Below are 57,671 nucleotides of genomic sequence, written 5' to 3'. Positions count from 1 at the left end.
GCTACGCAACTGGCAACCGATTGGCTGTGTCTGGCTTAACCCGCAAACACATCATCAAACGCAACATGTGCAAGAAGTGGTAGAGGCCGCATAACTCACGTTCCAACTACCTTGACAGTCACCGCAAAGCAGCGAGGCCAAGGCCGGGCAGCATATGGCATCTGGACGAGATGTTCGTGACGCTGCGCGGCGAGCCGTATCTGTTGTGGCGAGCAGTCGACGAGCACGGCACCGAGCTTGATGTGCTGTTGCAAAAGCGGCGCGATAAGGCTGCGGCAAAGCGCTTCTTCCGAAGGGTGCTGCGCTCAAACCCGGTGCCGAGCAAGATCGTGACCGACCAGTTGCGCAGCTATCCGGCGGCGAAGGCTGACATTCCCGAACTCGCTCATGTGAAGCACGTGTTCGTCAAGGCGGCTGCACGTGTGAACAACCGCGCCGAGAACAGCCACCAGCCGACGCGCAGGCGCGAACGCCAGATGTGTGGCTTTCGCGATGCACGTCGCGCGCAAGCATTTCTCTCATGTTTTGGCCCGATCCGGCAGCACTTCGCGCTGCTCAGACATCAAATGAACGCGGCATGTCATCGTGCCGTACTCCAGGAACGTTTCGCCACATGGCATGGTTGGACTGTGACTGCCACATCTCATAAAGCTATCGAATAAGGATAACTACGTTTGTGATAAGCAGATGGTCTCTAGCCGTCAACTTGACAAAGCCCGACAGAACCACTTGGGGCACGTCCTTCACGTATGGCTTACTTTGCACCAGAGCCAGAATCACTTCGTCCAGGGTGTCGTCATTTCGCACGCAAGTCTCGCCAGAGCGTACACTTCATTCACCATCAGCAAGCCGATCGGTCAAGCAGTTGAGAAACAACTGCGCGCCGCACGAATCTGACCAAGCTTTTTGAAACCGCCTCTTAATAACTCGGCAGTTAACAGTAAATATATGAAAATCGGACTTGGGACACTCCTTCGAGGCCAAACGGCCAACTCGGTAAGGCCGAGCGTTGAGGTCGGGAACACGGGCGCAAAATCAACACTCAGCAAAGCACGTAGTAAGCTCGGTCCGCGGAATTCGGCGAAAAATGCGTCTAATCCACCGCGCAGCGCCTGCGTGAAACCGCCGTCTGGAACAGGATCTGGGGAGGAGGGAGAAGCAACAGGGCGCGTTGCCACCTTGTTAAAAGGCGCAGCCGCGGTGATCGGTATGGCTTATGTACATGACAAGGTTGCGAACCACTTCTTCTTGTCCACGACATCGCTGCATGATGGTAAAGGCGGGTTCACTAGCAACGAACGACTTAACCAAGCCTTTAAGGATGCCAAGGTTTATCGCCAACGCTACTATGATGTAACTCCTGAACTACGTGCCCAGAAAACCAGCCCTCCATCTCTTATAAAGCGGGTAGGCAATAACGAGTTTGTCACCATGACCGACTTTCGGGCGGCCACCAAGCTTCATGTCTCTGATTCAGAAAATACGCCGGAAGCACGCAATTCCATCCTGATCAGTGTAGCGTGTTTTACTGGCCAGCGCATCAAGCCCGAATTGGTTGCCAAATATAAGCCAGCGCATGTGCCTGCGGTCTTCGATCTAACAAAAAGTGCAGCATTTAATGAGAAGAACAAGTACGCTCTTGCTGGCGTTCCTAATGACAAGACAGGTGCTAGTGGATACGTTTCCCGCTCAGCGACTCAGCCTTTTGTGAATAAAGGATGGAAACACTATAGGGAGGAATCCAAAGAAAGAGGTAAATCAGCTGCGCAATGCATGCAGGCATTAGAAACCGTGCTAGGAGACGATAATAAATTCAGTCTAAAGGCACAATTGGCGGCAGGGCAACTCATTCTGAATTTGCGACAAATTTTCGCCCGTGACGACCACTGGGGGCATGCCGAGCGAGTTGTGCTGCCAGCTCTAAGAAAACTGGGACTCTCTTCTCAAGAGGAAGCCGATAAAATAGACTCGACTTTGCTATTTGAAGATCCATCGAAAAATATGCTTAAACGCAATAAAAGCGTCGCCGGTCCGATGCTGCATAAACTCGAAACGGCCATGCAGAGTCACCTTCTGAGGGGCAATCCCGATGCAGTTGAAGATATTCAGGCCATGGGCAAAGAAAAGAACCTTGAAGGACTGCCCATTGCGCATTTCAAGGTTAATGAAGGAGGAAATGGATTCGAGGATTGCTCGGGACTTGGTGATTCTTTCACCTGCCTGAATGCTGTTGCGTGCATGAACTACGCGAGGTTGATGAGTGGTGAGCCGCGCCTCTCAAAAGACGACGTGAAGGTGATTATCGCCTGTCTTAATGCAGTTTACGACGACGCTAGCAGCGTCAGGCATACATTGCATGAAGTAGCACGAGGTTGTTTTGTCGGTGCAGGCTACACCATTCTCGACGCCGATGACTACTATGCGGACGTGTGCAAACAGGCTAGCGACGAGTTCTATCGGGGAAAGAAATTGGGTTCTGTGAACCACGCCAGGATTCGTGTATGAATCGCTTCGGATTTGATCTGACCCCGAAAGTTGGACGGTTTAAAGTCAGCAGATTTCCGCGCGCATTCGATAGTCAACAGAACTCAAGCCACCAAGCTTGTCCTTGATACGTTGCCGATTGTAATAGTCAATATAGTCTTTCAAACCCGCGAGTAACGCATTGATGTCTGCGAATTTGTGGTTCTGTCGCAATAAGGCGATCTGTTATTCTAGGGGGTGCAAGCCCAAACCGCCGAAAATTCTCACGAATCCGGTGTACGCCCCCAGCCGATAGGCGGAAAGCATCTTACAAGGCTCTTTCCGTCATTCCCAGGTCAGCCCCTGAATGATGGCGTCCAGGTCGATGGCCTGCCCGCCACCGAGGAAGGTGTAGTGGCCGCCCATATGGATATGCCGCCAGGCTGCCGGCGATGTCGATTTCACGAGTTCCAGCACGTTCTCATTGCCCTCGCCCTTTTCCAATAGCCGGCTGAGAATAGCCGAGTTGTAAAAGATGATCGCGTTGGCTATCAATCGCCCGCACTGGTTACTGATTGCGATCTCGAGATCGGTCCGGCCTGTCAGTTCCTTCTTGCCGCCGACCTTGGCGATTGCGGCACGCAACTGGTGATACGATTCGATCCGGTTTTGCGAGCGGTGCAAGGTGCGTTGCAGTTTCGGATCACGCAGGTAGCGCAGCGTGTAGACGCTCCGCACGAGCCGGTCGAACTCGAAGATCGCGCGACGCGTTGGGTTCGTTTCCGTGTAGGTGCAGAGCTTTCGGATCAGCGTGCCCTGGGTCCTCTCCTTCAACCCCAGCGTGGCGATGATGCGTGCGATGTTCTCCTTTTCGTCGAGGATCGCCTGCAGGTCGATCTGACCGGCCGGCACGATGAGGAAGTCCTCGTAGCGTGCTGGGTCGGTGGCACAATAGATCTCGCTGAGTTGTTTGTCGAGGTAGGTGAACCTCGGCTCGAAGCGCCGACCGAACCAGTACAGGATTGCGAAATTGGCTTTGTTTACGCTGTGCATGTCACCGGTGATCGCGTCGGGCATGATTTCGCTGGTGTTGCGATACCAGACGTCGAACACGTAATGGGCCTCGTATTCGTGCGCGCCGATCATCCAGCCCTGCAACGGCACGTGATTGCACAGCAGCGTGTAGGCGACGACGCCTTTGCCGCGGCCAAAGTACTTGCGCGAGTGCCGCGCCTTGATAGTAGGTCGCTCGACGCCGAATTTCTGGCCATCCACGGCGCCGTATAGCGTCTTGAGATCGAACGAGTAATACGGGAAGACCAGCAGCTCAGCAATGGCGTTGCTGATGCGGTCGTTGGCCTCCTGCAGCGTGGCCAGCCGCAGGTATTGCTGGTAGGTGGTCTCCAGAACGTGATACGGAATGTCGCTGGTGCGCGACATGAGCAAGTTACCGAGGTTCATCGCCTGCGCGACGATGGTTGCGATCAGACTATCCTCGTCGGCGACCCGTTTGGCGTATCGCGGCTGCAGTGGCGCGAACGCCCGAAGGAATCCGGTGCGGCGATTGACGAAGCGCAAGACGTCGGTGACGTCGCAGAACGGCAACTTCTCGTAAAAAGCGTTCTGCTGATCGTCGTCGTACTCTGCCTCGGGTGGGTGCCAGGTCAACTGACGGGTGTCGACATCATAGGTCAGATGGAGTAGCGCGCCTTCGCGTAATTCACGGTCGAACGCCAGCCACTGCTCATGCAGTTCGGTGCTCAATGCCGAGATCTGTTCCTCCAGCGGCCGGGATACCCATGGGATGTCCAGCTGCTCGATGGTCTGTGCCTGCCTTTCCGGGTCGACGAGTTCTGCACTCAGGTGCCGGTACTGATGACTGTCGTCTACGTACAGATCGCCGGACTTCAGACGCTTGCGTAACTGGCGATAGATCCAGAACTCGTAGCGGTCGGCATGAATGCTGGTGGCTATACCGTCGGCGTCTAACGTCATCAGGTACGGGCGCAGGTGTTGCGGCACGGTGTGCCTCGGACATTCGTCGACCGGCCGGTGCGACAGTCGCTGCTGTTTTGCGAAGACGCTCTTCATCCACGTGAGTGCCTTCAGCCACGGGCTGTCTGGTTCGATGCTCTCGGGCTCCAATGCATCGAACAGCGGGCGCAGGTGGCGCCGCGTGCGTACCGCCAGCTTGTCGATCGCCTCCCAGCGCAGTGCGAGCTTACCGCGCGGTTTGGTGCTCAGCCGTTGACCGGCGATTTGCAACTGCTCGCGTGGCATGATCTTGAACGCGCGCTGGCGCACGGTGCCGAAGGGCGTTGCGTCGGCGACCGCGTTGTCGACGTACAGTAGCAGCACGCGTCCGATTCGCGGCGATTCCTGCTGACGCTTGACCTGCTGTTCGACGAATGCTTCGTTGGTCAACTGATTGCTTTCATCTTCGAGCTTCTTCATGTGATAGGCAACCGCGTCGACCAGGTTGTCAGTGAGTTGCCGGTAGCGCAGCCATGCATAGCACAGCAGGTACAGGTTTGCCTGCCCGGGCTTCATGCGTCGCAGGTCGTAGACGGTGTAGAAATTTGCCAGACTCGCGTAGTGGTGAAGGTTTTTCTGCGAGATGGCCAGCTGTGGCAGCAAGTGTTTTGCTGCATGATATAGGGGCTGCAGGCGGGTGCGCTTGTTGCGCTCGCGCGCCATCTGCCGCCAGCCGAAGTCCCGGGCGTCCTGCTTCAGCACGGCCAGCTCGGACAAGGTATCGTCTCGCACCAGCAGTTCGGCCAGCGACGCCCTGGTCGGCTCGTCCAGCGCGGCGGACAGTATCCCGGTCAATCGCTGGCGCTCGGCCGACAATGCCTGACTGATCACGGTCTGCAAAGTCGTATAGCCGGGCCGCTCGACCTTGTGTTCGTTGAGATAGGCGACGAGTTCAGCGACGATGAAACCGGGGGTGATGTCGCGGAGCACGAGCTGCTGTGCGTGCCCGGCCAGTTGTCCGAGGAAATCACTGGACCAGAGGCGGTAGTCGAATAGTCGGGTGATCAGGGCGCGCTGCGTGTAGTGCTCACGCCTGGAGACGCGCAGCGGCTCGAAGGCCTGCCCGGGAAAGTAGCGGCTGAGCACGAAGGCGAGATCGTCTGGTACCTCGTCCCAGGTGAAGCGGGAAAAGGTCTGTTTGGCCTTGAAGTAGCCGATCTGCAGCACGCACCACACCTGGTGATGCAGGCCGTTGCGGCTGCAAGCGAGCGTCAGCTGTGACTCGCTCAGGCCCAGGTAGTCCAGACGTTGCGCGTCGTCAAAATCGGGTAACCCGTACAGGGCTTCCTGTTCGGCCACCGACAGCACGGCCAGGCGCTCGCTCTTGCTTGTTGTCATTGTCAATCCAGGGCGGGTAAAAACGCCATGGATAGGGGCGTAAGCACCGGGGTTTTGGAAGATTTTATGGGCGCGAGTGTCTCGCGAGACGATTCTACAAACATAATGAATGTTCTCGCACCAGTTCTGTTTAATCGATAAACCTGCTCTTGTGAAAACACATGAGTCTGTAACAGTCGACGAGGTCAACGTGGATGCATTACCCGATACCGACGCACTGGCTGCCTTGCGCGCCTGGTACGAAGGTCTGGACTCCCGGGCTGCGGTTGAGCGCTATCTGGGCGAGTGGCGTGCTGCGGGTGAATCCTCTCGCGGCCTTCTGGGCCGCCTGCGCCGCCAGGTGGCACGCTTCGCCCATAGCCGCCATCGCGCTGATCTCGCTGCACTATTTGAGCACTCAGGGGCACGCGGTCCCAGGCGCGCGGCTGCCGTCGCGAATGCACTGGACACCCTGGCGGTACTGCCGGCGCCGCAGCCGCAGATCGGCGACAAGGTCGAGACCTGGCTCTCCCCCCCGGGCCGCCACCGCACTGCGAACTGCCGGGATCCGAACGCTGGCCGATCTGACCGTGCGCGTGCCGCGCCGGCGCCGTTGGTGGGCGCGCATTCCCGGCCTGGGTGTGGCCAGTGCGCGTCGGATCGAACGCTTTTTTGCAGAGCACCCCGCGTTGACCGAGCGTGCGCATGCGCTGGTCGTGACTGTCCCGCAGCAGGACGTGACGCCGTGGGAGCGTCTCGCCGTACCGCAAGACGTGGACGGCTCGCGGGGTAAGTTCCGGGCCCCGCGAGCGGCCTGCGTGCTGCGCGCCAGCAACGACTATGAGGCCGTACAGGCTTGCTCTCGCTGCACGAATCGACCGGTACGCAACGCGCCTACCGCAAGGAAGCCGAGCGCCTGATGCTGTGGGCGATCGTCGAACGTGGCTGTGCGCTGTCGTCGCTCACCACCGAGGACTCGGTGGCTTACCGGGCATTTCTGCGCCGACCCTCACCGCGATCGCGCTGGGTAAGTCCGCCGCGGCCGCGAACCTCCCCCGAGTGGCGGCCGTTCGCGGGCGGGTTGTCAGCGCGCTCTGCCGCTCACAGCCTGTCAGTGCTTGGCGCCCTGTTCCGATGGTTGATCGAGCAGCGCTACGTGTTCGCCAATCCGTTCGCGGGCCTCAAAGTGCGCGGGGCGGCTCCCGCGTTGCTCGATACCTCACGCGCATTCTCCGAGGGGGAATGGGCGCTGGTGCGTACCGTGGCTGATGGGCTGGAGTGGTCATACGGCTGGGAGCCTGCGGCTGCGCAGCGGCTACGTTTCGTACTCGATTTCGCCTACGCTACTGGTCTGCGCGCCAGCGAGCTGGTCCATGCGACGCTAGGCGCCATCAAGATCGATGCCAGTGACGAGCGCTGGCTGCACGTCATCGGCAAGGGTGCCCGGGCTGGCCGGGTAACGCTACCGCCGCTGGCGCGCGTGGCGCTGGATCGCTACCTGATGCAGCGGGGTTTGCCGACGACGCCAGCAAAGTGGGAGCCGCTCACCCCGCTGGTTGCCAGCCTTGCTGGAGAGGCCGGTATCAACCGGGCACGCCTGTGGGTCGTGATGAAGCGTTTCTTCGCCACGGCCGCCGAGGTGATCGGCGAGGGCAGCCCTGCCGTTGCCGAGACGCTGCGACGTGCCAGCCCACATTTGATGAGGCACACCCATGCGACTCATGCCCTGCAGGGCGGCGCTGAACTCACCGCTGTCCGCGACAACCTGAGGCATGCGTCGCTGTCGACAACCTCGATGTATCTCCATTCCGACGACGTGAAGCGGGCCCGTCAGATGGCGTCAGTGTTCGGTACCCCGACACGTTGAGATCAAGGCGGTGTGTGTGAACTGAGGCACACCCACCCAGCGCAGCGGGAAATTTCGGCGGTTCGGGCTTACCAATGGCATTCGGTTAAGGCTTCGGCGCGGCACCAAACGAATTCCATCGCGTGCGGGGCTTGAAGGAGCGTCGCGGGTAGCGCCGCCCCGGGCGATTGCGTTGCCTGATTCGGGCCACTGCCGCCATCGCCTTATCCAGCCAGTCCGCAACAGTACGCCCTGCCATCAGAACAAGATTTTCCAGGTGGCGTCCGACAACAGACAGGCAATGCTTGAAATTGATCTTCAACGTCTTGCCGGATTGAGGCCATGAGATCGTGCGGCAGGATTCCTCTGGCCGGCCATTGGAAGGTAGCCGGTTGCGGGTATCTATTTCAAACAGTCGGGCAAGGTTGATCAGCAGGAAATGCCCATAGATCTCATGCTTTACACCGCGCTCCGTTTGCGAATGAAAGTCCTCCATGCCGATGATCTCTTTCGAAATCTTGTACAGCTCTTCGATGCCCCAGCGCCCGTGATACAGATCCGGAAAACAGTCTGCAGGATAACCGGCCTGATCCATCAGGGTCGTGGCATACACGTGGGTTTCATCCTCGATACGGCACTTCACCAGCCTGACTGAAAGCGGCTGAGGACCCACGGTGTGTCCGCGTTTTTTGAGCCCATGTTTCACTGCGGGCGACGGGACGTACTCGATAATGGCGTCCCTGCGCTCACTCCCCCAGAACGCGGCCACTTGCGAATTGGTGGTCCCCTGCTGCAGGCGGAACACCGCGTATTGTCCGCTGGCCAGAACCTGATGCAGCATCAGGTAGCTGAAGTAGCCCCGGTCGAAAATGACCAGATCTCCCTCCTCCAGTTTTGCCAGATGGTCAGGCACACAGCGGCGTTCATCGTTGTGGGGTACCAGTACGAAATCGTAGATCAGTTGTTCCTGCAGGTTGTACAAGCCGCTCACCATGCCGCAAGGGTAATGCCGGGTCGTCTCCCGCGGAGTTTTATAGCCGTATTCCAGCAGGCCGCGGGGCGCATTGATTTTCGAGCCGTCTATGGCGAAAACGCGATGCCCTTTCCAGTTCGGGGTATCCCGGTGAGCATGCCACAGTGAAATCAGTTCGTTGTTGAGCGTTTTAAAAATGGCTTCTGGAAGCTTTTGCCGGGCCTCACACAGCGACGAAGCCGCAACAGCATCGGTACGGGGCAGAGTGATCCCTTTGTCCGAACAGGACTCCCAGAGTGCGCACAGACTGCTGCCATAGCCCTGCCGGTTTCTACTCAAAACCAGCTTCAGGATGAATACGACCAGCAGCCGGGTATCGATCACGCGCTTACGTTTTCGCCAGATTGGATCCATGGCTTGACAGGTTTGCTCAAACAGTTCGCCGGCTTTTGTCCAAAACACTGATATTTCTTCATGAGGCATCGGGAAGAGGAACCTTGCTCGATTTTTTGAGAAAACTAGCATAGCGCTTAACCGAATGCCATTGTCGGGCTTACACCCCCCAGTTGCGCATGCTGTCAGACACTCGTTCAAGCGAGCGCGCCGTCACGACCCATTGCCCGAGGGTTAGCCGGTCCCGGTTTGCTCGCACACGTCATGATCGGCAAATATGCCGATCATCGTGTGTTACGAACACAGCCTCCATAGCAGGAAGGAGAACTGTGGTGCTTTATTGAAGATGAGGGTGGGCCCCTCGGAGTCGGTTTGCAGGAGCAGGCTCCAAACCACCTCAAGCTGCTGGGGTAAAGAGCTCTGGTGGTGAGCGTTGAGGAAAAGGCGCAGCAATGACTGCGTCAGGTGCGGTACAGAGAGACGAATGAAAATGAACTGGGTATTCCGGTCGATCGTGACCGGTCATTCCGGTATCGTGACCGACGGTTCCGTTTCAACGTGACCGGTCAATATGATTGAACGTGACCGATTTGGGTGAGTGGCCGGAATGACCGGTCACGATACCGGAATCGTCGGTCACGTTGCCGGACCGGCGTCATACAGCATCAGAATGGTGTTACGCGACTAACCTTATTTCGCGAGGGTACGCTTTCCAGATTTCGTCTGGAGTAGCATGCCCGCGCCAAGGATTACGATGCGTAAGATCAAGGACGTATTGCGGCTCAAGCTCGACGCTGGGCTGTCGCACGAACAGATTGCCGCTGCCTTGCGGCTCTCCAAGGGCGTTGTCACCAAGTACGTGGGGCTGGCCGCCGCTGCCGGGCTCGACTGGCCCACGGTGCAGGCCTGTGACGAGGTCGAACTCGAACGGCGTATTCTGGTCGGCCCGAATTGCCAGCGCGAACGCGTGCAGCCGGACTATGGCCGTTTGCACCAAGAACTGCGGCGCAAAGGCATGACGATGATGTTGCTCTGGGAGGAGTACCGCCAGGCGCATCCAGGCGAGCCCACCTATCAATACTCGCAGTTTTGCGTCAATTTGAAGTGCTTCGCCAAGCGGCTCAAGCGTTCGATGCGGCAAATCCACCGCGCAGGCGAGAAGCTGTTCATCGACTTCGCCGGACCAACCATCGCATTGGCAGACGGCACCCGCGCGCATGTCTTCGTCGCCGCGCTGGGCGCGTCTTCCTACACCTTCGCGTGGGCCACACCGCGTGAGAGCATGGCAGACTGGTTGGAAGGCACGACGCGGGCGTTGCATTTCATTGGCGGCGTGCCGCAATTGATTATCCCCGACAACCCGAAGGCGATGATCACCGACCCCGACCGGTACGAGCCACGGGCGGCCGACATGGTGTTCGACTTTGCCCGCCACTACGGCACCTCGGTGCTGCCAGCGCGGCCCTATCACCCGCAGGACAAGGCGAAGGTCGAGTCTGCGGTGCAGGTCGTCGAGCGCTGGATCATGATGCGCCTGCGCCATCAAGCCTTTACGAGCGTCGCCGAGGTCAACGTCGCCATCGCGCCGTTACTGGCACAACTCAATGCCAAATTATTCCAGAAGCTACCAGGGAGTCGATCCAGCACCTTTGAGGCGATAGACCGTCCAGCGTTGCTGCCGTTGCCGATGCAGCGTTACGAGCTGGCCCACTTCAAGCACGTGCGCGTGCCGGTGGATTACCACGTCAGCATCGACGATCATCGCTACAGCGTGCCGCACGCGCTGGTGGGATTGGTGCTGGAGGCGCGCATGACAGCAGCGGGGATCGAGCTGCTGCATCGTGGGCAACGCGTTGCAAGCCATGTCCGCTCTAGCGTCGCGGGTGGCATCACAACCGTGCCGGAGCACCTTCCGGCGGCCCATCGCGCGCACCTGGAATGGACGCCGAAGCGCCTGTTGCATTGGGGTGAGGAGATCGGCGTTGCCACCGGCACCGTCATCACTCGATTGCTGGAGAAGCACCGTCATCCCGAGCATGGCTACCGGGCGTGTCTGGGCTTGCTGTCCTTGGCTCGGCGCTACGGTAAATCACGTCTGGAGACGGCCTGCGCATTAGCGATCCAACTCGGCACATGTCATTACCGACATGTGCGCGACATCTTGGTGAACAAGCGCGATCAGACAAGCGTCGCTACCTATGGCACGCCACCGAGTGATTGGGTCAGTCCGCATCACGCGCATGTGCGCGGCCCGTCTTACTACCAATAAAGCAAAGGATACGGATCATGATGATGCACACCACACTGACGCAGTTGCGTGCCTTAAAGCTTGATGGCCTGGCCGATGCACTACAGGACCAGATGACCCAGCCGGGCATGACGGACATGAGCTTCGAGGAGCGTATGGCCTTATTGGTCGATCGCGAGATCCACGCACGCAATGACCGCAAACTGGCACGCTTACTGAAACAGGCGCGGCTGAAGTACGGCCAAGCCACCATTGAAGATATCGACAGCCGTCCGAGCAAAGGCGTGGATCGCCGCGCGGTGCTCAGCCTGGCGCTGGGCGATTGGGTCAGCGCCGGGCACAGCGTGTTGATTACTGGGGCGACAGGAGCAGGCAAATCCTGGCTCGCCTGTGCGCTTGCGCAGTACGCGTGTCGACGCGGGTACTCGGCGCTCTATCAACGTGTGCCGCGCTTACAGGAAGAACTGCGCATCCGTCACGGCAGCGGCGTCTTCGGCAAATGGCTGTTGCAACTCGCCAAGACCGACGTTCTGCTCCTCGATGACTGGGGCATGGGGACGATCGACAGTGCCACACGCTCGGACTTGCTGGAGATCATCGACGATCGTGCCGGCACCCGCGCCACCATCATCACCAGCCAACTTCCCATCGAACACTGGCACGCCTGGATTGGTGACGCGACCATTGCAGACGCCATACTTGACCGCATCATGCAGCGAAATCATCGCTTCACTCTCAGCGGCGACTCGCTGCGCCAGGGCGCCGTCAAAACACCTGAAAAGGAGATAAATATCGACCCATCGTGACCGCTACCTCTACAATCTGAACGCGTAACACCATTCCATGCGCAATCGGTCACGATAACGGAATCAGCGGTCACGTTCGCCGGAATACGCAATGAACCGTCGATGTGGTGTCGAAACGTATATAGATGGCGTCGAAACCGGGCCTTGGTGGTTAGCCCGGGATGAAGGTCGAGGGAAGCCTGCCGACTGCTCGACCGGCGCCCGGCATGAAGGCGGCGTGACTCTGTATCAGGCTTCAGTAAGGAACGTAAGAACCTGTCGTCCCGATGTTAAGGGAGAAGTTCAAGTGGAAAGCCTCTGCGAGAACGAGAGTACCGATGCGGGGCACAGGGACGGAGATGCTCGTAGTAGGGTAGAAGGCTCTGTAATGGAGCTGGACCGAAGGGGCGTCGTCGTTCGGTCTCAGCATGGACACAACCTGCAAGGGGATGACGTTCATGTCTGAGGCAAAGTCGTTTGATATTACCAAGCGTGAAGTTTGGGACGCGTACAAGCGCGTCAAAGCGAATCGTGGCGCGGCCGGAGTTGACGGGGTCGGTATCATCGAGTTCGATCGAGATCTAAGCAGGAATCTTTACCGGATCTGGAATCGAATGGCCTCGGGCAGCTACTTCCCGTCACCGGTCAAGCGAGTTGACATTCCGAAGGGGGATGGCAAAACGCGACCGCTGGGTATTCCCACGGTTGCTGATCGGATTGCACAGATGGTCGTTCGGCGACGGCTTGAGCCGTTGCTGGAGCCGGTATTCCATAAGGATTCTTATGGCTATCGACCGGGGCGCTCGGCACACGATGCCTTGCGCGTTGCCAGAAGTCGTTGCTGGCAACGTCCCTGGGTGCTTGACCTTGATATCAAGGGGTTCTTCGATAACATCGATCACGCCCTATTGATGAAAGCTGTGCAGCGGCATACCGACTGCCGGTGGGCTGCGCTGTATGTTAGGCGCTGGCTGAGCGCGGATGTGGTGATGCCGGACGGAACACGGCAAATGCGCGATAGAGGCACGCCGCAAGGGGGTGTTATTAGTCCCTTGTTGGCAAACCTCTTCCTGCATTACGCGTTCGACAAATGGATGGAGCGACATCATCCTACGGTGTCGTTTGAACGCTATGCGGATGACGTCATCTGCCATTGTGAAAGCGAAGCGGAGGCGCAGTCGTTATTGACTGATCTTAAAGCTCGTATGGCACAGTGTCAGTTGGAATTGCATCCAGAGAAAACTCAGGTCGTATATTGCGTCGATGCGAATCGGCGTGGTGACTTTGCTGTGAAGCGGTTCGACTTCCTTGGTTATACGTTTAAGCCAAGACAGGCGATGAATCGGCGAGGGGAGTTGTTCACAAGCTTCTCGCCGGCCGTGAGCGACAAAGCGGCGAAAGCTATGCGGCAGGAGATGCGTGATTGGGGCCTATCTCGCCTGAGCCGATATGATTTGGGGGAGCTGCTAGCGCGGCTTCGACCGAAGATTGTTGGTTGGGTACGGTATTACGGGCTCTTCCATCCGTCGACCTTGCAACGTTCCCTGAAGGCACTGGACTTCCATCTAGTGCGATGGGCGCGACGCAAGTACAAGAAGCTTCGCGGCCATATCTCGAGGGCCTGGGATTGGCTGTCTGATCTTCAACATCGCGCTCCGACGCTATGTCCGCATTGGGGCGCGGCAATACAAGCGACTGGACGATAGGAGCCGGATGAGTCGAGAGATTCACGTCCGGTTCTGGGAGAGCGCAGGGGTGAGATTCCCCTGCGCCACTCACCTCCCGCTTTACCGTCAAGAGAGTATCTTCGAGCGCGCGGGCTTCGCCATCCCTCGCTCCACCATGGGCGCGTGGATTGGCGCATGCGGGGTGCAGTTGCAGCCGTTAGTTGACGCCCTGCGTGCGCAAATTGTTCAGCACCGCGTGCTGCAAGCGGACGAAACACCGGTCTCGATGCTGGTGCCAGGCAAACATAAGACGCACCGATCCTATCTCTGGACTTACTGTCCTGGGGCGTTCGAGTCAATGAAGGGCGTGGTCTACGACTTCGCTGAGAGCCGTGCGGGAGAACATGCTCGTGCCTTCCTCGGCAACTGGCAGGGCAAGCTCGTTTGCGACGACTTCAGCGGATACAAAGCCTCATTCGCCCAGGGCGTGACGGAAATCGGCTGCATGGCGCATGCACGGCGCAAGTTCTACGAGTTGCACGCGAGCAATAAAAGCCAGATTGCCGAAGAGGCACTGCAACACATTGGGCAGCTCTACGAAATCGAGCGCGAAGTACAAAATCTAGAACCCGATGAGCGTCACGAACGACGGCAGCGACGAAGTCGACCGATTGCCGATGCGCTCCATACATGGATGCTACTGCAACGTCAGCAGGTAAGCGAAGGGTCCGCAATCGCTAAGGCGCTCGACTACAGCCTACGTCGCTGGGAAGCGCTCACGCGATTCTTGGACGATAGCCAATTGCCCATTGATAATAACTGGGCAGAAAATCAAATTCGCCCGATCGCAACGGGGCGTTCATTGTGCACCTCCTTCTGAAACCTGGATAAACATTGGGATCTGGCCTTCGACATCGTTGCGACACGGGCGATACTTGCGCGCCAGTGCTGCGGTAACCGCTTCGCTGTGCAGATCGATCGTCCGAATCTGCCATGGGGCATCAGGCACGACCTGCTCGGCAGGCAGAATCCGATCGTTGATCAAACGCCGGATCATGTAGTGAGTGACACCAAGCTCCTTCGCTGCCTCAGACATCGTCAGCCAGTCGCCATCCTTATCTGCCGACTTGTAGGCGTGGATATCGCGGACATGCCGTACAGAGCTGACACGATGTGCGGTCCAGGTCTTGCCCTGTCCTGTGCGTATTCCCATGCGGTTCAGTGATGCAGCAATGTCCTCGTCGGACCATCGGGTTACCATGCTGCGAATAACCGCGAGCGCTTCGTCTGACGTACTGCAGCCATGCTCGCCAGTTCGCGGCCTGCGAATCCGTAGCCGGGAATGTTGACCGCCTTGCCAGTGGATCGTCAGAATGATTTCGCGTGTAGCCTCGTCGACGTCGGCAACGATATCGACGATGAGCGCGCGAACAAGCTGTTGACGTGTGCGCATGGCGACGCTCGGTGCATTCCACGCAGCATGAAGATCTTCGGCGAGCTTCGTAAAGTCAGGCAGGGGAGCCTGCGCCTTTGGTGCAGTCACCGTCTCCACGCGCGTCTGGCAGGCCTGTACACGACGTAATGCCGCTTCCCAGTTCTTCTCCAGCTGCGCGGCAATCAGGCGGTTCTCGGGATCACAGGCGGCGTAGCGCCGCTCAGCCAGCGTGGCCTCGTACTGGGCCTGCTGCAGTTCGAGTTCCACGATCTGTTGCTGCTCGTTCAGGGTATCCATGTGCATTTGCTCAGCCTGTTGTGCCGCTTCGATCGCCAATGGCTCCACGACGCGCAGAAGCTCCTTGCTGACAGTCGCATCGATACGGGAACCACCGAACCTCATACATCGCGCTGACGTGTCGAAGCGGTCACACCGGTACACGGCCTGCGGGATACGTCCAGCGTAGGCCACCGACAGGCGACGTCCACAGCGTGCGCAGGCAAGCAGGCCAGCGAGCAGCGCGCGGCCACCACGACCGGATTTTACGTCGCCCGCCTTGCCGTAAGCATTTGTCGCGAGCTTCTTCTGGTTGCGTTCAAACTCCGCCCAGTCGATGTAGCCTTCGTGGTGTTCCCGGAGCATGACGTCCCAGTTCTCAAACGGCTTGCGGTGCTTGTAGCTCTTGCGTGCCCGGCCTTCGACGATCGTCATCTGCTTGCCGCTCTTGCCATACGCGTAGACACCAGCATAGAACGGATTCTTGAGCACCGAAATCACGTTACGGTAGCGTATTGGAGTCCAGTCGACCCGCGTCAGCGTCCGGCCGTCAGAGGGGCGCGGGAAGTGGACCTGTTCAGCGTTCATCGACAGCAGAACCTGCCGCGCGCTGCCCAGTTGCCGGAAACGAGTAAAAATCAGGCGTATGACTTCCTGCAACCGTGCGTCTGGATCGAAACCCAGACCAACATCACGATGCCAGATATAGCCGACCGGCACGCTGATACGTAATTCACCACGGTGTGCCTTCTCTCGTTTGGCGTCGTGCATGCGCGTTCGAAGCACGTTGAGTTCGAATTCGCTGATGCTGCCCTTCATGCCAAGTAATAGCCGGTCATTTGCCCGGCAAGGATCGTACACACCGTCAAGGTCGATTACCCGCGCTTGAACGAGACCACAGAGCTCGAGCAGATGATGCCAGTCGCGTCCATTGCGGGCAAGGCGTGAGGCGTCCAGGCAAAGCACTGCGCCGACATCGCCTGCACACAATAACGCGACCAGACGATCAAAGCCCGGTCTCGCAACTGTGCCGCTCGCCGAGCGTCCCTGGTCGTCGTCGATGACTTCGACGTCGCGAAATCCATGTCGCTTTGCTTCCTGCACGAGGTCATACTGCCGGCGCCGGCTCTCGAGGTTCAGTTGGACCTGCGTTCGGCTGGACTGTCGGACATAAACTACCGCCTTGCGTTTAAGAAGATCTGCGGGCAAACGATCATCATTCGTCATCGTTACGCCCCTTCGCAGTCGGGATGCCCGCCGCCTGCATCAACAGGCATGCGAGATGCCTGAGCGTGTTTGCCCGTTGCACCGCGTTCATCCCCTGAAGCTCGACCGCGTCGAACATCAGGTTCATCTGGGGCGGCATCGACCGCGATAACTGTTGACCTGCTGGAACGACGTTTGGCAGATTGCCCATTGCGTTTCTCCCGGACGTTGGTGGAACCGTCCGGAGAGTTTCCCCGCAAATGCAGATCGACCAGCAATTGATGCAGATTATGCAGTGTCGCTACGGTAACTCTCGGTTCGCCGAGAACCATCGCTGAACAAATCGCGGCATCGAGCATCCATCCCGCGATCATCCTGATTACACCGGGGTCCGCCTCCACATGGACGACCTGACCTCCGCCGCGACGCTCGATGTCTTTAACCTTGACGCGACGCCCATACAGCGGATGCCAACGATAATGAATCTCGACTTCCTGCCCGATATGGGCAGAATGAACGGGAAATTGCGCTGGGCAGGAAGAATTGGCTGTTCGCGGGTTCATTGCGGGCAGGCAAACGCGCGGCGGCGATCATGAGTCTCGTTCAGTCGGCCAAGCTCAATGGCCATGATCCGTACGCCTATCTCAAAGACGTACTAAATCGATTGCCAACCCATCCGGCACGGCAGATCGATGATCTCTTGCCGCACAACTGGCAGCCCACGGCAACCTAACCCGTCATCCACCATCGTCAAGATGGGATATCCAGCCGCTTACCCTTGGCCGCTCTGTCAAGCAACTAGTTGATCTGGTCGGCGAGTTGCACAAGCAAGGCGTCCAGTTCAGGAGCCTCACCGATTCCATCGACACCGGCACGCCGTCCGGGCGCTTTTTCTTTCACGTCATGGCGAGCCTGGCCGAAATAGAGCGCGAACTGACTGTCGAGCGCACTCGCGCCGGGCTGGAGGTTGCCAAGCAGCTTGGCCGCAAGGGCGGTCGCAAGCCCAAGATGACCGACAGCAAGATCGAGTCGGCCAAGAAGCTGCTGGCCAGCGGCGTGCCGCCCAAGGACGTGGCCAAGAACCTCGGCGTGTCTATTCCAACGCTCTACCGCTGGGTGCCAGCCTCCGCGCACGCTTAGCGTACGATTTTTTCCGTTTTCTGAGACGCCCCCAACTAGTCATCAAGGTGGCCAGCCAACGAAGAATCGCGTGTTCGAGGCTGGTACTGCAGGCCAGTAGAGTCAGCGCGCACAAGCCGATGTTTTCGTGGAGAAGGGTAATACCAAGCCTAGTATCGTATAAGATATGAAAACATTAAAAGTTGTGCTTTTAAACCAGAACACGCATTAATCGGAGGCAGCACATGGAGGTCGTATTTCATGAAATACGTGCATGGCTATTTAGACAGCCAGATTGGCTCCAGGATGCAGCGGAACGAATATTAAAAAATGGAGCGTTGCGTGAAGCCGACTGCGTGGCGCTTGCTGCTCTTATAAAGACACCTGAAGGTCAGCGGGTAACGACGCAAAGAAAATTCGATGAGCTGGTAAAACCTGACCAGATTAACCAGACAATACGGATTTTGAGCATTGGGCCTGTCGTCGGAATTGAGAATTTGGCCCCACGGAAACCGTTAGCGATAGGAAAAGGAAATCTCACAGTCATATATGGCCACAACGGGTCTGGCAAGTCGAGCTACACGCGGATTCTCAAATGCGCTGCAGGTAAGCCAAGGGCGACACTGCTAAAGTCGAATGTATTCGTCGATGCACCAGTGGGGCAATCTTGTACCATTTGCATCTCGGTATCTGACCAGCCAAAGCTATGTGAATGGTTGACGGGCGGTGGGGTCGTTGAAGAGCTTCGGTCTATCGATGTGTTCGATAGCGATGAAGCAACTCATTATTTGAAAAGCGAAAGCGCTGCTTCTTATACACCTCCCGTTGTCTCGCTTTTCGAGTCGTTGGCAACGGGCTGCGATAGTATCAAGCGTAGATTGCAGTCAGAGCAAGACAAGTTAGTTTCAGGATTGCCTATCCTGCCGAATCAGTACGATTTAACAATTTCTGGAAAAGCGTATAAAGGGCTGAAATTCAATACGACCAAGCAGGTGCTGGCTGACATCGCCACCTGGACGGCTGAACACGACGCCAGCCTGGCGGCCATCACCGAGCGGCTCAAAGTGGTTGACCACGCCGGGCTTGCCAGAGCGAAGCGGGCGAAAAAGCGAGAAATTGAAAGAGTCGTATCCGCTCTACAGGGCTCTGCTAAGGCGTACGGTGCTGAAAATATCGTACTCGTTCGAGGTCTTCGCGCTGATGCTATTGCAAAGCGGCGTATTGCAGAGCAAGGAGCAAAAGTAACCACATCCAAATTCGATGGTGTTGGGACGCATACTTGGAAAGCACTGTGGGAGGCCGCTCGTGCATATTCACAAACGGCGTATCCCGGGCGTGATTTCCCCGTGGTAGACGACGCACGATGTGTGCTGTGCCATCAAGAATTAACTCAGGATGCGCAGCATAGATTGAGAGAGTTTGAGTCGTTCGTCGTAGGAGCATTGGAAACTGATGCTAGAACGGCCGAACGTGTCCTTAGTGATGCGTTGACCGCGCTTCCTCTCATTCCAACTAAAGCTAATATTTTGACTCAGTGTCAAGCTGCCGAATTAGGCGATGACTGGATTCAGTATCTGGAGCGTTTCTGGGCATCCGCTGATGAAGTCAAAAAACGTCTTGTGGCCCAAGAACTGCAGAATGAAGTTCAAGCGGTCGATGATGTATCTGAGGCTACTCGTACGTTACAAGAGTATTGGGCGCGTTTAGAAGTGGATGCCGTTTCACACGATAACGACGCGTTGGCTTTCGACAGAGCAAAGGCGACTAAGGAAAAATTGGAGCTCGAAGCAAAGCGGTGGGTCGCGCAACAAATTGTAGCTGTGACTACGGAAATCGAGCGTTTGAAGGCAGTGAAAGACTATGAGGGATGGAAGTCACTTGCGAACTCTCGCGTTCTTTCCAACAAGGCAAACGAAATATCTGCGAAGGTAATCACTGATGCATATGTGAGTCGCTTTAACCGCGAATTGACGCTGCTTGGCGCCGACCGGCTACGCGTTGAACTGGTAAAGTCCAAAATAGAGAAAGGCCGAATTCTGCATCGTGTTCAACTAAGAGGCCGTTTCAAAAAGACCGCCAGGGGGCTGTTAACCTTTTCGGCAAACTGTTAACCTTGGTCGTCTGAACAACTGGAACCAAGGGGATGGGTGCACCGATCATTGATGACGAACTGTGGGCATTGATAGAACCTTTGCTGCCCCTGCCCAAGCCACGCCGCAAGAAATACCCAGGACGGCTCCCGGTTTCCAACCGGGCTGCACTGAACGGCATCTTGTTCGTATTCAAGACCGGGATGCGCTGGTGCGACCTCTCGACCAAACTCGGATTCGGCTCTGGGCCGACCTGCTGGAGGCGTTTGCGCGACTGGCAAAGAGCCGGCGTGTGGAGCGCGTTGCACGCACTGCTGCTGGCGAAGTTGCGTATTCCGGCGAACGTGACCGCTGATTCCGTTATCGTGACCGATTGCGCATGGAATGGTGTTACGCGTTCAGATTGTAGAGGTAGCGGTCACGATGGGTCGATATTTATCTCCTTTTCAGGTGTTTTGACGGCGCCCTGGCGCAGCGAGTCGCCGCTGAGAGTGAAGCGATGATTTCGCTGCATGATGCGGTCAAGTATGGCGTCTGCAATGGTCGCGTCACCAATCCAGGCGTGCCAGTGTTCGATGGGAAGTTGGCTGGTGATGATGGTGGCGCGGGTGCCGGCACGATCGTCGATGATCTCCAGCAAGTCCGAGCGTGTGGCACTGTCGATCGTCCCCATGCCCCAGTCATCGAGGAGCAGAACGTCGGTCTTGGCGAGTTGCAACAGCCATTTGCCGAAGACGCCGCTGCCGTGACGGATGCGCAGTTCTTCCTGTAAGCGCGGCACACGTTGATAGAGCGCCGAGTACCCGCGTCGACACGCGTACTGCGCAAGCGCACAGGCGAGCCAGGATTTGCCTGCTCCTGTCGCCCCAGTAATCAACACGCTGTGCCCGGCGCTGACCCAATCGCCCAGCGCCAGGCTGAGCACCGCGCGGCGATCCACGCCTTTGCTCGGACGGCTGTCGATATCTTCAATGGTGGCTTGGCCGTACTTCAGCCGCGCCTGTTTCAGTAAGCGTGCCAGTTTGCGGTCATTGCGTGCGTGGATCTCGCGATCGACCAATAAGGCCATACGCTCCTCGAAGCTCATGTCCGTCATGCCCGGCTGGGTCATCTGGTCCTGTAGTGCATCGGCCAGGCCATCAAGCTTTAAGGCACGCAACTGCGTCAGTGTGGTGTGCATCATCATGATCCGTATCCTTTGCTTTATTGGTAGTAAGACGGGCCGCGCACATGCGCGTGATGCGGACTGACCCAATCACTCGGTGGCGTGCCATAGGTAGCGACGCTTGTCTGATCGCGCTTGTTCACCAAGATGTCGCGCACATGTCGGTAATGACATGTGCCGAGTTGGATCGCTAATGCGCAGGCCGTCTCCAGACGTGATTTACCGTAGCGCCGAGCCAAGGACAGCAAGCCCAGACACGCCCGGTAGCCATGCTCGGGATGACGGTGCTTCTCCAGCAATCGAGTGATGACGGTGCCGGTGGCAACGCCGATCTCCTCACCCCAATGCAACAGGCGCTTCGGCGTCCATTCCAGGTGCGCGCGATGGGCCGCCGGAAGGTGCTCCGGCACGGTTGTGATGCCACCCGCGACGCTAGAGCGGACATGGCTTGCAACGCGTTGCCCACGATGCAGCAGCTCGATCCCCGCTGCTGTCATGCGCGCCTCCAGCACCAATCCCACCAGCGCGTGCGGCACGCTGTAGCGATGATCGTCGATGCTGACGTGGTAATCCACCGGCACGCGCACGTGCTTGAAGTGGGCCAGCTCGTAACGCTGCATCGGCAACGGCAGCAACGCTGGACGGTCTATCGCCTCAAAGGTGCTGGATCGACTCCCTGGTAGCTTCTGGAATAATTTGGCATTGAGTTGTGCCAGTAACGGCGCGATGGCGACGTTGACCTCGGCGACGCTCGTAAAGGCTTGATGGCGCAGGCGCATCATGATCCAGCGCTCGACGACCTGCACCGCAGACTCGACCTTCGCCTTGTCCTGCGGGTGATAGGGCCGCGCTGGCAGCACCGAGGTGCCGTAGTGGCGGGCAAAGTCGAACACCATGTCGGCCGCCCGTGGCTCGTACCGGTCGGGGTCGGTGATCATCGCCTTCGGGTTGTCGGGGATAATCAATTGCGGCACGCCGCCAATGAAATGCAACGCCCGCGTCGTGCCTTCCAACCAGTCTGCCATGCTCTCACGCGGTGTGGCCCACGCGAAGGTGTAGGAAGACGCGCCCAGCGCGGCGACGAAGACATGCGCGCGGGTGCCGTCTGCCAATGCGATGGTTGGTCCGGCGAAGTCGATGAACAGCTTCTCGCCTGCGCGGTGGATTTGCCGCATCGAACGCTTGAGCCGCTTGGCGAAGCACTTCAAATTGACGCAAAACTGCGAGTATTGATAGGTGGGCTCGCCTGGATGCGCCTGGCGGTACTCCTCCCAGAGCAACATCATCGTCATGCCTTTGCGCCGCAGTTCTTGGTGCAAACGGCCATAGTCCGGCTGCACGCGTTCGCGCTGGCAATTCGGGCCGACCAGAATACGCCGTTCGAGTTCGACCTCGTCACAGGCCTGCACCGTGGGCCAGTCGAGCCCGGCAGCGGCGGCCAGCCCCACGTACTTGGTGACAACGCCCTTGGAGAGCCGCAAGGCAGCGGCAATCTGTTCGTGCGACAGCCCAGCGTCGAGCTTGAGCCGCAATACGTCCTTGATCTTACGCATCGTAATCCTTGGCGCGGGCATGCTACTCCAGACGAAATCTGGAAAGCGTACCCTCGCGAAATAAGGTTAGTCGCGTAACACCATTCTGATGCTGTATGACGCCGGTCCGGCAACGTGACCGACGATTCCGGTATCGTGACCGGTCATTCCGGCCACTCACCCAAATCGGTCACGTTCAATCATATTGACCGGTCACGTTGAAACGGAACCGTCGGTCACGATACCGGAATGACCGGTCACGATCGACCGGAATACCCAGTATGCAGCGTTACGAGGGATTCTGGGAATATAACGCCCTCGGCTACGTCTCACTGCTGGACAGCTACGTCAGCCACAATCCACCGAAGAAAGCGGTTAGGCCACCACGTCCCGACAAGATGCGGGAGTTACACGACGTACTGGACAGGTTCGCCCCGCCGCTTGATCAAAAGGTGCTTACGGACGTGCTGGATGCCGTCCGCAATACATTTTCCTATGCTCAAGAGGCAAAGTTTCCGGAAAAATATACCGCAGCGATCGCTTCGACAGACGCAGATATCGTTAAAATCATTAACCTTTCGGATGAAAATTTCCGACTGGTCAAGAAAATGCGGGACAAGGTCGCGCATGCGGACGCCCTCGAACTGGATGTGGGCGAACTCCAGCAGATCCATATCGTGGTCAGCAAAATTGAGCTGCTGCTAACCTACTGGGCATACCTCGACTTCGGCCTTTCAAAGGATGATTTCTTGAAGGGGATACGGAGTCCGTTCACACGCCTGCGCCGCCATGCGCAGATAAACGAGATGCATCTTGCACGTGTGACGGGTTCAGCCGAGTTCTTTTCGGTCGGCGCCGCTTCGTTTGAGGACCTGTCTTCGCGCAACCCATCCGCCGTATTCACGTGCTTTACGATAGGGCCGGACCGTGAAATTGCTTTTTCCGACTATTTCACGCAAATGCACAAAGACTGGCACTTGGGACGCCACAAAGGAAAGTTCACCGCAGATCAGATTTTCGGCGTTACTCCCGATGCTGTCCGACATGTCGGTCATATGTACATCGAGTGTGGAGAGCGAACTTTAGAGTTTCACTCTGCGTACCTGTTCGACGCGTCAATGCTTGGTGACACTACGCCGCCAACAGATCCCGTTGGTAAAGCATCGCATTGATTTTATGTAGATAAGATTTCGCGTGATATAGAGTGCTTGGGCTTAAATGGTAAATGATCAGCGGCCCAAACGTCTGTACCGCAATTAGGCCACACCCATAGCTGCGGATTCAACCGATCGCCTCACCGGCGATCCGCGACCGGCTCAAACCGACCCTGAGCAGCCATCCACGCCGCTTGAAAGCCGCCCTTCGAGGCGGTCAGCGTTGCACTTTGCACACTTTATGTTTTAACCACGCCAGGATGTTCTGATCTGTGACCGCTTTGGGATGCGTATCATTGAGCGTCAGATACCCGTAGAATCCGCCATTTTGGTCAACGACTACCGGCGGATCAGCCGCTATGTCATTGCAAGGGCTTTCTGAAGATATGCCTGATCCGTACTGGCCTATGTCATTGAAGATGCTCTGCGGCAAAATGTCTGACCCGTATTGGCCGATATCATTGTGAACTGAGTCGGGTGCCACAGCTGAACAGTTCAGACAGCCTAAATAGACATCATGACTCGTGCCCCCGAACAACATGAGTTTGACCTGTGCCTGTGCCACGCCGGAAGCTATTGCCAGCAAGATTAGCAATATTATCTTTCTAACATTCATTTCCGGGCTCCTTCTTGGTTATCGATCGCGCCGTCGGCCGAGTTTGACTGCGGATTCAACCGGTCGATGTGACAAGGTTGATCCATCCGCGTGTTCATTCTTTTAGATAACTTGCATCACCAGCGGCCGCCTTTACTGGGTGAAGTTTTGCCTGCACGTACTATGCATAGATCACCCGTTTACCCTCGCTCTACCTAGTGCGGCTATCGGCGCTTGCCAGCACGTATCTCTTCGGAAATGCGATCCATCTCCGCGACAGCCGCGCGATGGTCTGCATCTGCGGCGTCAAGTTCTTCTAGGTCCGCATCTGCGGGTGCCCCATTGCCTTGTGGCGCGAACTGTTGATGGACCTTGATGAATGCTCGTTGACGTCGCTCAAACGCACGCCGTTCGTTATCAATTGCTGCCCGTTCTTCTGCCCGCTGCTCTTCGACACTTGTCATTGCCACCTCCAATTAAACCGAAACAGATGGCTACAGTAGCCCTTTAATTGAGGACACGATGCCTATCGCACCGAAAAGCAACGTGAAAACCGTCCAAAGCCAATGCTCTTTCGCAAGCTCAACGATCGCAACAGGATGCAGACCACGCGCCTCCCACCATGTGGCTGTGGTTTTCAGCGATCCATCCAGCACGCGTTCCAAGATGTTGGACATCACGTCCACTTTGCGCAGTGTCGATTGATGAAGGGCCACGAACTGATTGTCATCGAACGCGCGGGCTTCCTCTTTGCCGTTCATAGCGTCTTTGGCCGTGATCTTGTTCAGGTCCATAAGACTGAATAAGCGACCATGTTCCCCGTGAGGCGTATAGCCGGGACCATAGATCGCGATTAGCTCTTTGGCCATGTCGAACTTGCGGCCGTCGTCAATCACAAAAGGATCGCCCTTCAGCACCTTCAGTCGGTGTTCTATAGCTTGGAAGCCGTAGTTGATATCCCGCATGTTCCAGTGGATAAAGTTGAAGCCACCTTGAGAGCGCACGAATGCAAAGTACTCATCCAGCATCATCCGTTCTAAATTATCGTAGCTATCCGGAATGTCAGTCGCGCTTGCGCCGCTTTGCTCCGCGCATTTGTGAATCGAAAACGAGTGCGTTTGACCCGAAACGAAATTCCGGACGGCAATCGAAGTGATGCGTGGTGTTCGTCCGTCCTTAATGTCATAGAACGATTCACAAGAGTAGTGGACGATCAGATACGCGTCGCGCTTCTGGTTGATATTTTCGAATCGTCTTCTTGCGGCACTACTACGTTGCATCTTGATCAGTTGTGCGCCCACGTGCCGCCCCCGGAAATCTTTGGTGTTTTGTGGCGCTATCCTACCGCGCACGAAGAATCAACCGCATTGTACGAGATGCTCAAGTTGTTGACGATCTAGGCAACCCGGTCGGATGACCGCTACTGGCCGTCCGGCGACACCCCGGCAATCACATGCATTATGCAGAATTCACCGCGCAGCACAATTACGAGTCAACCGATAAACTTGGATACGCTGTCGATGTGATATACATACGACTAACATACTGAATTTATAGAAATATTATATCTTTAGCTAGCAAAATCCGGCCGCAGGACGTTCGCGACCAGACTAATCGCGAACGGAACCCCCTATGAGGTCGTGCAGCAGCTATTAGGGCATGCACATATGGACCAACTCCGGCCTACGTGGCCGTGTCCATGCGAGAAATAAGAGACGCAATTGCGGCGATTCACCTTGCGAACTAACCGGCAAAATCATATACTCGATGAGTATATTTGAAGGAGCTTCCGCCCATATGGGTACGCCGACTACACAACAAGAGTTTTTGCGGCATGCAATGACTCAATTGGATATGACTCGCGAACAGTTCGCGGAACGCATTGGAACGAAGAAACGCACCCTGGACAACTGGCTGTTGTCCACTGAATCGGCCGAATACCGCAGCATGCCGGATATGGCTTGGAAGTTTGTTCGCGAGATTTTGGAGAATCTTTAAAAACCGCTTGAAATATACTCAATGAGTATATACGATTGACTCTCGCTGTTACGATTCAACACGGTGAAAGGGATGAGAAATGATGACGAAAAAAAATTACGGTATTGACGTCAAGAAACGCACAGGCTCGCTACGCCCTGTCGAAATGAAATTGACGGGTAGCGAAGGAAGTCGTGTCGTGCTCAGTGCCGCAAAGCGGGTCATTGCCACGCACGACAAAGTAATTAAGGCGCTCGCAAAAAGATGACGAGCCAGAACGTCATTGATGCGCATCAGGTCATCGAGATTCATGACCTGATCCTTCGGCAAGAGCCAGGATTAGCCGGGGGGCATGGTGTAGGTCCGTTGGAAGGGGCATTAGCGCGGATTGATAGCCGCATTCTCTATGAACAACTAGACGATGTTTTTGAGATTGCCGCTATGTATGCCGTCGCTTTGGCAAGAGGTCATGTATTTAACGACGCTAACAAAAGGACAGCCCTTGTTACGGCCTTAACCTATCTCGCTATACAGGGGTATGACGTGCCTCGCTCTGATGAGCTTGAAGACATCATGGTTGATGTGGCGGAAGGAACGCTTAACGAAAAAGAGCTTGCTGACCTGCTGTTCTCAATCGCTATTGAGTAAAACGGAAATAAATCATAAAAGCAGTATTGGCCATGCACAAGGAATCCACATGTCGTATCGAATGATCGGTCTCACCCTCGCTCTTACCGTTGGTATGTGTCCGGTCATCAACGCGAAGCCCTTGCAAGGCATCGAAAGCAAATGCGATGGCACAGAGACTTTCGTCTTTATTCCTGCCGGTGTTGATAAATATAGGTTTTTGGCTCAATACGAGCAAGAACATAAGGGTCCGTCAGATGCAGAACTGGAGCGATGTGGCCTCACACGCGACCAGTGGCGAGCATCGGTACTTAAGGAACATTAGGCATAGGAAAAGAACATAATGGTATTTCCTGCCGAATTGAGCGACGCTTTAGCGCTGGTGCTCGCAAACTGCAAGGGCGCGAATGCGCACCTGACGGCGGAGAATCCAGGGCATCCAGACGATGTGCAGGACGTTCGTGCCGTTCAGGCTGCGATGGCAAGCTTAGGTGTTTCGCTGACCTACGGTGAGGCGTACAACTTGTGGGGTCTGGTATCTTTGGACGCCCAGGAGAGTTGGTCAAGCTGCTCTGAGATTCCCGAAGAGAACCTGATGAGCGTGAAAATCCTGTGCGAGCATGTCGCTAACGGTGAAGACTACGCTGGCATTTCGCAGTCGAGGATCTAGGAAAAGCCGAGAAAGCGCGTAGGTGCCGCGAGCGCGCCTGATGCTGCTTCCTAATGGATAGGAACACACGGAGCGCAAATATGAAATTGAAGTACCTATTCTTAAGAGGCCGTTTCAAAAAGACTGCTCGGCACGTCTGAAGATGTTCCAGCAGACGAGCGCGCAACCAAGTTTAAGGAATGCCTCGTGAATGTCGGCTCGACGCTCGAAGCGAATGCGAAGACGACGAAAATTGTGCAGCCATGCATGCGTACGCTCGACTACCCAGCGGAATTTGCCGAGTCCGCTGCCGTGTTCCGTACGGCGCCTAGCGATCACCGGTTCGATATCGCGCGCACGAAGCCGCTCGCGATGCGGCTCAGAGTCGTATCCACGATCTGCGTAGATGACTTTGGGCTTGCGAAGCGGTCGACCGCGTACGCCGCGAATAGGCGGGATCGCGTCGATGAGCGGCAGCAACTGGGTAACGTCGTTGCGATTCGCGCCAGTCAGGATGGCACTGACGGGGACGCCAGTGGCATCGACGAGGATGTGATGCTTCGAGCCCGGTCGCGAGCGATCGGTGGGGTTCGGGCCAGTTTTTCGCCCGCCCCAACGGCTCGCACCGAAGATGAATCGGCCACCGCCCGTGAGAAATCGAGTTCGCCGACCTCGCGTAACTTCGCGAGCAGCAGTGCGTGCAACGCGCCCCACACGCCGACCCTTTGCCAGTCGCGCAAACGCCTCCAGCAGGTCGGCCCGGAGCCGAATCCGAGTTTGGTCGAGAGGTCACACCAGCGTATCCCGGTCTTGAATACGAACAAGATGCCGTTCAGTGCAGCCCGGTTGGAAACCGGGAGTCGTCCTGGGTATTTCTTGCGGCGTGGCTTTGGCGGAGGCAGCAAAGGTTCTATCAATGCCCACAGTTCGTCATCAATGATCGGTGCACCCATCACCTTGGTTCCAGTTGTTCAGATGACCAAGGTTAGCAGTTTGACGAAAAGGTTAACAGCCCCCCTCGCGGTCTTTTTGAAACGGTCTCTAACAAGAATAGTTGCCGCGGTGTTATCAGTGTGGTGGAACTGGATTGGGTGGATGATTCTGCCGATAACGCTTGGCTTTGAGCTCTACGATTCGATGCTAAAGACTAAGTCCGAAGATTGATCTGAAAACAGTCATCAAATAATTAGCAACTGCAAAATCGAGTGCGTATATGAATAGATATGGACTTTTCCTGCCTCTTGTCCTGCTCGCTTTTTTTATGAGCTGAAAAACTCGTCGCTTAGCTTCTTTGATGTGATCTGGCGAGCGGTTATCGATGCCGCTGGAGTGTGGTTATTCATACAAGTCATCGTTGCTATTTTTCTGCTATTAAAGGCGGCAGGAACCGCGTTCACCGGTTGGCTCGAACGCGGGCCGACTAGTAAAGTAGAAGTGCCGCCGAAGCCGAAGCCTATGCCGCCGGTCCAGAAAACACCGCGTGAGCATGCGTTGACAGGGCACTGTCAGGTTGATGGGAAGGCGGCGGTAGAATGAAGTGATGAAGAAAACGAAATCGCTTTATCACGGTCACCGCTTCCCTGCTATCGTCATCAGCTGCGCGGTTCGGTGGTATTTCAGGTTCAGCCTGAGCCTGCGCGACGTCGAGGAGTTGTTGCTCGAGCGTGGTGTCGTAGTCACGTACGAAACGATCCGTTGCTGGTGCGACAAATTTGGCGCCAAATTCGCCCGGAGCGCCAAAGCAGCGAGGCCAAGGCCGGGCAGCATATGGCATCTGGACGAGATGTTCGTGACGCTGCGCGGCGAGCCGTATCTGTTGTGGCGAGCAGTCGACGAGCACGGCACCGAGCTTGATGTGCTGTTGCAAAAGCGGCGCGATAAGGCTGCGGCAAAGCGCTTCTTCCGAAGGGTGCTGCGCTCAAACCCGGTGCCGAGCAAGATCGTGACCGACCAGTTGCGCAGCTATCCGGCGGCGAAGGCTGACATTCCCGAACTCGCTCATGTGAAGCACGTGTTCGTCAAGGCGGCTGCACGTGTGAACAACCGCGCCGAGAACAGCCACCAGCCGACCCGCAGGCGCGAACGCCAGATGTGTGGCTTTCGCGATGCACGTCGCGCGCAAGCATTTCTCTCATGTTTTGGCCCGATCCGGCAGCACTTCGCGCTGCCCAGACATCAAATGAACGCGGCATGTCATCGTGCCGTACTCCAGGAACGTTTCGCCACATGGCATGGTTGGACTGTGACTGCCGCATCTCATAAAGCTATCTAATAAGGATAACTACGTTTGTGATAAGCAGCTGGCCTCTAGCCGTCAACTTGACAAAGCCCTGCTGACGGGTTTCTTCGTCCGGCGTGGGCGCTCGCTCTACAAGTGGCTGCGAGCGACGACGTTTGCGGTACTGGGCGATTGCCTCTGGCGCGTGCCGTACCTCAATCTCCATGGCGCCGGCCTGTCCACGGTGCCGATCGTCCCACCCGGCTTCGAGACGCAAGTCACGGAACGCCATCTTTACGGCTGCGGGCGACGCGGGCACGCCCAACCACTCGATGAGTCTCGGGCGGATCTTCTGCCAGATGTAGTCAAGCAGTTCATCTGGGTCTTCGCCGTCCATCGGACGCACGTGACCCGCGCTCAACCATAGCGTGACCCCTGGTAAGAAACCAGCGCACCGTAGAGGTTGGCCATCCAGCGCCATCGAGCCAGACAGCACCACCTTGAAAAGGTCGCCGGAGGCAAGCATTGCGCCATCGGAAAGCACGACGTGCTTCCCGAGCGCAAAGCGTAGCGATTCAATGTCAACTTCCAGAATGCTTGCGTCGGAAGTCAATGGCGGTCGATTCATGATCATGTAATGCGGGAATGTGGAGAACGCGCCTTATCTTGAAAAACCTTACACCTCGATCCAGCCGTTGCTCGCCAGCCGGGCGGCGATGCCGCCTATGCTCAGCGATCGTCCCACATGGCTGGTCAAGACCAGCAGTACTTCTCAAACTTCACCAAGTCCGGCACGTCGACCTTGCTGAACGTATAGAGAAGAAAGATCTGCGTTAAGCCGACTTGCAGCCTGCATCAGCACTGGCCTTTACGTGGTTTTTCTCGCAGGGGCAAAGAACAAGATCGCCATCAAGCACGCAAGCGCGCCCGTCTTCTTGCATATCGGTGCCAGAGCCCTGGATCGGATGCTCTCCCGGACACTTGCCGCACGTCGCCATTTCACGATCCAACGCGACGCGCCTCTCGCCGTCGTACATGCTTGAAACTGCCGCGATGACATGCCCGCCTGTAGTTGTCGCGTCGCCATCACACACGAGTTCTTTACTCATCGTCTCTCAAATGAAGATCTAGCGTTCGATTGGTTTTTACTTTACGTCATAGCGAAAGATCAGCTTACCCATCTGCCATGTGTCGTCTGGCTGTTTTAGTTTTTTGGAAGCTTTTGGCAAATCGACGTTGGGTGGGTCAGACCAGCCGAAGGTCGCGAATATCTTGTTTGCCATAGGTAACTGTTTCTTGAAACGCCGGCTAATTCTATATGCGATAAAAACCGCTGTAGCTTCCCATACTGCCCATCCGGTTAAAATAACTTCAGCAAATAACTCCCACCGATTCGAAATGCCATCGGATATAGCTATCGCCGTCAGGATTAACGTTGGCACAGCTCCACATGCACTCCAGAGCAGCACTGACCATTTGAGGAAGAACTTGAAGTTCGCTTTGCTCCCCCGCTCACAATGCGGGTGAACGGATAGAACACCGTCCGAGCATCGCCTGATCGCATATCCTATCCAGTCCTCTCCCGCGCGCTCGGCTACAACTTCTACCTCATCCCCATTTTCGAAGACCGATAGCCAGATCCACGCGCGGACCGTTTCGCCGTTCAGGTTAAACGTCACAAGATCAGCTACCGTGTCCGTGAATTCGGTCGAAGCACTCAGATTCAGTGCAACATCGTTAAGGCCAGCAAGCGCCGCCACGAGCGCAGTACGCTCCATGGCTTGCTTGTCTGATTCCGTGAAGACAGTTTCGTAGGACGCGCGGCGCTTCGTCAATCCAGTAATGCTTCCACGCAGAAGTACGGTGGCCGTGTTGAGTGGACCATCCGTCATCTTGTCAGGGCACCTGAGCCGCCCGAGCGAATGCCATAGGTCGCCATAGGGACGAGTTTGCATATCGCTATGAGCATCCACATTTGTCTTCCACAAGTCACACCTTACCGTAGCGGAAAATCAGCTTTCCCATTTCCCAGGTATCCCCTGGTTGTCTTAGTTTTTTCGAAGCTTTTGGCAAATCGACGTTCGGAGGGTCCGTCCAGCCAAAGGTCGCGAATATCTTGTTTGCCATAGGTAACTGTTTCTTGAAACGCCGACTGATTCTATATGCGATAAAAACTGCCATTATTTCAATGACTAACCAAATAAACAATAAGGTCTGTCCAATTAATATCCACTCCCTGTGACTATGAGGTAGCGACAATACTAGAAAAAGTGTTGGGACTAAAGCGCATCCACTCCAAAATGTAAGTGACCATTTCATAAAGAATTTTGTAAGCGCCCGACTACCCCGCTCACAGTGCGGATGAACAGACAGAATGCCGTCCGAGCATCGCCTGACCGCATATCCTATCCAGTCCTCGCCCGCGCGCTCGGCCACGACCTCTACCTCATCCCCATTTTCGAAGACCGACAGCCAGATCCACGCGCGGACCACTTCGCCGTTCAGATTAAACGTCACAAGATCAGCTACCGTGTCCGTGAATTCGGTCGAAGCACTTAGGTTCAATGCAACATCGTTAAGGCCAGCAAGCGCCGCCACGAGCGCAGTACGCTCCATGGCTTGCTTGTCTGATTCCGTAAAGACAGTTTCATAGGACGCTCGGCGCTTCGTCAATCCAGTAATGCTCCCGCGCAGAAGTACTGGGCCCGTACTCTGTTGATTTTCCATCGTCAGTTATATCCCGTGGCGGCCAGGGCCGACTCAAATGCTTCACGCTGTTTTTCCATCGTCCAGTCAGATTTTGGCGCCGTCCCAAAAGGACAGTTTGCGAGCCAGTTTTCCAGATCGTCCGGCTGGAAATAGTTGTATACGAGGGTAATGACCGTCAGAATTAACGCAACTTCCCAGCCGGTTGCTATCAGGATCAAGCGCCCGCTGATCAATAGCCACCCGCCTGCCGAAACTTCCGATGCGATCCCGGCAGCAACCGTTTCGCCCGTAATAGTCCCCGCTGCCTTCCATGCGGCGCGCTTCACAGCTGCTTGTAGAGCCTCCCCTGTCAGACCAGCTGCTCTTCCGTCTAATTGGGCCTGGGCACCCGCCACGCGCGCGGAGAGCTTCCCTAGGAATTTCAGCTTACTCGGCGAGACGGATTTCATCAGTAATGGCGCGGACGAACTCAGTGCCGTCAGGACTGACACCATACCCGATGCGGAGTCGAGCGCAGCTTTCAATCCATAAAACATAGCCTGTTTGCGATTACCCGATCTAATGCCAGCGGATGCTTTATCCAAATCAGTCCACACAGATATAAACGACGATAGCCCCCCCAGGCAGCTAGCCCCCACTTTCATGTTCGAAAGCGTAAGGCTGGCTGCGGACTTTGCGAAAGACCCCAGCCACTTGGTTTGCACGTTGAGTGCCGCGCCCGCCAGTGAGAATGTCCCGCTCACAATCGCCAAATCATCATCCGTCGTCTTATTCGCCTTGGTCCATAGCAGGAAATAGTTCATCAATTCGATAACGAATAATGCGCCGGACAGCTTCACCGATGCAATCGCCTTATCCCGAGTCGCATTCGATGTCACCTGCGCATCCGCGTAGAGCCTACGTACAAGTGCTCCCCGCTCATCGTTCGCTAACGCCTCATATGCTTTCGCACGAAGCTGCAGCGGACTCATTTCTGGATTCTGAGCCTTGAACTCGCTAACCTTCAGTCTCACCAGCGAGTCCATCTGCCCTTCCCACGCCGCAAGCTTGACCGTGATGCGCTTGGCATCTTCAAGTGCGATTCCTCCGCGAACCATCAAGGCCCCCTTGATCAAAGCCCCTCCGATACTGCGTGAAATCGGACCAAATACGTTGACCAATGCACGCCCGGACCACATTGTCAGCCGATCGACCTGCAGCGCCTTGAGCGGCTGCTCGGTTGCCGATCCCGCGCGCTCACGCTTGAACACTTCATCCATCTTCTCGTAAAATTTCGTAAACGACTTAAAATAGCCGAGATAGCTGGAAATGTCCGCTTGCCTGTCTTCGTACCACGACGCCACCTGGTCCAGCGTTGATTCACTTTTCTTCGCCTGTACCCCAGCCAGGAACGTCTTTAAATCTTGACGAATATCCGTCTGGTTATAAGCGAACGCCCGCCAAAAGTAGCTACGCTCGTCCATCGGGTCCATGTTGTTGATTACCTTTTCAACAATACGCAAACCCGTATCGGTGGCTGGCAATCCGGCAAACGCCTCGTCGATCACGCCGGTAAACGCCATTCCATCGCCCGCATCGTTCGGATCATAGTCATTCAGTGCGTGCCGAAAGGTATCAGCGGATAGCCAAGCATCGCGATCAGGAACACGCTGCTTCTGCAACTGCTCGCATTTGTCAGTCACTTGATCAAACCACTTACTAAAGCTGTTCGGCCACCTGCCCCCTTTGAGGCTCGCCTGGTATTTCTTCCAAGCCTTATCCCCCGCAGCCTGCTTTTCTTCAGGCGTGAGTTGCCCGGCCTTGTCGATCTGCTCTTGTGTGCCAGGCATCATGAGTCCCATTCCTTCATAGCCGCCCAGAGCACTACTCATGAGGGACTGGCGCCAGGCACTTTCACTCAACGCTGCACCACTGCGAACGGCCGCTTCAGCCGAATCGATGGATTGAGCCGCGTCAACCCGCACTGTCTGCGCACTGGTATAGCGCATCAGCGCACCCGCTGGGTCGTTGTGGAATCCCGCGAGCTCGTGGGCGATGCCTACCCCATCCCAAAGCGCTAGGAGCATCGGCTTGTGCGGGGTACCGCCCTCATTCTTGCCGATCTCTTCCATGAGTTTGACCAGGTCCTTGCTGGCTGAACCGGACGGAGAGGTTTGACGAATATACAATGGATAACGCGTTGCTTCCTGCGCCCACAGGCTATCGTCGGTAGCTCGGCCATCGGCATCCGTCGTGATCGGCTTAGCAGGAGGCGCTAGCAGGTCGGATTTCAAACCCGGTTGGTACTCGACGATCTGGTCGATGCTGGCCTGAGTGGCTGCCGTCGCATGCCCAGCCTCACCTTTCCTCATGCCGAACATACCACTGCCCGTCTGAATCCACGTCGACGGCATGATCACCTGCATGCGATCGCTACGCAACTGTGCGTTGGACGCGTACTTCTCGAATACGTTTTTGTTCCACGGATACTCTGAAAACGCGATGAACACCTTTGTTGCCTTTTCAGGTTTCTCGATGGCAATCACCTCCATAGGAACTGCGCTACCGCGCTTCCCGCAGGCAGCATGCGCTTTGCGCTCCGAAGGCACAGGCGTTTTGTGGTTCCAGAGCCGCCCGTCTTCCGTTACTCGGTAGGCTTCCCAGTAGTTGCTGCCTCTCGCACCTTTTTCGTAGAAAAGATAAAGCCAGCCTTCACGCAAAGTTCGCAAGCTGTAGTGATGTGCGCTCAGCGGAACATCCATCACACCGAGCCCGATGATGTCCGCAGGCATGGCACTCGATATCGTTTGCGGCACGACCGTGTACCGAACCGGCAAAATCGCAAGTCCGGATTTATCACAATTTGGGCAATTTTCGGTAGAGGTTGAAGCAGCGTTTTCCATGATCTTATCGTGATGTTCAGGTACGACCACCCGCGTTATTCGAGGTTCTCAGGCGCTCATGCCAAACCCCTTCACAAATTTCCTCGATTTCTTCCGGCGTGAGTTGTTCGATTTGTTCAGCATAAAACTCATCGTCTGCTTTACGACCAAGAATCTGTAAAACCTTGGGATGCAGATCAAACTCTGGGTGCCATGCTAGTGCGTGACTAACAAACTTCACCTCATCTTCCTCGTCAATCAAGCCGTATTGGCGCGCTCGCGCGGCCGCCGCGACCGCCACGTCGACTTCATGCTGGTGCGGTTGACGATCCTGGTCGTAAGCATGCAGCGCAAGCGCACGGTTCACGATGCCGTGGCGATGAATCGCCTGCCACTGCGCGGCGTCGAGCTCGAACTCGTCCCGACGGCCCATGGTATTCAATCGGCTCACTGGCATGGCACTCGCGTCGAGCGTGTGCCATGCCTGGATCGGTCCCAACAGGGACTGTTGCTGTACCGGCGACAGCACGTGCCATAGAAGCGCAAATGCTCGTGGGTCGTAAAACCTCAACAGGCAAAGACGATCTCGATCGTCACGTTGAAGCATCATGCGAGAGCAATGCGACGCAACCTCTTGCGGTGCCGCCGTAGTCGCGAGCCAACCACCGATGCGTTGCCCCATGCCTTCAGCCATCGCCTGCGGCCGACGATCGTCAAATGCCAATTCCACGCTTTGCGCAAGCGCATCGGCCCCCGCGGTACTTTCAAGATCCAGCTCAAGAAGATAAGGGTAATGCGCTGGCGACACTGCCTCATGATCGATCGTCAAGTCAATCCTGGAGAGACTTGCTAGCAATTGGCTGCCGTCGGCGGCGGGATCATTTTGAGTCGGATCGATAATGAGCAGGCAACGCATATCTGGGTGTCGACGAAACCAACTCTTGAGAGCCGCCACCTGCTCCCGGACCTGAGGTGCACCGAGATCAACAGTGGCTGGATAAGGGCGATCGTCGCGCCCGTGTGTCTGCGTAGATTCGACCATGCCTACTCCAGCGGTACGCTTGACGCGCTATTAGCGGATGCGGTCGCGGTTTTCCAGGAACATCCCTTCGTAACGCTTGTGATCGGCGTGGGCAAGCGCATTGACGATGCCCCCTGCTTGCTCCAAGACGCGCCTTTTTCCAAGATCTGTCCGCTTGTCCCGTTTTCGATGAGCTCAGATGTGATCTTGATGTATGAACCGCCCGCGCCGATCCAAATTTCCTTATCCGCGGAGATCACGACCTTGCCGCTCGAACTGGTAATCGTCACGTCGTTGAGCGCGGCGAGCTTCATCTCATCGCTCTGCGCCTGGATCTCGACCTTGCCCTTGCTGGCAAAAAGCTTGATCCCCGCATTCTGTGCAAACAGGCTGATCTTCTCCATCACGCTGGCGATGAGCGATTTACCCGCTGCCACGTTTGTGCTCTTGCCACTGACAATATTGACTTGCTGGTTCGCCGTGATATGAGCCGAGTCCTGCGTCGACAGGCCAGCGCCCGCGGGGCTTGCAATAAGCATGATTGGGGTCGAGAAGCCATTTGCGTTACCCGTGCCCCCGCCCCCCGTGTTACCGCCAACACCACCACTGTTGCCCGCCACGTTATATTGCGTCGCATCGGTAAGCTTCTTGAGTGCGTCCAAGCCGTCCTGCAGGCTTTCAGCCTGATTTGATGTGCTGGCCTGCGACGCGAGCTCGGTGACACTTTCCGCGCTCGCCAGTTGCTCGCTTGCCGCCGTGACGTTCATCGGCTGGGCAGCGTTTGCAGGATGGGTCGAGACATACAGTCCCTGGCCCGCGCGAATTGCGCCATACGCGTCCGATTTCAGGTCGAAGCCGCTGCCCAGGTAAGCCCCGCGCGTGTTGCCGTTCTGCGCAACCAGATACCCCAGGTGGAGCTGAGAATTCGCACTTGAGCTGTAAAGTTGCATACGTGGCTGGGACGTCGAGTCATCCAGTACCATCTGGCTATACCCGCTGCCGCCGTATTCCTTTGACCGATAACCCGACAGCAGTCCATTCGAATGCCAATTTGGCGTCTTCGAGCCGTTGTATACGCGCCCCGTCACAATCGGCCTGTCACAATCCCCGTCGACCCAATCCACCAAGATTTCTTCGCCCACACGGGGCACGTGCACACCGCCGTAACTGCCACCCGTATCCGACATCGCCACCCGTAGCCAGCACGAGGCATTCTCGTCTCCGCTATTCAGCCGGTCCCACTCGAACTTGCCCTTGATGCGGTTCAGCGAATCCGTGTAGACCTCCGAGCCTGCAGGTCCCGTCACGGTCGCCGTCTGAATCCGCATCTGCGGCTTCCTGTGCTCGAACGGGCTGCGGTACGGCACACTCATGCGCTGCGCTTCAACCAGCGTCAAGAAGAAGCCAGCACTCCCACCGCTCGCGGACGCACTCAGTTTTGCGCTCCCGGTCTTCTCAGCCCCCAGTTGGTCACCGAGGTAGTCTGCACGCGCATCGGCTACTTCGGTCTCCAGGCTCCCGGGCAATGGTCGGGTGTTGCCCGTCGACAAGTTATTTGCGATAAACCACCGCACGTCGATGGCGAGAAACTCACGTTCCTGCTGCACATCATTCTGGTGGTCCGGGTGATTGCGCAACTCGAAATATCGGCCCGCGTCCATCCGGCGGATACTGCCCGCGCCATGAAACCGCTTGGCCCGTGACTCCATCTCCTCCATCCGCAAGGTAGCCAGATGGTCGCCACGCTTATAGTCGGGCCACGTATATTTGCCGGTGTATTCGTAGACTTCGGTCTGCTGCGGCAAATCGCCCTGGTTAGGTAGGGTATCCTTGCTGCGCGCCTTGCTTGAGCCCGGGGATTTGTAGTCGCCGGTGACACCGGTATAGCGCGTGCTCTGCAGTGTGCGGGTTCCCGACCAATGCGAAAATCCTTCCACCTCGGCGTCCATCTGTGCACGGGAGAAATCGATCTGACCGGGCTGCAGTTCGTCGCAGTAGTAGTTGTAGTCCGTGATGATCATCGTGTGGGACTGCCCATCCGGCGACTGCTCGAAGTAGAACCACAATCCCTCCGACTCCAGGATCCGGTGCACGAAGTTCCAGTCGTCCTCGTACTGCATGCAGAACGAGCGTTGCGGCAAGGGATCGCGCAGTTCCCCGAACAGCTTGAACTTGAATCTGCCCCGTGCCTGAGGATGCGCATTAAACACGTCGGTCAGTATGTCGATGACTGTTGTATCTTGCCAGATCCTGGCATCCTTACGAAAGCGCAGGAAGTGAAGCCAGGACGCAAATTCCAGTTGCGTATGGACGAGCCCACCGTCCATGCCAAGGCGACGCACCGTATGCACGTAACCATGATGCGGCTTGTACGTTTTGTCGTTCTGGCGTATCCAAAGCGTGACGGGCTGTGCGATCAACTGCTTGAGTTCGAGCTTGCGCGACGTTGACACCATGTCGACCGTGAAGCTGTAACCGCGACCGATGCGTGAGTGCCCTACCGCGCGCAATGGCATCAATACATCCTTTCCCGCCGGGGTATCGAGCTTCAGCGGCCGGTTGTTCTGTACCCCCAGCGGGTTACTGGACTGGATCTGCTCGTAGGCATCCATGATTTTTTTCAGTTCGTTTCACAGCGCGGTTACGCGCTGTTGGTCATCGTTTTCATTAAAGCCGGCTTGGCTTAGTGGAACAGCAGGTAGCGCCGTCTACTGTCTACCGTCTACCGCACAAGTCACGGCACGACGGCCGCCTGAGCATGGCACGCGTCTCTCGGCTACAAAAAAGCTGGTCGAACAAACACAAATCGAAACGCATGATCGCATCGCCCGTGCACACAAGATGGATAATCCAACACCGAAATGACTAGTCCGTTTAACTAAGTCGGTAAGACTAAAAGGTAATAGTACCGGCCACTACCAGACAGTTCAATATTGTTTTGAAGACAATGGCGAGCGAATAACGGCAACCTTCGATTGAGGAGCATTTATTTCCTGCCTCTCTCGCGCTAAGCAATATTTACGCTGCTCGCGCCGGAGGCCGACCCGTCGCGATTTTTATTTAAAGCGATCGAAGGATATCTTTTAACAATTATTCATTGCTAGATATCGGTTCTAGATGCCATGACTATCTTGGTACGACAACCCCGCATGATGCCCGTCGCGCTCGTGATTTTCACCGTCGGACAGATATTAGCCGAGCAGCGCTTTCCGTTTTTCTAACGTCATATGGCAGAAATTCGGCCGAAGCGGTCGTTTGGGCAATGTCACAAAGACAGTTGCAGGTTGGGACGGCGGGAGTTGCATAGGTTAGGCAGACTTCAGGTTGTGGTCAACGGTTTTGTTCGTAGAGCGATGCAAGGCTTCGGAGAGAATCCAGAGATCCTTCACGCCGCTGATCTTGCGGAAGTGCTTTTCGGCTTCCAGAAACCCGGCCGCTGTCCAGCGTAGCGCCATATCAGCATCACGATAGCGCGTCACACGACGCGTGACGCGACGCACCGCGCCGTTCGGATTTTCAATGATATTGGTCGTCGGCAGGCAGCGCATCAGCGCAGGCGTCAACCCCAGTTCGTTGACCGTGAACGTTTCCTCCAGTCCCTCGAGCAGCGAGGCCGCCGCGTCCGGGTAGTCTTTCGCCAGCCAGGCGGCCTGCGTCTTGATCCGGGCAAGTCCCTTTTCCGCTGGCAGCTTGTAGGCTGCCTTCATGACGGCGGCGACCTGCGAAGCGACTTCCCGGGGCAGCCGCTCAATGACATTACGCACCTTGTGCGTGCGGCAACGCTGCACATGGGCACGCTCTCCGAAGACAGCCTCAATGGCGCAGCGCAGCGCCTTGGACCCATCAACAACAAACAGGTACTCACGATCGGTGGGCAAGCCGCGATCGGTGAGGCCTCGCAGCAGGTCCTTGACGAGCTCCGCATTCTCACTCGACCCGCTCGCAAGCCCCATCAGGTGCTTGTCGCCCTCGCTGTCAACGCCAATGGCCGCAAGGATATGTCGCTGGTCGACGATGATGCCGTCCATGTAGATCGCGAGAATGTCCTTCTCGTCCAGGCGCCGCTCCATCAACTCGGAAAGCGCCTTCTCGCTGGCCTTGACGAACTCGCGCGAGATGCTGCTCTTCGAAATGCCCACGGAGCTGGCCATCTCCGGAAGAACCTTCGCGTACTTGCGGGTCGACACGCCAGTGACCATGATGTCGTGCACGCGCTTGCCAAGGCGCGGATTCTGGCTCAACTGCTCGTAGGCCGGAATCCCCACTTCGGCCCCGGCCTTGTTGCGCAGGCGCGGGCGTTTGACGTTCAGCTTGCGCTCATCCATCACGGACCCGTCCTTGCTGAGCGAACATCACCCGCTGCGCGCCCGGGATGCTTGTCACCCGCGACTTCCATCGCGGAGAGGACAAGCAGCTGCTCGATGAGGCTGCGTCCGGCGTCATGCATCAGTTCGTTGATGCTCGTCCGGGTGTTCTGGACCAGATCGAGCAACGGTAGCAGCATCTGACTGTTTTGCGCAAAACAGGCTTTCAGCGCGTCCTCATTCTGCTTCTCAACGACGCTGAACGGCACGCTGGCTGTTTCACGATTCTTCTTGGTATGCTTCAGTTCGGCGGTTCTCCTGTCCGTGGAGTTGGTCCTGGAAACCCGATTCTCTCGGATTCCCAGAGGGAACCGCCGCCTTCAACCTTCAACTATGGCTGGGACATTACCGCGAGCGGGAACCGTATCGATAACGTCCCGACACAGGATATGTGCCCTCGACGGAAACGTAAAACCCTACTGATGCGACCAAGACAGCCGTAGAATGTCACTCATCCATTAAAGCGCGCGGATTTTATGACAACGATAGTTTTTGTGGTGAGTCACTTGGGCGCGGTGCATGGGGGTATCAACGTTTTCAACGCGGAAATGCTCCCGGTTCTAGCAACCTATGACGACCTACGTACCATTTGCCTGGTGCCCAGCACGCAATGCGTGGACAAATCACTTTCACACCTCACACGCGTTCTTCCTTTAAGGAGTACCGGTGACAAATTTTTGCTGCCCATCGACGATGCCGCGCAAGCCGTCACTTTGTTGAAGGACGTTGGGCGGATCGATGCAGTAGTGGGACACGATGTAGTTACAGGGGATTTGGCTATCGAGATTGCTGATAAACTAGGTGCAAAAAAGATTTTGATTCATCACATGGCATACGGGCGCTACATCGCATTAATGCGCGACCCGGAAGCGGCGAGGGCTAAGGAGAAACATCAACAACGGCTTTTTCCTAAAGCTAATCGGTGCTTTGCGGTTGGACCGCTGCTTTTAGATAGCCTGAAGGATATCAGGCGTTTATCTGAGGAGATGCCTGAACCGAAGCTTTTACTTCCGCCGTTGCTCAGCATCAAGCCCTCCTTGACGCCGCGCAGTGCTCCCAGGATCCTTTACTCGGGCCGAATTGAAGCCAGCAACGATGCGGTCAAACAGGGAACGCTAGCGGTACGAGCCATCGGACGAGCATTGCGCCACTTGGCGGAAGATGTGCAAGACGCAAGCGTAGACATTTATGGGTTTGATCCAGACCAAGCTTTGATCGACGAGTTCAGAGAGCTTCTCGAACGGGAGGCCGGTTATCATGTACCCGTCAAGTGCTTGCAGTTCACAGACTCGCGCGCCGAGATGCTCAACGTAGTCAAGGATGCCAGCCTTTTTGTGATGCCATCCGTGCATGAAGGGTTTGGCCTTGTTGCATGGGAAGCCATGTGTTGCGGCGTCCCATTGGTCGTTTCAAAGAATTCAGGCTTCTACCGCTTTGTACAGTCACTCGGACAAGCGGCGTTTGTCGATGGTGTATCGGTGCTACATCACAACACCGACGACGCTGTTAATCAGCAGATTGACGAGGTAGCCAATCGAATTCGATCTCGAATTGAATATCCGTTGGATGCACATCAACGAGCCGAAAAATTGCTGACAGCGGTGCGAGCACAAGGCGGCGTGAGAGAAACGCTGGATGACTTTGTCGTTGAGTGTGGCTATCCGCTCAAAACGTCGAGCAGCCAACATGAGGCAAAGCCATCTAGCTTAAGCAACCTCGCCCCTTTGATTGAAGACCTTACGATCGATGTAGATGTTGGACTGGATGAACAGGATCACGTTGCGTTTCGTTGCATCACGACCGTCCGACGCATTCAGAGTGTATTTTATGCTCTCTGCAATGGGATTTCGGGAGCGAGTGTCAGGGTCAAATCGAGTTACTTAGACAGATTGCTTGAGATGGAGAGTTCTGATCCTGACGCAGACTTGCGCGTTGATGCAGCGCTTAGGTTCAGGGCAGATCAACCTAAGATTAAGAAACTAGAGGAATTTTTGAACGGAGCGTTGCTCTCGCTTGCGGCACCGGATTTCGCCGATCTCCCATTTCCCGAAGATCATTACCGCGCATTGGCGTTCGTACAGTTGATCGAAATTCTCGGCACGCCTACGTCCGAAGAGGAAAAGACGTACATCGACGCAGTGAGGTTCGAACCTTACAAGACTTTTAGTGTGCGGATTTCAACGAAATTGCTAGAGAGTAAGGATTTCTACGAGCCGCTATTCACGACAAATGATGGTGCCACGTTGGGAGATCTTTGGTTTGACTGCTGTAGTGATATCGCTGCGGCGTACCTTCGGGCTTTCTATGCCAAGTCAATTGAGGACGGTACGCAACCCCCGCCATTGGGGCGACTTTTAGAATGGCGAATTGGCTCACACTAGGAGCGTCGGCGTCCTATTAATCATTGCCTTGCCAGCACTAGCTGGCTCTGAACTCTTCCCGCAGAGGTCATTGTCACTCGAAGGAAAGATAGGAAGATGAGTCACTGTCCGATGCCCGAACCCTCGCCAACTAAAGAATGCTGAAAATACGGCGCATAGGGGGCAGCCTTGGCGCATTCAATGATTGCGGAGCAATATTCGACGGACGATTCATCGCGTCGTCCGTGGGAAAGCCAATAAAGTCTGCCGCGGTTACAACCGTGAGGAATGGGCGTCCAAGATTGCCGTCTCCATGAGGATAGGGGTATGTCGCTTCTCTGCCGTCTGTGCCCACTAACTCGCGCTAATCGCGCCGCTATGAAATCAGGGTGCGCCAGTCGACACCCCCCAACTGTCGAGCATCGGGCAGGTGTTGGAGCGGAGGCGCCGTTCCAGCGACCGTTGTAAGACGCACCCGAACGTCTCAAACTGGCCGATCTCGATCACCCGTCAACGGTCACGAAAGCCGTCATTCGTCGACCGCCGCCGATGAGGGCGCGCATTGGCACGGCAGCCCTTCCCCATCTTTACGCCCTCCGCGGAAACGCTCTACAAATTTAGTTGATATATAGCTACAAAATTACTTGTGTAGGCGGTAGAAACCGCGTTTTTCAGGAATTTTAGACCTATGCAATGGTGATAATTCATTCGATTACCGTGCCGCCATGCGACGTGGTATCGCCTTCGCAAATGATGGCGCGTTTTGCCAATTAGCCCTCTCTAGGATGTTCTTTGGTATAAATTTACCACGCGCGGTGATACATGCCGGCGGACGCCCGTCGAGTGGGCCAACCTATCCTACTGCGCTGCGCAGGCTGGCTCAGCCGCCCGCGGCACTCCAGGTGAGCGAGCGCGACGTGGTCTTTGCTCGCTTACGCGGCGTGCATTTGCCTCGCTGGTTGAAACGACAGCCGCAGACCGAGCGCACCCGCGATTTTCATGACGGTCGCGAAGCTCGGATTGCCTTCGCCGGACAGCGCCCAGTAAATGCCCTCGCGGCTCATGCCGGTGTCGGGAGCCAGCTTGCTGATGTTCCGTGCGCGCGCCACGTCGCCAAGCGCTGCCGCGATCAAGGCTGGGTCGACATCTTCCATGACCGCATCCAGATAGGCCGCAATCTCTTCCTCGGTCTTGAGGTAGCCGGCCGTATCGTATCGACTGAATTTGACTGCATCCATGCTTACTCCTTCCACTGATGTGGCGCGACGAAAACCCTTTTTTAGCAGCTTAAGATTTCATGTTGGCAACGATCGCTAAAGCATCTGCCATTGCAATCGTCGCATCCACGAGGTTACCAACGATAAAAGTAAGCAATTGGTCGGGGAAGCGTCGGAGAATACCGTCGTCAGCAATACGGTGACCTTTTTCGCTGTCTTTGACCCATTCTCTGATGTAGCTCGGTGTCGATTCTTTGATGCCCTTTAGCATGGGATCTCGATCGTCCGACCTATATATGCGCAGGCCGTGCTCCAACGTAGCAGCGAGTCGCCATTGGTTCGATGTCCAGCGAGTTGGCGAGTCAGCAGGGGCATCCGTAACGACGCTTGGATTCCGACTGAGCCAGTCTGCAAACATCCAAACCGCGATTGTGTAAGCTTGGGTACCAACAGATGGTGCGTACATTTTGTGTGTCGACGTCAAAATTTTGGTACAGGGGTGAAAATATTGCCTTGCTATCCGGGTAAGGCAGTTTCGATCGATGCAATATCGCTTTTATTGATTAACCGTGTATTTGCGCAATTGTTAGATCGCGCGGCATTCTTCTTTGAATAGACGTCGAGATATGACAGCGGTAAATGCTACTCCTTATTTTGAATCCGGCAATAGCAAAAACGGGACTGTAAGATTTTTTGTGCTCAGTTCGGTTGCGGCAAGCCGCGTTGCGGAGGGCAGCGATTCAGGATATCTCAGCCGCAGGGATGCGTGAGGCGCTCTTCGTACAGTATCGGGAATTGTTTCACGGCTCCTCTCCATTCGTGGGCTGCGCGCTTCCAGTCGGCCGTTATATTGCGCCGCGCCGACCATAGCGGTTTAGTTGCGGCTGGCCGCTAGGGAAGTGACCGCGCGTGCGGATGATTTTGCGTGGACTCGCGTTTGCGCTCTCATGGGCATTCGCCGCGTAGATTATCTTTCGCATTGCCTACGGGAACGTAAAGGGGGTTCCACGCCGGAACCGCCGAAAATTCCGTCAAACGGGCACAGGCAAAGTGCTCATCTGTCCGTGAAAGAATGTTCCTTAACCAGTGCAACCCCAAGAATGCTTGTGCGACAGTGGCAACGGGGGAATATTCGAGAAATGTTTCACGCGTGAGCCGTTTCGCTAACCGCCAGTTTTTCGGTCAAACACGGCTCCAGAGAGAAGAATACTTATCTCTGGAGTGCACTTTGAGGCAACGAGCATCGCGTGCCACGCCGCGACCGGAACCCCCTCCAACAAGGCGTTGCGGCCGAGAAATGGACATCGGCGACGGCGTTTCCTGAGCGCAGACCGGGCATGACGGAATTTTCGGCGGTTCCGGCGTGGACCCCCTAAAGAAGGGTATCACGCGCTCCCAAGCTCGTCGCCATGCTGCGGCCACTATCGGGTAGCTTCCCGCACGCCAGCGTCGGCCCGAAATCAGCTTAGCGCTCACGAATGGTGCACAGCGCTTGCACGGCAATACCTGGCGCCAATTGGTGATTGTTCGGTTTGGACACGAAACCTGTTACTGCCGTCCTCGAGCAGGCGCGCTGCCAAGTGTTGAACCTGGTGTAGGGGGATAAACAAGGTTCGGTCTTATGCTCTGCGGAGCATAAGACCGAACCTTGTTCGAGGCCCTTTTTGGGCCTCATCGGGGTCGGCGTGCTTCAGCAGGTACGTCGGTATTGTCACGTTGTCGAGGCGTTCGGGTAAGCTTGGCACATGAAAACCTCGTCTATTTACCGAGCCATTACGACATTCATTTTATCGCTTTGCGAAGTCGGGTCGCACATCTTCGATATCCAAAAGCCAAGCGCAATGCCTATCGCATCGCAAATGACTTGCCCCCATTCGATGTGACCCCGCGCGGGCAGGTGCCCGCCGATGGTAACGAATGGTTGTTGATATAGCTCATACCAAAAGGACACACATTGAAGTATTAACGCGAATGCGCCGTATACGTAGTGTGTCGTAATAGGCTTGCTCGGCTTGTCCCCTCTCTTGAGTATGCGCGCGTCGTACCACACGTTGAATTTTACGATAGCAAGTGCTAACGCGCATACTAAAAGCTGCGGCGCTATCGCATGACCGGCACCAATAAAGTAACGAAATCCGTGATGGTCAAGCCATTGCCGCGCGACGTAGGATGGCAGACACACAAACAAAGCAACCGCGCACAAACCCCCAAGCGGTTGCCATCCGATGCGGAACTGTTTAGCGCCTATCACGATCCCGGCGAAGTACATCGTCAATCCGGCGAAGCCGAACAAGTGCGCTAGTTCGGCGCGTCCGGGCCAGGGAATCAAGACATAAGCGCTTTCAAGTGCAATTCCCAACAAAACGGCTACGGTGCCGATATTGCTCAGGTACGTTTTATTGGTGGATTCGCTCATGTTTGAAAGGTCAAAGGCTTGTCTACAGGGAAAGGGATTACGGGCCTCCCGGCGCTACAGGCGATGGTTTCGGGTAGTTAAGCTGGGGCGCTTACTCATTCGGAGGTGTCGCCGTGCAAGCATTTTACGTCACGGTCGACATGGCCCAGAGTGCAAAAATTCATATATGTCGTGTGGGCGGCGTTGCCGATCGACCAATCAGGCTTACCCGCCACGTAGGAAAGGCCGACCGCCGCGCAATAAAAGATCAGCACGTGTGAACCAACAATAGTGTTTGACACACGGCACCGTTTTCAATCAAGGACATAGCGTCGCGGTCGCGCTGGGGCAACACGAATAAAGTTTGACACAACAGCCACCACGCACAAGATGCCATAGATACTGCGACAATAGTGTTTGACACAAACATCACCGCAGACGCCGATCCGACCTTGCTGCGCAGCTTGTTTGACACCGTGCCCAACGGGTTTCTGTGTCAAACACTATTGTTTTGTGTTTGACTTTATTGTTTTGCCACAGCACGGGAACCGCGAGCATGGCAACGAGTTTCATCCGCATTTTTCCTATCAAGCTAATCGCCGCTGCCCTACGTGCCAATATGACCTGCGTCACCTCTTGCTGTTAAATTAGTGAGCAACGAGGTACCTTATGCAAGTCAATCCTTCACGTGAGCGCGTTATGGCCGAAGCCCCCAAGTCGTCTGGCATCAAAGGACAAGCGTTGCCCGATGACGGCCCAAATAGCGCCCACTCGGAAGTCGTCCCGCGAGCCCCGCGTCGACGCTTTTCTCCGGCGGACAAGAAGCGAATCTTGGAGGCGGCGCAGCGCTGTACGAAACCTGGTGAGGTCGGCGCTTTGATGCGTCGCGAGGGCGTCTATTCTTCCTCTTTGAGCACTTGGCGCCGCCAACGCGAGAGCGCCGGACTCGAAGCGCTAGCGCCTAAGAAGCGCGGCCCTAAACGGGATGAGGCCCGAATCGAAGCACGTCAGCTCGCGCTTGTCACGCGTGAACGGGACCGCTTGCAAGAGCGCCTGGACAAGGCCTTGCTGGTGATCGACGTCCAAAAAAAACTGGCCGCCTTGCTGGGGATGCCTCTCGACGACCACGAAACGCCGTAATGGCCGCTGTGGCACAGCTCGCCCCGGTACTCGGCTTGGCCGCAGCATGCCGAGCATTGGATGTGCCACGCGGCTTGCCTGCGCGCGATCGCGCGTGCAGGCGCGGTCAGCTATTTGTCGGACCTATGCCACGTAAGGTATCGCGCAAGTCGCCTCCGTTGGCACTTAGCGCCCAGGAACGTGATGTATTGCGCGATGTGCTCAACAGCGAACGCTTCGTCGACACTGCACCTGCGGCGGTCCATGCCACGCTTCTCGACGAAGGGCGCTACTTGGGCTCGGTGCGTACGATGTATCGCCTTCTTGCCGCCGACGGCGCCTCTGGCGAGCGTCGGCCGCAACGCGTGCATCCCATTTACGCGAAACCCGAACTTCTTGCTGTTGCGCCAAATCAAGTCTGGTCTTGGGATATTACGAAACTCAAAGGGCCTATAAAATGGAGCTATTTCCATTTATACGTCATCATCGACATCTTCAGCCGTCACGTCGTCGGCTGGATGATTGCGCATCGCGAAAGCGCGCAACTCGCTGAGCAATTGATTGCCGAGAGCGTGTCGCGCCACGAGATCGCGCCGGGCACGTTGACGCTGCACGCCGATCGCGGCACGAGTATGCGATCGAAGGCCGTCGCCGAATTGCTCTCAGACTTGACGATCACGCGCAGCCACAGCCGCCCGCATGTGTCGGACGATAATCCCTTCTCCGAAGCACAATTCAAGACGTTGAAGTACCGCCCGGACTTCCCTGAGCGCTTCGGCTGTATCGAAGACGCTCGCGCACATTGCCAAGCATTCTTCACGTGGTACAACACGGTGCATCGTCATTCTGGTATCGGGTTTATGACGCCGCAGAGCGTTCATAATGGTCTCGCGCAAGGGCTACGCTTAACCCGGCAGACGAGCCTTGACGCCGCCTTCGCGGCAACACCGCACCGCTTCAAAGGCTGCCGTCCCCAGCCGCCGCAATTACCCACGGCGGCTTGGATTAACCCACCACCAAAGACGGGGGCATCAGCGCTGAATACAAGCGAGCTTTACGCAGTAAATTTATGAACCCAGGTGTCGCAAAGTCATTGACACGTTCCGTGGCGTTCGACCGATCTGTGCCCCGAGTCAACCCAACTTCCGCAACGACGATAGCCAAGGACGCGTGCGCCAGTAACCGTCATTGGCAAAGCTGTTCAAATCAGCAATCAGCTTTGCACCTCGGGAGTTCACCGTGTCGATTAGGGTCAAGCTATGAACGCATAACCTGGACATACTGGCGTGCGACATGTCCTCATAGTGAATCGTCATGTCCCGAAAGAGTGTCCGGAACGCGCGAATGTGTTCGTAGACGAACGCTACTTCGTGGGCAAGCGCAGGACCAAGCAAGCCGAGCTTCGACACGCTTGCGTCGAATACAGGACTAGCGGGCGGCAGGTATTCGTACAACGTTATTCTAGCTGCCTCGTCTTTGAGCGTATCCACAATGCTATGGAGCATGGTCTGCAACATGGGGACACCGGTCGCGTGCGACGCCAGTTCGCCAGCCAGTGCACCGGCAAGAGCCTGACCGTCGCGAAAGCGCTTGAAGTCTTCCCCAAAAAAGTTGTTCAGATAGCCACCTGCCAAAACACCGACAAGCGCAATCAGTGCTGAATTGGTGTCGCTCACGCACAAACTCTATAAAAACGTAGATTGCAACCGACTTCGCCGCCATTCATAATTTGACGGACCTCCGGGTTTCCCGGAAATGGAAAAAAAGGATTGAGAAAACCGGAAGCGTTTGTTGTCCCCTGTTGCTCGATGGCGTCTTGAACACCTTGCTGAATCTGGACCAGGGTCTGACTCACAAATTCGCGTAGTTCCATCCTCTCCTCCTATATGTGGTAAAGGACATTATCATATATAGGCGCGTGCCGAGATGCCTTGTGGGTGGCCGGTCAGGACAATTGCCCTGACCGGCCAAAACGCTGCCTATGTCGGCAACCCGCGCTCTTAGACGATGCGCAGTTGATTAGATATACGCACCCAAAATGGAGCAGTTCCAGCCGACCGCTTCAGTCAATATGTTTTTACAATAGGGACAGCGTTTCGCTATAACATTTAAGGCTTTCTTCAAGTGTTACCAAGCCAGCGTGGAGAAGCACCGAGCGCCCAAATTCACTATTGAACTCGTACATGCGCCACTCGTTCATGGCTTCTGCAATTGTACGTACCTGGGACTGGCTCTCGGCTCGATGCCACGGCCACCGACGCATCTTATTACTGGATGGTGCATTCACCTCCACGATACGCTCCCGGATCGCAATTTCCCAGATGCGTCCAGGGTGAAAGGTTTTATTATTGGGTTCCAGCATGAAGATACGTACGCAGCCAACAGGTAATGGCCCAAGCTGCTGGAAAAGCGGGTCCAGAAAGGCTTGCAAAATGTATGGCGATGTGTGAAAGCGGAGCTCGCTTTCACTGCAGTGCTGAACCATTATCGCCACACAGGTTTTGTCACCCTCCAAGGTCAAAAAGCTCGACTTCCAGAAAGCCGCGTGGGGCTTCCCGCTATCAGATGCGAAATAAAATGGCCGATACCCTTGCCGGTTAAACCGCATCGAGGTATCTCGCATGAAATGTGAGTGTGGCATCGAGCGCCATTGGCCGTCGATATCCAACACCTCGATGTCAGACCGCGCAATGCTTTCCTTTGACCACCTGTCCTCAGTATCTAATGGCCCGGATTTAAAGAATAGCCATGCCCAATCGGGGAGCGCGTCATCATCAATCCGATTGAAATTCCGAAAGAAGGGATGATCTTCCCGGACTCGTTGGAATACACACATCTCTGTCCAAGTCTGCCATCCCATATTAAGTTTGGCCGAGGCTAAATCTTTCCAAAAAGAAATCGCATAGATAGCCAGGCTCTCCGGCAGCGTAGATGCTACCTCTATAAGCGGAGCATGCTTCCAACCGCCTTCTGCGATACTCCAGCGGCGGGCGCGCAAGGCATTCCCCTTCATTCGGCGATGGGATAGCAGGGGATCGTATCGATATAAGTAGGTCATGTTGCCTAGTAGAGAGATATCTTTCCTATTAACGGCACTCACTTTGCAAAAATTAAGCAGCCGTTTCAAAAAGATCTGAAGGGACCGTTAACTTTATGGGCGTGCTAGGCGCTTCAGAAAACGATAAATAAAGCACGTTACGAAGCTCCCTTCGTCGGTTTCGTTTTGTGCCTTCGCAATCAGAACGCCTCCTCAAGCGCCCGGATGCGACGATCCAATTCCGTTGTGACATAGATGGAGGTCGTCGCCGGCGAGACATGGCCAAGGCTCTCCTGCACGATGTCTAGTGGCGTGCCCGCTTCGATGGCCCGGGTGCCAAATGTGTGCCGCAGCCAATGCGTCGACGCTTTTGCCAGGCGTGCGGCCGCGTGCGGATCTTCAAGAAGGGGGGCGTTCGACGAAAGGGGCGACAAAGTACGCTAAGCCGACAGCGGGCTGCCGGAGTCAGCCTGAGCGCCGGCCGGTTTTTCGCGGGCCGAATGCTTCGGTAATCTGACGGGCGCGTCTGGCGTCGTTTCCATGCAGATACATCGAGGTCGTTGCGATCGAGGCGTGGCGCAAATTGTCGCGCACGCTCGTGAGTTCCGCTGCGCGTGCAATGGCATGACTCGCGTGAGAATGCCTCATCCAGTGAGCACTCGCGCGGTGCAGCTTTTCGGTGAGCGCCGGATGATCGTCCTTAAGTACCTCGGCGGCCGTCAGGAAGAACCGCTGCATCATGTCGAGAAGGGCGGATTCCGGTCGCTACGCCCCTCCCGTCCGCCGGCTTAGCGTACTTTGATGCCCCTTTCGTCAAACGCCCCCTAGAAGCGCTCGACCTAAGTTGGGAGAGTTGTTCAGCACGTTTGCCGGAACCGTCTCTAGCTCCCACCGATGAGCACTGCAGTATTGTTCTCCCGGACGTAACCATTCCAGTTTCCATCGGGGTGCGGTCACGTCGGCATCGTTTAACACTAGACATTTGAAGCAATACGGAAGTCGTCGCCGCGGCGAGATCCACTCCGCTGACGTCTGAATTCGGTCTAGTCGATCACCATTCAATCGTGCGAGCGAAGACAATCGATCTCGGGCACTTTGTTCTACGCAAGGGAAGGGAATCCATCCTACCTTCTCAAGGTGAGGAGACGGTTGATCAACACTCATTTTCCATAGGGCAGTGACGCTGATCCAGTATTTCGTCGCGACGCGCCCTAACCAGCTTCCAAAGGCTTCTTCGTCGAAGGGCCTAGGAAAAAAAGGCCAGTGAAGCGGTGCGTTACTGCATGACCCGCGCAACATGTTCGAGATGCGGCATTTCGATGCATTCGTCCCCACTGCGACGACAGTTTCGCCGCATCGTTTAACAGCGTCGAAATCTATCCAGTGACACCACCGCTAGCGGTAAGGACAAACTGAACGATCTCCCGGCGAGCCAGATCCGAAGGCGTGCGTAATGCTAACACTCGTTCGAATGCTGCAAGCAGGCGACTCAGACTGTCGCTCTCTCTCCAGCGAGGCATTTCGAACGGCGTGTAGCGGCTAAGCAGCATCTGTGCATCGGTCTGCAGCGCGAGAACGCCCTCGCGCGTGCCAACTAGAACCATGCTGGTGCGCAAATCATTGGCTAGATATTTCAGGAGATTCAACGACGCGCGTTGCTCGGGTTGGTTCCTGCAAGCAAGTGATGAACCTCGTCCACCACGAGCATGCGCGGCGCCAATCGCCGCAGAATGTCTAGAGCTAGACGCTCCAGTGAGGCAAGGCCCGCACTAGCATTGTGCGGGGCACCTAACTCGAATAATAATCCCGAATAAAATCTGTGCTGATCCGGTGTGGGCGGCATCTGCATGGACACAACGTTACATTGCTCGACGCCGGTCTTGTCATCAAATCCGTTAGGATGTTTGCGTCGGAACTTCGCGGTTATCTTCGTTTTACCGATGTTCGAGTCGCCATCGGTGACTGTCAAGCAAGTTGGAACATCCGTTATGCTGCCTCTCACCCCTCGATTAAACGCTTATAAATACTGACGCTTTTGTCTCTCCGATGTTTACGTCGCTCTGATGCGCCTGTCAATCCAGCTGCAAATCGGCGGGCGCGCGGGTTCCCGAGGTGTCACGCTCGCGGCCGGCCGCGCCGAGAGTCCTGCCGTCGTGCGAATCGTCAGAACGCGTTATCCTGTTGCTCAAAAAATCCACCCAACCATCGCACGCGCCATGCATATTTTTGTGCCCGACACCAACTTCTTCCTTCAATGTCTTGATTATCAGACGCTCGACTGGTCGCTCGCAACGGAAGAACTTGTTATCACAATCGCGGTTCCGCGCACGGTACAGCGCGAAATCGATCGCCACAAGGACGGCGGTAACGCGCGTCGTGCAACTAGAGCGCGCAATGCCTGGAGCACTTTCGCGCAGGTGATCGATTCCAACGATAACCAGATTACCGTCACAGCTGGAAAGCGTACTATCAGCCTTGAACTGCTGATGCCCAAAATCAGGGCCGAGGATTTCCCCGACCTCGATCTGCAAAACCCAGATGACCAAATCGTGTCAGAAGTACTCTGGTTGCGACAGCAACGCAGCGAGGACGGGGTAACGTTCATTTCAAACGACACGGCTGCGCTCGCAACCGCAAAGTCACAGAAAATTCCCTTCCAGCGTCTGCCAGAGCAATGGATGCTGCCGCCCGAAAAGGACAACCGCGACAAGACGATCGAAGAGCTTCGTAAAAGCGTCGCACGCCTATCGTCCCAGCATCCCGAACTTGCTTTTAATTTGCACGATCAACCCGAAAAACAGGTCTCGGCGCAGGTAACGCTTTTTCCCGCATTGACAGCAACAGAGATTGACTCGCTGGCGCACGAATTTAGTGCTCAGTTTCCGATGACCACAGATTTCCCGCAGGAAGCCCCTTTGCGGAAAAACGGGAGCATATTCGATCTGGTGAGTAGAAGCCTGAACTCGCTGGAGCGGTGGCAACCTGCGGATGCCCGTGAGGTCAAGCATTATCAGGAGAAGGCGTATCCGGCGTGGTTGCAACAGATACGGTCTGATCTGGCAACGATCCACCATCGATTGAACGGTAATCTACTTTCAACGTTCGGGCTTGAACTTGCGAATACCGGCCAGCAGTCGGCGAACAATCTGCTTGTCACTTTCCAGGCCAAGGGTGAAATCATTTTCGGTGTGCCGTTGCGGCGCGGCGATGAAGAAGACACCGTTCAAGAAAAGCCCGCATTCACCCCGCCGCCAACGCCGCCGGCCGGCGCGTACGTAAATATTGCAGATCGCTTTCTAGCCATCAACGCTGCAAAAGACTACTTCGCGCGAAACTTTGAAAGCAATGCGGTCGATCTGACGCGCCTATGGAAGGAACAGCGCCATGATCCCAATGCTTTTTACTGGAAGCCGCATCGTCCGAAACAGAGAACGACGGAGTGGGTGCTGGAATGCGACGAATTTCGCCACCAGCACGAACCTTATGCCACAGATATAAGTTTTCTACCGACCACCGAGGCGGTAGGCAACGTGACCGGCGCAATACGGTGCCTGGCACACGCATCAAACCTCCCCGAGCGGGTTGAACTGGTCATCCCGGTACGCATCCAGATCTCGCGTGGGGACACGGTTGATCAGGTACGAAAAGAGCTATGGGGATGCGGACAAAATCTTGGACTACTTTCATTCGGAGCGTTCAATCGAACCGGTTGAATCAAATACGTTTTATCAACTTATATGGCTAAAAGTGCCCAACGCCCATAAATGGAAAATCCCCCTGTACCTCCTGCCAGACAAGGCTTTCGGGAGGACGTATCGGGTTTACGGGCGCTGAACCTGGGTGCGAAGGTTTTCGATCCGCAGCGCCATGGGCTCAAAGATGGCGCGCATCGTTTCCCGGGAGACTTCCGGGACATCGGCCTGCAGCAACAGGGCAGGCAATTGCGCAAGCAAGGTGGTCCACTGCTGCCAGGTGTGCTCCAGCAGTTCGGCCTTCACCCAGAGATCGCGCTGCGGACGGGCATCGAGAATCGTCTGGAACTCGCGCTCGAGCGTCGCGCCGTCCGAGAGAAGGCGCAGGACGGTGGGCTTGATGGAATCAGGCAGCTCCTGTCCGGACTTTGTCCTGCCGGCATCCTTGAGCCATGCCTGCTCGAAGAGCTCGCCATAGCGGTACAGGCCTGGGTACGTCTGGCACAGCGACACGAGCAGTTCGTTGGAGGTGGTGTTCCAGAGCCGTTGCAGCTCGGGCGTATAGGCAGCCATATGCGCAAGCAGGCTGCGCCGCGGATGCCGTTTGCTTCAAGTTGACGCACGCGCTGGTCGATCGCGGCGGCGATCCGGTGCTCGTCGGCAAATCTTCGCTCCTTGCCGGGCACCTGAATCTGCCCCGTTGCAATACCTGAGGCAACCGTTTCAACGATTTTCGCATAGCGATAGAAGCCGGCAAACTCACGCGCCAGAAGATTGATGGCGGCGTTTTCCAGCTCCGTCATCAGGCGATGGAAGTCAGGCATATGGTCGACCATTGCCGCCATGATCTCCGCTTCGTCCAGCCCTGCGGCCTGGAAACGTTGCATCTGCGCGTCGATGCGCTCAGCGAGCTCCCGCTGTTGCGGTGTAATCGATGCAGCAGCCTCGTTTGCCCGGCGTTTTGCCTCACCCATGCGATTCTCCGTGATCGGTCCGCCGGACTTCCCGTGGGGCGAATGCTGCGCATGGCAGCTATACGTCCGGCCGTGTCTGCCCCGGCCGGGCAATCCTGCTCCACCACGCTGGATCGGCATAGAACGCGGCCAGCGCATCGATGTCGACGTTGGCACCGCCCGGCGTGAACTCGAATGCCCCGAACAGGTTGATGTGCTGCCAGGCGACGGGCGACATGCTGGCGATCAGCGCCATTGCGGCATCGTCGCTCGCGGCGCGCTTCTGCTCGTACACCCGCGAAAGCAATGCCGTGTTGTAGTGAATGATCGCATTGGCAATCAACCGCGAGCATTCATTCCAGATCTGCTGTTCAGCCTCTGTCTGCACGCGAAACCTGCCAGCGTTGACGAAGGCAATCGCACGGCGCAGGCGGTGATAGGCTTCGCCGCGGTTCAGGGCTTTCTGCACACTCTGGCGCAACCCGACATCATCGATGAATTCCAGAATGTAGAGCGTGCGGCACAGATTGTCGAGTTCCCACAGCGCCTTCTTTGTCTGGTTCTGGCGGGCATAATTGCTGAGCTTGCGTACGATGGTTGCCTGCGTCACATTCTTCTGCGCGAGCGAGGCCATGATGCGCTGGATGTTGGGCCACTCGCGGATAATCAGTTCGTCGTCGGACCTGCGCGACGGCCGGATCAGCCAGTCTTCATTGTAATGACCCGGCGGGTGACGGGCGACCAGGCGATCGATCTTTTTGTGCAGATTGCGATAGCGCGGCGCGAACTGGTAGCCGAACGTGAACAGCGTGAAGAAATTGACCTGATTCGTGCCATGCGTGTCGGTCGAGTGGCGATCGGGCTGGATGTCGGACGTGTTGTTGTAGAGCAGGTCGAATACGTAATGGGATTCGTGCTCGTGTGTGCCGATGATGGTCGCATTGGCCGGTACATGATTGGCGACCAGCGTGCTGGCGCTCACGCCCTTGTCCAGACCGAAGTACTTTGGCGAGTATCGGGCGTTGAACGTGTCGATCTGCGTTTCGAAACGCTGTCCATCGCTGCTCGAATGAATCTCGTCGCGGATGTCGAACAGCCGGAACGCCGGCAGGCTGGCCGTGGCGTTGCTGATCGCATCGTTGGCCCCATGCAGGGTTTCCGGGCGCAGGTAGTTCCTGGCGGCGGTGAGCAGGCTCGCGTAGCTCAGGCCCGAGACTTCGGCCATCCGGCGCAGCCCCATGTTCGTGCCCATGGCGACCACGCAGGCGAGTATTTCACGTGGATCGGCATCCTGGCGTGCGTTACGTTCGAGCACATGAGTGAATGCCTTCAGGAAATCCGTACGGCCCGCGACGAACCACAACAGATTGGCGATGCTCACGCCTGGCAACTGGCCGTAAAACGATCCGTTGACCGTTTCGTCGATTTCAGGGTAGAGCAGCGTCCACCGGCGCACGCCCTTGCGCTGGCCGATGTTGATGTGCGTGTTCTCGCCGCTGTCGATACGCTCGTTGACGCGTTTGAAGCTGGCGTCGATTGCATCGTGGAACATCGTCAGGGTCTGTTCGATGGGCGCGAGCAGAACCGGCGCGCCGATGTCCCTGAGCAGCGCGTCCTTCTGTTCCCAACGGACATCGCTGATCAGATCGTCCTCGAACCGGCGATACTCCGTGCTGTCCTCGCCGTACACGTCACCCGCTTCAAGCGCATTGCGCAGGAGCCGATAGACGAGGAATTCATAACGGTCGACATCGAGCTGTTTCTTCCGGCCCGGCTCCGATGTATAAAGATAACGCTGCAGGTTCTTCGGGATCAGCGCCACGGGAAACGTGGCCGGTTTCACCTGCCGCAGCGAGCGGCCATTGCGCAGCAGATCATGCAGGAATGCGATGGCCTCTAGGAGCGGCGCATCCTCGATGCGACCGGAGAACTCAAGTTCACAGAACAGGTGCCGCAGGTTGCGCTTGATTTTCGCTGACAGCGTTGCGTAGTGCGCCCACTCGAAGCCGGCGCGATCAAAGGCGACGTTGCGCAGATAGCCCGACACCGGCTCGAACTGCTCGCGCTCGAGTAGCGCAAAGGCCTGCTTTCGAACTTTCGAGAACGGCGTGCTATCCGCAATCGTCTCGTCGACGAACAGGCCCAGCACCTTGCCCGCGGCCTGAAGGCGCGAA

At 56.3% G+C, this 57,671-nt stretch carries 42 protein-coding genes and 12 pseudogenes (2 of these 54 cut by a window edge); 22 read left to right on the top strand and 32 right to left on the bottom strand.

Features of this window, described 5'->3' with window-relative positions:
- The 3 genes and pseudogenes from SJQ66_RS12235 to xopAG form a co-directional block, all read left to right on the top strand.
- Window positions 1-94 (top strand): annotated as a pseudogene (locus SJQ66_RS12235) (IS3 family transposase) (it extends 1,459 nt beyond the left edge of the window).
- Between the two features lie 31 nt (window positions 95-125).
- Window positions 126-662: pseudogene (locus SJQ66_RS12230) on the top strand (IS6 family transposase); the annotation flags it as partial.
- Window positions 663-1,116: 454 nt separating this feature from the next.
- Window positions 1,117-2,505 carry a XopAG/AvrGf1 family type III secretion system effector gene (gene xopAG / locus SJQ66_RS12225; protein WP_320534310.1) on the top strand — a complete coding sequence of 463 codons (1,389 nt, stop codon included), beginning with the start codon at window positions 1,117-1,119 and terminating at the stop codon, window positions 2,503-2,505.
- Between the two features lie 45 nt (window positions 2,506-2,550).
- Here the strand turns inward: xopAG and SJQ66_RS12220 are convergent, their stop codons facing one another.
- On the bottom strand, window positions 2,551-2,697 hold the full coding sequence (locus tag SJQ66_RS12220) for an IS3 family transposase (RefSeq protein WP_407691495.1): 147 nt from the start codon (window positions 2,695-2,697) through the stop codon (window positions 2,551-2,553).
- Window positions 2,698-2,808: 111 nt separating this feature from the next.
- Complete coding sequence (locus tag SJQ66_RS12215) at window positions 2,809-5,835, bottom strand: Tn3 family transposase (protein ID WP_320534309.1); 3,027 nt, start codon at window positions 5,833-5,835, stop codon at window positions 2,809-2,811.
- Between the two features lie 151 nt (window positions 5,836-5,986).
- On the opposite strand from SJQ66_RS12215, the pseudogene SJQ66_RS12210 reads away from it, so the two are divergent.
- Window positions 5,987-7,681, top strand: a pseudogene (locus SJQ66_RS12210) (phage integrase family protein).
- Between the two features lie 85 nt (window positions 7,682-7,766).
- Here SJQ66_RS12210 and SJQ66_RS12205 read toward each other — a convergent pair.
- Window positions 7,767-9,047: an IS4 family transposase gene (locus SJQ66_RS12205; protein ID WP_320533958.1), complete on the bottom strand. Its 1,281-nt coding sequence runs from the start codon at window positions 9,045-9,047 to the stop codon at window positions 7,767-7,769.
- Window positions 9,048-9,759: 712 nt separating this feature from the next.
- On the opposite strand from SJQ66_RS12205, the gene istA (SJQ66_RS12200) reads away from it, so the two are divergent.
- From istA (SJQ66_RS12200) to tnpC, 4 genes and pseudogenes are all read left to right on the top strand, one after another.
- Window positions 9,760-11,295, top strand: coding sequence for an IS21 family transposase (gene istA / locus SJQ66_RS12200; protein ID WP_046154529.1), 1,536 nt, complete (start codon window positions 9,760-9,762; stop codon window positions 11,293-11,295).
- A gap of 17 nt (window positions 11,296-11,312) precedes the next feature.
- A complete protein-coding gene (gene istB / locus SJQ66_RS12195) occupies window positions 11,313-12,080 on the top strand; it encodes an IS21-like element helper ATPase IstB (protein ID WP_320534308.1) in 768 nt (255 codons plus the stop codon).
- 437 nt (window positions 12,081-12,517) lie between these two features.
- A complete protein-coding gene (gene ltrA, locus SJQ66_RS12190) occupies window positions 12,518-13,765 on the top strand; it encodes a group II intron reverse transcriptase/maturase (RefSeq protein ID WP_320534320.1) in 1,248 nt (415 codons plus the stop codon).
- Window positions 13,766-13,829: 64 nt separating this feature from the next.
- Window positions 13,830-14,588 (top strand): annotated as a pseudogene (tnpC, locus tag SJQ66_RS12185) (IS66 family transposase); the annotation flags it as partial.
- On the opposite strand, the gene SJQ66_RS12180 reads toward tnpC, so the two are convergent.
- Both SJQ66_RS12180 and SJQ66_RS12175 read right to left on the bottom strand, forming a co-directional pair.
- Entirely contained in the window at window positions 14,586-16,664 is a 2,079-nt protein-coding gene (locus SJQ66_RS12180) for a recombinase family protein (protein WP_320533729.1), read from the bottom strand. The pseudogene tnpC and the gene SJQ66_RS12180 overlap by 3 nt on opposite strands.
- Complete coding sequence (locus tag SJQ66_RS12175; protein ID WP_320533730.1) at window positions 16,654-16,854, bottom strand: hypothetical protein; 201 nt, start codon at window positions 16,852-16,854, stop codon at window positions 16,654-16,656. The genes SJQ66_RS12180 and SJQ66_RS12175 overlap by 11 nt, the downstream gene beginning before the upstream one ends.
- 306 nt (window positions 16,855-17,160) lie before the next feature.
- On the opposite strand from SJQ66_RS12175, the pseudogene SJQ66_RS12170 reads away from it, so the two are divergent.
- The 4 genes and pseudogenes from SJQ66_RS12170 to SJQ66_RS12155 form a co-directional block, all read left to right on the top strand.
- A pseudogene (locus SJQ66_RS12170) lies at window positions 17,161-17,376 on the top strand (transposase domain-containing protein); the annotation flags it as partial.
- A gap of 44 nt (window positions 17,377-17,420) precedes the next feature.
- Window positions 17,421-17,783: pseudogene (locus SJQ66_RS12165) on the top strand (recombinase family protein); the annotation flags it as partial.
- A 224-nt stretch (window positions 17,784-18,007) separates the two neighbouring features.
- Window positions 18,008-19,873 (top strand): AAA family ATPase, encoded by a 1,866-nt coding sequence (locus tag SJQ66_RS12160; protein WP_320534410.1) that lies wholly within the window; start codon window positions 18,008-18,010, stop codon window positions 19,871-19,873.
- Between the two features lie 32 nt (window positions 19,874-19,905).
- A pseudogene (locus SJQ66_RS12155) lies at window positions 19,906-20,184 on the top strand (transposase); the annotation flags it as partial.
- A gap of 86 nt (window positions 20,185-20,270) precedes the next feature.
- Here SJQ66_RS12155 and istB (SJQ66_RS12150) read toward each other — a convergent pair.
- Both istB (SJQ66_RS12150) and istA (SJQ66_RS12145) read right to left on the bottom strand, forming a co-directional pair.
- Window positions 20,271-21,038, bottom strand: coding sequence for an IS21-like element helper ATPase IstB (istB, locus tag SJQ66_RS12150; protein ID WP_320534308.1), 768 nt, complete (start codon window positions 21,036-21,038; stop codon window positions 20,271-20,273).
- A 17-nt stretch (window positions 21,039-21,055) separates the two neighbouring features.
- On the bottom strand, window positions 21,056-22,591 hold the full coding sequence (gene istA / locus SJQ66_RS12145; protein WP_046154529.1) for an IS21 family transposase: 1,536 nt from the start codon (window positions 22,589-22,591) through the stop codon (window positions 21,056-21,058).
- Between the two features lie 239 nt (window positions 22,592-22,830).
- Here istA (SJQ66_RS12145) and SJQ66_RS12140 point away from each other — a divergent pair, with 239 nt between their 5' ends.
- Window positions 22,831-23,721 (top strand): HEPN domain-containing protein, encoded by an 891-nt coding sequence (locus SJQ66_RS12140; RefSeq protein ID WP_320534409.1) that lies wholly within the window; start codon window positions 22,831-22,833, stop codon window positions 23,719-23,721.
- A 199-nt stretch (window positions 23,722-23,920) separates the two neighbouring features.
- Here the strand turns inward: SJQ66_RS12140 and SJQ66_RS12135 are convergent, their stop codons facing one another.
- From SJQ66_RS12135 to SJQ66_RS12125, 3 genes are all read right to left on the bottom strand, one after another.
- Window positions 23,921-24,319 carry a hypothetical protein gene (locus SJQ66_RS12135; RefSeq protein WP_320534408.1) on the bottom strand — a complete coding sequence of 133 codons (399 nt, stop codon included), beginning with the start codon at window positions 24,317-24,319 and terminating at the stop codon, window positions 23,921-23,923.
- 203 nt (window positions 24,320-24,522) lie between these two features.
- Window positions 24,523-24,762 (bottom strand): hypothetical protein, encoded by a 240-nt coding sequence (locus tag SJQ66_RS12130; RefSeq protein ID WP_320534407.1) that lies wholly within the window; start codon window positions 24,760-24,762, stop codon window positions 24,523-24,525.
- A gap of 30 nt (window positions 24,763-24,792) precedes the next feature.
- The gene (locus tag SJQ66_RS12125; RefSeq protein WP_320534406.1) at window positions 24,793-25,599 is read right to left on the bottom strand and encodes a hypothetical protein; all 807 of its coding nucleotides are present in this window, start codon (window positions 25,597-25,599) and stop codon (window positions 24,793-24,795) included.
- 300 nt (window positions 25,600-25,899) lie between these two features.
- On the opposite strand from SJQ66_RS12125, the pseudogene SJQ66_RS29685 reads away from it, so the two are divergent.
- The 5 genes and pseudogenes from SJQ66_RS29685 to SJQ66_RS12105 form a co-directional block, all read left to right on the top strand.
- Window positions 25,900-26,010: pseudogene (locus tag SJQ66_RS29685) on the top strand (site-specific integrase); the annotation flags it as partial.
- 85 nt (window positions 26,011-26,095) lie between these two features.
- A complete protein-coding gene (locus SJQ66_RS12120; RefSeq protein WP_320534405.1) occupies window positions 26,096-26,296 on the top strand; it encodes a transcriptional regulator in 201 nt (66 codons plus the stop codon).
- Window positions 26,297-26,539: 243 nt separating this feature from the next.
- On the top strand, window positions 26,540-26,923 hold the full coding sequence (locus SJQ66_RS12115; RefSeq protein WP_320534404.1) for a type II toxin-antitoxin system death-on-curing family toxin: 384 nt from the start codon (window positions 26,540-26,542) through the stop codon (window positions 26,921-26,923).
- A gap of 49 nt (window positions 26,924-26,972) precedes the next feature.
- Window positions 26,973-27,227, top strand: coding sequence for a hypothetical protein (locus tag SJQ66_RS12110; RefSeq protein WP_320534403.1), 255 nt, complete (start codon window positions 26,973-26,975; stop codon window positions 27,225-27,227).
- A gap of 18 nt (window positions 27,228-27,245) precedes the next feature.
- A complete protein-coding gene (locus SJQ66_RS12105) occupies window positions 27,246-27,572 on the top strand; it encodes a hypothetical protein (RefSeq protein ID WP_320534402.1) in 327 nt (108 codons plus the stop codon).
- Window positions 27,573-27,686: 114 nt separating this feature from the next.
- Here the strand turns inward: SJQ66_RS12105 and SJQ66_RS12100 are convergent.
- A protein-coding gene (locus tag SJQ66_RS12100) for an IS5 family transposase (RefSeq protein ID WP_320533580.1) occupies window positions 27,687-28,504 on the bottom strand; the annotation gives its coding sequence in 2 pieces (ribosomal slippage) (window positions 27,687-28,156 and window positions 28,156-28,504; 819 coding nt in all).
- A 587-nt stretch (window positions 28,505-29,091) separates the two neighbouring features.
- Here SJQ66_RS12100 and SJQ66_RS12095 point away from each other — a divergent pair.
- Complete coding sequence (locus SJQ66_RS12095) at window positions 29,092-29,823, top strand: IS6 family transposase (protein ID WP_320533890.1); 732 nt, start codon at window positions 29,092-29,094, stop codon at window positions 29,821-29,823.
- On the opposite strand, the gene SJQ66_RS12090 is transcribed toward SJQ66_RS12095, so the two are convergent.
- The 8 genes and pseudogenes from SJQ66_RS12090 to SJQ66_RS12055 form a co-directional block, all read right to left on the bottom strand.
- Complete coding sequence (locus tag SJQ66_RS12090) at window positions 29,816-30,397, bottom strand: hypothetical protein (RefSeq protein ID WP_320534401.1); 582 nt, start codon at window positions 30,395-30,397, stop codon at window positions 29,816-29,818. The genes SJQ66_RS12095 and SJQ66_RS12090 overlap by 8 nt on opposite strands.
- A 205-nt stretch (window positions 30,398-30,602) precedes the next feature.
- Window positions 30,603-30,878 carry a PAAR domain-containing protein gene (locus SJQ66_RS12085; RefSeq protein ID WP_081765245.1) on the bottom strand — a complete coding sequence of 92 codons (276 nt, stop codon included), beginning with the start codon at window positions 30,876-30,878 and terminating at the stop codon, window positions 30,603-30,605.
- Between the two features lie 36 nt (window positions 30,879-30,914).
- Entirely contained in the window at window positions 30,915-31,661 is a 747-nt protein-coding gene (locus SJQ66_RS12080) for a putative type VI secretion system effector (protein ID WP_320534400.1), read from the bottom strand.
- Window positions 31,662-31,758: 97 nt separating this feature from the next.
- A complete protein-coding gene (locus tag SJQ66_RS12075) occupies window positions 31,759-32,496 on the bottom strand; it encodes a putative type VI secretion system effector (protein WP_320534399.1) in 738 nt (245 codons plus the stop codon).
- Window positions 32,497-32,498: 2 nt separating this feature from the next.
- Complete coding sequence (locus tag SJQ66_RS12070) at window positions 32,499-35,360, bottom strand: T6SS effector BTH_I2691 family protein (protein ID WP_320534398.1); 2,862 nt, start codon at window positions 35,358-35,360, stop codon at window positions 32,499-32,501.
- 16 nt (window positions 35,361-35,376) lie between these two features.
- On the bottom strand, window positions 35,377-36,381 hold the full coding sequence (locus SJQ66_RS12065; RefSeq protein WP_320534397.1) for a DUF4123 domain-containing protein: 1,005 nt from the start codon (window positions 36,379-36,381) through the stop codon (window positions 35,377-35,379).
- Between the two features lie 2 nt (window positions 36,382-36,383).
- A complete protein-coding gene (locus SJQ66_RS12060; protein ID WP_320534396.1) occupies window positions 36,384-38,972 on the bottom strand; it encodes a type VI secretion system Vgr family protein in 2,589 nt (862 codons plus the stop codon).
- Between the two features lie 696 nt (window positions 38,973-39,668).
- Window positions 39,669-40,969, bottom strand: a pseudogene (locus tag SJQ66_RS12055) (IS256 family transposase).
- Window positions 40,970-41,200: 231 nt separating this feature from the next.
- Between SJQ66_RS12055 and SJQ66_RS12050 the strand changes: the two are divergent.
- Window positions 41,201-43,105 carry a glycosyltransferase family 4 protein gene (locus SJQ66_RS12050; RefSeq protein ID WP_320534395.1) on the top strand — a complete coding sequence of 635 codons (1,905 nt, stop codon included), beginning with the start codon at window positions 41,201-41,203 and terminating at the stop codon, window positions 43,103-43,105.
- Between the two features lie 911 nt (window positions 43,106-44,016).
- Here SJQ66_RS12050 and SJQ66_RS12045 read toward each other — a convergent pair.
- The 4 genes and pseudogenes from SJQ66_RS12045 to SJQ66_RS12030 all read right to left on the bottom strand — a co-directional run bounded on the left by SJQ66_RS12045 (window position 44,017) and on the right by SJQ66_RS12030 (window position 46,717).
- Entirely contained in the window at window positions 44,017-44,322 is a 306-nt protein-coding gene (locus SJQ66_RS12045; protein WP_320534394.1) for an addiction module antidote protein, read from the bottom strand.
- A 49-nt stretch (window positions 44,323-44,371) separates the two neighbouring features.
- Complete coding sequence (locus SJQ66_RS12040) at window positions 44,372-44,572, bottom strand: hypothetical protein (RefSeq protein WP_320534393.1); 201 nt, start codon at window positions 44,570-44,572, stop codon at window positions 44,372-44,374.
- A 479-nt stretch (window positions 44,573-45,051) separates the two neighbouring features.
- Window positions 45,052-45,284: pseudogene (locus tag SJQ66_RS12035) on the bottom strand (IS256 family transposase); the annotation flags it as partial.
- A gap of 779 nt (window positions 45,285-46,063) precedes the next feature.
- Entirely contained in the window at window positions 46,064-46,717 is a 654-nt protein-coding gene (locus SJQ66_RS12030; protein WP_320534392.1) for a hypothetical protein, read from the bottom strand.
- Window positions 46,718-47,365: 648 nt separating this feature from the next.
- Between SJQ66_RS12030 and SJQ66_RS12020 the strand changes: the two genes are divergently transcribed.
- Window positions 47,366-48,888 (top strand): IS3 family transposase gene (locus tag SJQ66_RS12020; protein ID WP_407691500.1). Its coding sequence is split into 2 segments (ribosomal slippage): window positions 47,366-47,798 and window positions 47,798-48,888, totalling 1,524 coding nucleotides; the frame shifts between segments, so codons are not numbered across the junction.
- 60 nt (window positions 48,889-48,948) lie between these two features.
- Here the strand turns inward: SJQ66_RS12020 and SJQ66_RS12015 are convergent.
- From SJQ66_RS12015 to SJQ66_RS11990, 7 genes and pseudogenes are all read right to left on the bottom strand, one after another.
- Window positions 48,949-49,491, bottom strand: coding sequence for a hypothetical protein (locus SJQ66_RS12015; protein ID WP_320534389.1), 543 nt, complete (start codon window positions 49,489-49,491; stop codon window positions 48,949-48,951).
- Entirely contained in the window at window positions 49,488-49,688 is a 201-nt protein-coding gene (locus tag SJQ66_RS12010) for a hypothetical protein (RefSeq protein WP_320534388.1), read from the bottom strand. Before SJQ66_RS12010 ends, SJQ66_RS12015 begins: the two co-directional genes overlap by 4 nt.
- Window positions 49,689-49,892: 204 nt before the next feature.
- Window positions 49,893-50,828, bottom strand: coding sequence for a hypothetical protein (locus tag SJQ66_RS12005; RefSeq protein WP_320534387.1), 936 nt, complete (start codon window positions 50,826-50,828; stop codon window positions 49,893-49,895).
- Between the two features lie 224 nt (window positions 50,829-51,052).
- Window positions 51,053-51,286: a tyrosine-type recombinase/integrase gene (locus tag SJQ66_RS12000; RefSeq protein ID WP_320534386.1), complete on the bottom strand. Its 234-nt coding sequence runs from the start codon at window positions 51,284-51,286 to the stop codon at window positions 51,053-51,055.
- Between the two features lie 31 nt (window positions 51,287-51,317).
- Window positions 51,318-51,593: pseudogene (locus tag SJQ66_RS11995) on the bottom strand (integrase); the annotation flags it as partial.
- A gap of 72 nt (window positions 51,594-51,665) precedes the next feature.
- Entirely contained in the window at window positions 51,666-52,151 is a 486-nt protein-coding gene (locus SJQ66_RS29680) for a TniQ family protein (protein ID WP_407691501.1), read from the bottom strand.
- 77 nt (window positions 52,152-52,228) lie between these two features.
- A pseudogene (locus SJQ66_RS11990) lies at window positions 52,229-52,854 on the bottom strand (TniB family NTP-binding protein).
- Window positions 52,855-52,915: 61 nt separating this feature from the next.
- Here SJQ66_RS11990 and SJQ66_RS11985 point away from each other — a divergent pair.
- Window positions 52,916-54,565: a PIN domain-containing protein gene (locus SJQ66_RS11985; protein WP_320534385.1), complete on the top strand. Its 1,650-nt coding sequence runs from the start codon at window positions 52,916-52,918 to the stop codon at window positions 54,563-54,565.
- A gap of 108 nt (window positions 54,566-54,673) precedes the next feature.
- Here the strand turns inward: SJQ66_RS11985 and SJQ66_RS11980 are convergent, their stop codons facing one another.
- Both SJQ66_RS11980 and SJQ66_RS11975 read right to left on the bottom strand, forming a co-directional pair.
- Window positions 54,674-55,117, bottom strand: a complete 444-nt coding sequence (locus SJQ66_RS11980) for a hypothetical protein (protein ID WP_320533708.1) — start codon at window positions 55,115-55,117, stop codon at window positions 54,674-54,676.
- Between the two features lie 459 nt (window positions 55,118-55,576).
- Window positions 55,577-57,671 carry the 3' portion of a Tn3 family transposase gene (locus SJQ66_RS11975; RefSeq protein ID WP_320533707.1) on the bottom strand. 992 nt of this gene lie beyond the right edge of the window, so the window shows 2,095 of its 3,087 coding nt (coding positions 993-3,087); its start codon lies beyond the right edge, outside the window — the gene reads right to left on this strand; its stop codon occupies window positions 55,577-55,579.

It is taken from the genome of Robbsia andropogonis, assembly GCF_034047095.1.
GTDB classification, from domain to species: domain Bacteria; phylum Pseudomonadota; class Gammaproteobacteria; order Burkholderiales; family Burkholderiaceae; genus Robbsia; species Robbsia andropogonis.
Note: the sequence above shows the minus strand (reverse complement) of the source record. Positions and strands in the feature narration are given on the sequence as shown.

What these genes read in the sequence shown, in the direction of transcription:
- SJQ66_RS12110 (WP_320534403.1), top strand. Translation starts at nt 26,973, where the DNA reads ATGTCGTATCGAATGATCGGTCTCACCCTCGCTCTTACCGTTGGTATG.
- SJQ66_RS12080 (WP_320534400.1), bottom strand. Translation starts at nt 31,661, where the DNA reads ATGACGGATGGTCCACTCAACACGGCCACCGTACTTCTGCGTGGAAGC.
- SJQ66_RS29680 (WP_407691501.1), bottom strand. Translation starts at nt 52,151, where the DNA reads ATGTTGCGCGGGTCATGCAGTAACGCACCGCTTCACTGGCCTTTTTTT.
- SJQ66_RS12060 (WP_320534396.1), bottom strand. Translation starts at nt 38,972, where the DNA reads ATGGATGCCTACGAGCAGATCCAGTCCAGTAACCCGCTGGGGGTACAG.
- SJQ66_RS12205 (WP_320533958.1), bottom strand. Translation starts at nt 9,047, where the DNA reads ATGGATCCAATCTGGCGAAAACGTAAGCGCGTGATCGATACCCGGCTG.
- SJQ66_RS11985 (WP_320534385.1), top strand. Translation starts at nt 52,916, where the DNA reads ATGCGCCTGTCAATCCAGCTGCAAATCGGCGGGCGCGCGGGTTCCCGA.
- SJQ66_RS12090 (WP_320534401.1), bottom strand. Translation starts at nt 30,397, where the DNA reads ATGAATCGACCGCCATTGACTTCCGACGCAAGCATTCTGGAAGTTGAC.
- SJQ66_RS12215 (WP_320534309.1), bottom strand. Translation starts at nt 5,835, where the DNA reads ATGACAACAAGCAAGAGCGAGCGCCTGGCCGTGCTGTCGGTGGCCGAA.
- SJQ66_RS12085 (WP_081765245.1), bottom strand. Translation starts at nt 30,878, where the DNA reads ATGAGTAAAGAACTCGTGTGTGATGGCGACGCGACAACTACAGGCGGG.
- SJQ66_RS12030 (WP_320534392.1), bottom strand. Translation starts at nt 46,717, where the DNA reads ATGAGCGAATCCACCAATAAAACGTACCTGAGCAATATCGGCACCGTA.
- SJQ66_RS12130 (WP_320534407.1), bottom strand. Translation starts at nt 24,762, where the DNA reads ATGACAAGTGTCGAAGAGCAGCGGGCAGAAGAACGGGCAGCAATTGAT.
- SJQ66_RS12175 (WP_320533730.1), bottom strand. Translation starts at nt 16,854, where the DNA reads ATGGGCAATCTGCCAAACGTCGTTCCAGCAGGTCAACAGTTATCGCGG.
- SJQ66_RS12010 (WP_320534388.1), bottom strand. Translation starts at nt 49,688, where the DNA reads ATGGAACTACGCGAATTTGTGAGTCAGACCCTGGTCCAGATTCAGCAA.
- SJQ66_RS12005 (WP_320534387.1), bottom strand. Translation starts at nt 50,828, where the DNA reads ATGAAGGGGAATGCCTTGCGCGCCCGCCGCTGGAGTATCGCAGAAGGC.
- SJQ66_RS12070 (WP_320534398.1), bottom strand. Translation starts at nt 35,360, where the DNA reads ATGGAAAACGCTGCTTCAACCTCTACCGAAAATTGCCCAAATTGTGAT.
- SJQ66_RS12180 (WP_320533729.1), bottom strand. Translation starts at nt 16,664, where the DNA reads ATGACGAATGATGATCGTTTGCCCGCAGATCTTCTTAAACGCAAGGCG.
- SJQ66_RS12075 (WP_320534399.1), bottom strand. Translation starts at nt 32,496, where the DNA reads ATGGAAAATCAACAGAGTACGGGCCCAGTACTTCTGCGCGGGAGCATT.
- istA (WP_046154529.1), top strand. Translation starts at nt 9,760, where the DNA reads ATGCCCGCGCCAAGGATTACGATGCGTAAGATCAAGGACGTATTGCGG.
- SJQ66_RS12160 (WP_320534410.1), top strand. Translation starts at nt 18,008, where the DNA reads ATGGAGGTCGTATTTCATGAAATACGTGCATGGCTATTTAGACAGCCA.
- SJQ66_RS12040 (WP_320534393.1), bottom strand. Translation starts at nt 44,572, where the DNA reads ATGCTAAAGGGCATCAAAGAATCGACACCGAGCTACATCAGAGAATGG.
- SJQ66_RS12135 (WP_320534408.1), bottom strand. Translation starts at nt 24,319, where the DNA reads ATGAATGTTAGAAAGATAATATTGCTAATCTTGCTGGCAATAGCTTCC.
- SJQ66_RS12140 (WP_320534409.1), top strand. Translation starts at nt 22,831, where the DNA reads ATGCAGCGTTACGAGGGATTCTGGGAATATAACGCCCTCGGCTACGTC.
- SJQ66_RS12115 (WP_320534404.1), top strand. Translation starts at nt 26,540, where the DNA reads ATGACGAGCCAGAACGTCATTGATGCGCATCAGGTCATCGAGATTCAT.
- SJQ66_RS12105 (WP_320534402.1), top strand. Translation starts at nt 27,246, where the DNA reads ATGGTATTTCCTGCCGAATTGAGCGACGCTTTAGCGCTGGTGCTCGCA.
- SJQ66_RS12120 (WP_320534405.1), top strand. Translation starts at nt 26,096, where the DNA reads ATGGGTACGCCGACTACACAACAAGAGTTTTTGCGGCATGCAATGACT.
- istA (WP_046154529.1), bottom strand. Translation starts at nt 22,591, where the DNA reads ATGCCCGCGCCAAGGATTACGATGCGTAAGATCAAGGACGTATTGCGG.
- SJQ66_RS11980 (WP_320533708.1), bottom strand. Translation starts at nt 55,117, where the DNA reads ATGGCTGCCTATACGCCCGAGCTGCAACGGCTCTGGAACACCACCTCC.
- istB (WP_320534308.1), top strand. Translation starts at nt 11,313, where the DNA reads ATGATGATGCACACCACACTGACGCAGTTGCGTGCCTTAAAGCTTGAT.
- SJQ66_RS12045 (WP_320534394.1), bottom strand. Translation starts at nt 44,322, where the DNA reads ATGGATGCAGTCAAATTCAGTCGATACGATACGGCCGGCTACCTCAAG.
- ltrA (WP_320534320.1), top strand. Translation starts at nt 12,518, where the DNA reads ATGTCTGAGGCAAAGTCGTTTGATATTACCAAGCGTGAAGTTTGGGAC.
- SJQ66_RS12095 (WP_320533890.1), top strand. Translation starts at nt 29,092, where the DNA reads ATGAAGAAAACGAAATCGCTTTATCACGGTCACCGCTTCCCTGCTATC.
- SJQ66_RS12065 (WP_320534397.1), bottom strand. Translation starts at nt 36,381, where the DNA reads ATGGTCGAATCTACGCAGACACACGGGCGCGACGATCGCCCTTATCCA.
- SJQ66_RS12050 (WP_320534395.1), top strand. Translation starts at nt 41,201, where the DNA reads ATGACAACGATAGTTTTTGTGGTGAGTCACTTGGGCGCGGTGCATGGG.
- istB (WP_320534308.1), bottom strand. Translation starts at nt 21,038, where the DNA reads ATGATGATGCACACCACACTGACGCAGTTGCGTGCCTTAAAGCTTGAT.